Below are 57,000 nucleotides of genomic sequence, written 5' to 3' on the forward strand. Positions count from 1 at the left end.
CGGCGCCTGAGGGAGCATGTTTCGCGAAACATGCTCCCTCAGGCGCCGTAACTGGTGGGTCACCGGAGGTGGAGTGGGGATGGGGGCGGCGTGGGCGGATGGGGGCGGGCGGGGCTACGGGGCGGGCGGGCGGTGGCAGGGCGATCAGTCGTCGTCATCGTCGTCGTCATCGTCATCGCCGTCGTCGTCATCGTCGTCGTCGCACTCCCAGCCGTCGTCGTCCCACTCGCAGGCGCTGCTGGGGGCGGCGGGGCGTGAGGGGGCGCGGGGGGTCGACGACGAGGAGGACGAGGACCCGGAGGAGCTGGACCCGCCCGAGCTGCTGGAACCGCCGGAACCTCCGGAGTCCCCCGAGCTGGACCCGCCGGACCCTCCCGAGCCGCCCGAGGACCCGGAGCTCGTCGGCGCGGGAGCGGGGGCGGGAGCCGGTGCGGGGGCCGGCGACGGCGAGGGCTCGTACTGCATGCCCTGGGAGCCGAGCGGGATGACGCGGGAGGAGGACCCGGCTGCCGCGGTGGGCAGGGCGACCGACGTCCCGTCCCCGTCGGCCGCGCCCGCCGCGTCGGCGTCACCCGCCGCAGCGCCGGACCCGTCGGCCGCCGCCGCAGAGCCCGAGCTCGAACCCTCCGCCGCGCCGCCCGCTCCCCCGGCGTCGGAGTTGGACGGGAACTCGAGCGAGTCCTCGCCCACCACGATCCCGGGTCGCTCCGCCGGGGCCGGCTCGACCGCGGGCAGCACGGCGAGCCCCACGGCGGCGAGGGCGACGGCGACGAGGATCGCGAGAGTGCGCAGCGACTTCATGGTCGCGAGCATGGACGAGCGGGATGAAGCGCCCGTGAGCGAATCATGAGAGGCCTCTCATGTGCGCCGCGTCGCAGGTCAGGCGCCGGGATCGACCATCTTGTAGCCCGCTCCGCGGACGGTCGCGATCCGGGCCGCGCCGAGCTTGCCGCGGAGGTAGCCGACGTACACGTCGACCACGTTCGAGGCGCCGTCGTAGTCGTAACCCCACACCTTCGAGAGCAGCAGGTCGCGGGTGAGCACCTGGCCCGGGTTCTCCAGGAACACGCGAGCCATCGTGAACTCGCGCGAGGAGAGCTCGACGGAGCGCGGCTCGCCGTCCGCGGCGTGGCTCGCGACGCGGGTGCGGAGGTCGAGGGTGAGATCCCCGAGGCCGAGCACGTCGGCGCTCGCCGTCGCCGCCCCCGCGGCCGCCTCCCGGGCCCGCAGCTTGACCCGGGCGAGCAGCTCCTCGAAGCGGAAGGGCTTGGCGATGTAGTCGTTGGCGCCGCCCTCGAGGCCCTGCACCGTGTCGTCCACGCCGGTGCGGGCGGTGACCATGAGGATCGGGATCTGCACGTCCATGCCGCGCAGGGCCTTCAGCACCTGGAATCCGTCCATGCGCGGCAGCCCCACGTCGAGGATCAGCAGGTCGAAGTCGCCGCTCGAGGCGAGATCGAGGGCGCTGATGCCGTCCTCCACCACCGTCGAGGCGTAGCCGTTGGCCTTCAGCCCCCGCTCGATGAAGCGGGCGATGCGCGCCTCGTCCTCGGCGATCAGGATCCTCATCGACTGCTCCCTCCGGGCCTCTCGGTCGGGCCCTCGCTCACGGCGCTCTCGTCCCCAGTATCGCCGTCCGCCGGGGTGCGCCAGGGCAGGACCAGGGTGAACGTGGAGCCCTCACCGAGCGTCGACTCGACGCGCACCTCGCCGTCGTGCCCCTCGGCGATGGCGCGCACGATCGGCAGCCCGAGGCCGGAGCCCGAGCCGGGAGCGCCCTCGACCCGAGTGAAGCGCTCGAAGATGCGCTCCTGGTCCGCAGCGGCGATGCCGATCCCCTGGTCGCGCACGGCGACGTGGAGCTCGGGTCCGGCGGGGCCCGCCACCCGGTCCGCGATCACGGCGATGCGGGTCCCGGGCTCGCTGTAGCGCACCGCGTTCGCGGCGAGCTGCACCAGCGCCTGGGTGAGGCGCTGCTGGTCCAGTAGCACCGTCCCCTCGGGGGTGCGCTCGAGCACCCACTCGCGCTCCCCGATGTGGGGCAGGCGGGAGAAGGCCGAGCGGACGGCGTCCCCGAGATCCGTCCTCCGCGGCCGCACGAAGTCGGGGCGGGAGGAGGCGGCCAGCTCGGACAGGTCCCCGACCACGCGGCCCATGCGATCCAGCTCGTCGATCGCGATCTCGTGGGCCTCGCGGACGTCCGCCGGATCACCCGGATCGGTGGTCTCGAGGGTGCCGCGCACGATGGTCAGCGGGGTGCGCAGCTCGTGGCCGACGTCGCTCATGAAGCGGCGCTGCTCGACGAAACCGGCCTGGATGCGGGCGAGCATCCGGTTGAAGTTGCGGGCGAGCGCAGCGATGTCGTCCCGTCCCTCGGGCACGGGGACGCGCCGCTCGAGGTCGTCGACCGTGATCTGCTCGGTCGCCTCGCGGAGCGACTCGAGAGGACGCAGCATCCGCCCGGTCACCAGGTAGGCGAGGACCGCCGCGACCAGGAGCGCGAGCAGCGACATGACCGTGAAGGTCGCCACGGAGCGCCACAGCTCCGCCTGCGGCGGGCCGACGTCGGCGGCGACCACGAAGATCCCCTCGGCGTCGTCACCCGCGACCCGGACCGAGGCGATCAGCATCCGCAGATCGCGTCCCTCGTGCTGGACGGTCGTGGTGACGGTGCGTCCCGGCACGTGGAGCCGCTCGATCTCCGCGAGCATCTCCGCGGAGCCCGGGACCCCCTCCCCCACCAGCTCGAAGTCCTGCTGGAAGGGCTTGTAGGCGGGTACGCCGTCGATCAGGGCGAGCACCGTCTCGTTGTCCGAGGGGACCGCCGAGGTAGTCGCCGCCCGGAGGACCTCGTCGACGCTCTCGTGCTCGTACTCACCGTCCTCGTCGGTGTCCTTCGCGATCAGCTCGAGCTCGCTCAGCTCCTGCTCGAGCTCGCTCTGCAGCCGCTCCTCGAGCACCCGGAACTGGGCCGCGTAGGTGAGCACCCCGGTCACCGCGAGCCCCATCGCCATGAACAGCACGACGGTGGAGAGCACCCGGGTGCGCACCGACCAACCGCGCGCCGACAGGGGGCGCGGGAGGCGGCGCGGGGTCGTCTCGGGCATACGGGGATCGTAGGGGACGGCCGACGGGGCGGGTCAGCGCCTCCGTCGGGCGCGGAGGATCCCGAGGATCCCGCCGCGCTCCCGGAGCGAGGCCCGGCGGCCGCGGTGCGATCCGGCCGACGGTCGGGTCGGGCCGTCGGCGGGCGCGGCGGGGATCGACCCGGTGACGGTGCGGCGCTCCGGGGCGGTTCCGGCGGCTCGCTCGGCGGCGTCCCGCTCGGCCTGCTGCTGCGCGAGGCGCTGGGCCTCGGCGGCCTCGCGCTCGCGGCGCAGACCCTCCTGGCGCTCCACCTCGCGCAGCCGTCGGCGCTCCCCCGGGCCCTCCGCGATCCGGTACAGCACCGGGACGATGACCAGGGTGAGCAGGGTCGAGGAGATCAGGCCGCCGATCACCACGACCGCGAGCGGCTGCGCGATGAAGCCGCCGTTGCCGGTGATGCCGAGGGCCATCGGCACGAGCGCGAAGATCGTCGCCGCCGCGGTCATGAGGATCGGGCGCAGTCGCTTGGCGGCGCCCAGGTGCAGCGCCTCGTCGAGGCCCATGCCGGCGCGGCGGTACTGGTTGACCAGGTCGATGAGCACGATCGCGTTGGTGACCACGATGCCCACCAGCATCAGCAGGCCGATCATCGAGGGCAGGCCCAGCGGGACCCGGGTGATGACCAGCAGGCCCAGAGCGCCGGTCGCCGCGAAGGGAATGGAGACCAGCAGGATCAGCGGCTGGATCAGCGACTTGAAGATCCACACCAGCAGCACGTACACCAGCAGGATCGCGGCGAGCATGGCGATGCCGAGCTGGCCGAAGGTCTCGTCGATGTCCGCGGCGGTGCCGCCCACGGTCGCCTCGACGCCCTCCGGGAGCTCCGCCGCCTCGATCGCGTCCTGCGCGGCGACGGTCGCCTCGCTGACGTCCTCGCCGGAGGGGGCGAGGGAGACGGTGACGGTCTCGAGGGTGTCGCGGGTGTCGATCGCGGGCCGCGAGGCGACCTCCTCGACGCTCGCCACGTCGGTCAGCGGGATCGAGCCCATCAGCTCGATGTCGCGCAGCTGCTGGAGGGTGTCGACGCTCTCGCCGCGCTCGACGTAGATGTCGAGCTCGGAGTCCTCGAGGGTGATGCTGCCGATCGCGCCGGGGAACATCTGCTGGGCGACCAGTCCGACGACGGCCTCCTCGGTCAGCCCGCGCTGCGCGGCGGCCTCGCGGTCCACGGTCACGACGGCGGTGGGCTGGTCCGCCTGGAGGTCGCTCGTGACCTCGGCGACGCCCGCGGGCAGCGGGTCGAGCTCGGCGAGCAGGGCGTCGTTGGCGGCCTGGCGGTCCGCGGCGGTGGGGCCGGTGATGAGGATGTCGACCGAGCTCGAGCCGGTGGGCGAGGCGATGTCGGCCGCCTCGACGGTGCCCGGCTCGGGCAGCGCCTCCAGGGCGGTCACCATCGCGTCCAGGAGCGCCTCCTGGTCGGCCTCGGCGTCGGTGGTGATGGAGAAGCTGATCTCGTTGCTGCCCGAGCCGCCGAGGCTGAAGCCGCCCCCGCCGATCGTGGTCTGCACGGTCTCGACGCCGTCGATCCCGAGCAGGGCGTCCTCGGAGGCGGTGGCCTTCTCGGAGGACTGCTCGAGGCTGGTCCCGGCGGGGAGGGTCTGGGTGAGGGAGGCGATGTTCTGCCCCGTGTCACCCAGGAAGTTGATGTTGACCAGCTGGAACAGGGGCACCGTGGCGATCAGCACGACGATCGCGGCGCCGACGGTGAGCAGGCGCCGGGTCAGCGTGTCGACCGTGCCGCGCAGCACCGCCGCATAGCCGCGGTGCAGCCAGCCGGCCTCCTCCTTCTCCTCGGAGGCCGCGCGGATCCGGGCCACGGCGGCCTCGTCCTCGGGGTCGAGGTCCTCGTGGCCCTTCGGGGCCTTGAGGAACCAGTACGCGAGCACCGGCACGATCGTCAGGGCGACCAGCAGCGAGGAGAGCATCGCGATGCCGACGGTGAGGGCGAAGGGCCGGAACAGTTCCCCGGCCATGCCGCCCACGATCGCGATCGGCAGGAAGACCACCACCGTCGCGAGGGTCGAGGCGGTGATCGCGCCCGCGACCTCTCCCACGGCGTCGAGGATCGCCCGCAGCTTGGCCTTGCCGTAGGTCATGTGGCGCTGGATGTTCTCGATGACCACGATCGAGTCGTCGACCACGCGGCCGATGGAGATGGTGAGCGCCGCGAGGGTCAGCATGTTCAGCGTGTAGCCGGTGACCAGCATGCCGATGAACGCGATGAGCAGCGAGGTGGGGATCGAGATCGCGGTGATGATCGTGGGCCGCACGCGCCGCAGGAACAGCAGGATCACGCCGACCGCGAAGAGCAGGCCCAGCAGGCCCTCCTCGGCGAGGGCGAGGATCGACTCCTGGATGAACGGCGCCTGGTCGAAGACGACGTCGGCCTGCGCGTCCCCGCCCACGCCGGGCAGGGTGTCGGCGAGCACGTCCTCGACGCCCGAGGAGATGTCCACGACGTTGCCGTCGGCGGTCGCGGTCACCATGACCACGAGCGACTCGCGGCCGTTCGTGCGGGAGATCGAGGTGGGGTCCTGGACGGTCTGCTCGACGGTGGCGACCTCCCCGAGGGCGACGGGCTGGGCGGGGGCGGGCTGCTCGGTGCCCTCCTCCCCGCCGAAGCCCTCCTCGCCGTCGGCGGGGGCCTCCTCGGCCGGGGTCTCCTGGGAGGGCATGAGCATGATGCCCTCGAGGCTCTCGATGCTGTCGACGCGCTGGCCGAGGACCACGTCGAGGGTGCGGTCGCCGTCGACCACCTCGCCGCCCGGGAGGGACAGCCCGGAGGCGTCGAGGGCGGTGGCGATGTCGTCCTCGACGAGGCCGTTCTCGGCGAGCGCCGCCTCGTCGGGCGTGATGCGCACGATCTGCTCGGGGGCGCCGATCACGGCGACGGAGGAGACGCCGTCCACGCGTTCGAGCTCCTGCGTGACGGAGGCGTCGAGGCGGCCGGCGAGCTCGGAGGGGTCGAGGTCCGAGGAGATCGACAGCACCACGGCGGGCAGATCGCTCGTGCCCCCGGCGATGACCTGCGGCTCGGCGTCCTCCGGCAGCTGGCCGTCGAGACGGGACAGCGCGGCGTCGACCTGGTTGGCGGCGCGGGCGGTGTCGGTGCCGTAGGTCAGCTCGACCGTGACCATCGACATGCCGGCCTGCGAGGTCGAGGAGGTGCTCTCGACGTTCTCGAGCCCGCCCAGGGACTGCTCGATCGGGCGGGTGAGCCGGTCGCGGACCTGCTCCGAGGAGGCGCCGGGGGCGGTGGTGACCACCTGGATCTGCGGCAGGGAGACGGAGGGGATGAGCTCCTGGCGCATCGTGGTCACGGCGAAGACGCCGATGATGGACACGGCGAGACAGACCAGGGCGATGAACGACCTGTTGCTGAGGCTCAGACGGGCGAGGCGGTTCATCGTGCTCCTCGGGGGCGCGGCGGCTGACGGCACGGTGCGACCCCGCGCCCGGAGGCGACGTCGGACCCTCCGGTGGCACTCTGGCACACCTCCCTGGAGGCGAGTATTCGACGGAGGTCGGTGCTGCCGCGTCCGTCCGTCGGCGGTCGACGCCGGGGCGGAGCGACGGGGCGGAGCGACGGGGCGGAGCGGAAACCAACGGCGAGAAGCGGAGAGAATGAGACCCGTGCCCGCGTCGCCCCGACCCCCAGATCCCGCCTCGCCCGAGGAGCCGTCCTCGCCCCGTGCCGCGCGCCGCGCCGTCGACCGGGACATCCTGCGCCTCGCGGTGCCGAGCCTCGGGGCGCTCATCGCGGAGCCGCTGTTCGTGCTGGTCGATTCGGCGTTCATCGCCCGGGTCTCGACGACCTCCCTCGCCGGACTGGGGGTCGCCTCGACGGTGCTGACCACGGTGGTGGGGCTGTCGGTGTTCCTCGCCTACTCGACCACGGCCGCGGTCTCGCGGGCGCTCGGCGCGGGCCGGCGGCGCGAGGCGATCTCCCGCGGCGTCGACGCCTCGTGGCTCGCGCTACTGATCGGCGCGGCGTGCCTGCCGCTCCTCGTGCCGGCCGGGCCGTGGCTGCTGGGGCTGTTCGGGGCGAGTCCGGCGGTGACCGCCGAGGCGACCGTCTACCTGCGGATCTCGGCGTTCGGACTGCCGGCGATGCTCGCGGTGCAGGCGACGACGGGGCTGGTGCGCGGGATGCAGGACGCCCGCCTGCCGCTCGTGGTCGCCGTCGGCGGCGCGCTGCTGAACGTGCCGCTCAACGCCGCGCTGATCTTCGGTCTGGGCCTCGGCATCGCGGGCAGCGCCCTGGGCACGGTGATCTGCCAGTGGCTGATGGCGCTGGTGCTGCTCGGGGCCGTCCGGCGCTATGCCCGCGGTGCGCACGTCTCGCTCCGACCGGATCTGCGGGCGGTCGCCGTGACCGGCCGGGAGGCGGTCCCGATGCTGGTGCGCACCCTCAGCCTGCGCGTGGTCTCCATCGTGACGGTGCTCGTCGCGGCCCGGCTGGGGGACGTGCAGCTCGCCGCCCACCAGCTCGCGACCACCGTGTTCCTGCTGCTCAGCCTCGCCCTCGACGCCCTAGCGATCGCGGGCCAGGCGCTCACCGGCCGTTACCTGGGTGCCGCGGACACCACGACGGTGCATGCGGTGACACGGCGGCTGACCCGCTGGGGCGTGGGCGGCGGCGCGGTCGTGGGGGTGCTGCTGCTCGCGGCGAGCTACGGGGTGCCGGAGGTGTTCAGCCCCGATCCGCTGGTGCAGGAGAACCTGCGCGCGGCCCTGTGGGTGCTGGTCCTCGCGCAGCCCGTCGCGGGCTACGTGTTCGTGCTCGACGGGGTGCTGATGGGCGCGGGCGACGCCTCGTACCTGGCGCGGGCGGGGATCGTCGCGGCGGCGGCGGTGATGCCCGGGGCGATCGCCGTGGGTGTGCTGACGCCGGCGGGGCCGCTGGGCACGGCGGCGCTGTGGATCGCGACGAACCTGCTGTACATGATCGCCCGCGCGGCGACGCTGGGCTGGCGGGTGAGGGGCGAGGCCTGGATGCGGACGGGGGCGTGAGGCGCGGCTCGCGCTGACCGCGCCGACGGCTCAGGGAGCGACGGGCTCCTCCACGCGGGTCGCCTCGGTGCGCAGAGTGCCGTCGTCCTCGAGAGACACGGTGCCCACCACGCCGTAGCGGACCTCGAGGGTGCGCGCCTCCCCGCCGTCGGCCGGAGCGAAGGTGACGGTCGTGGTGGGCCCGCCGCCGTCCGCGAAGCCGGCGGTGTCGACCGCCCCCGTGCCGCCCTGGAGGTGCCGCACCTCGATCTCCGGGTCCTCGTGGAACTCCCAGAGCACGGTCCCCGTCCCGAAACCGGGCCCAAGGTCTCGGAGCACGGTGCCGCAGCCGGTGAAGCGGTCCCGCTCCGCGGCGCAGAGCTCCTGGGCCACGAGGGCGTCGGCGCGCACGGCCTCCACGGCCTCCGGGGTGAAGGCGAGCTCCGGTGAGACGCGGGCGACGGTCCGGTCATGGTCGCCGACGACGGCGAGCACCCGGGCCTCCTGCGGTGCGGCAACGAGATGCTCGCTGGTGGGCAGCGCCTCGACGGTGTAGTCCCCGGGGATCGCCAGCAGCTGACGGGGCAACCCGCTGCCGAGGGTGCGGAGTTCCTCGGCGGGGATCTCCGCGCCGTTCACCCGCACCGCCCCCACCTCCTCCGGCAGGTCGAGGACCAGGACCCCGGGCTGCACCGACGGCAGCCGCCAGCGGGGCCCGTCCGGCTCCGGCTGCGCGATCGGCTCGGCGCGGACCGTGCCTTCGCGATCCCCCATCGTTCTCCCCCCGGACCTCAGCGCCGCCAGAGCTCGCGCGGGTCGTCCCCGGGCCGGAACCCGGCGGCCTCCGCGAGGAGCATCGCCTCGGGGAAGTTCGCCGCGAGAGCGGGGGCCGTATGGGAGTCGCTGCCGAAGCTCACGGCGCGCCCGCCCTCCTCCGCCCACCACTGCGTGATCCAGGGACGCAGCCGCCGGGTGTTGATCTCGAGCGCTCGTCCGCTCGCCGCGATCGCCCGCATCGCCGTGCGGAACTCCTCCTCGAAGCGCCGCGGGTCGAAGGGTCCCTCCGCCTCCTCGGGCCAGTACCTCGCCGCGTAGTCGAGGTGGGTGACGACCTCGAAGGGTTCGTCGCCCTCGACCAGGGCGGGGACCTCGGCGAGATAGCGGCGGATCACCTCGTCGGCCGGGAGCCGACGGAACAGCGTGTTCGGCTCGCAGCGCACGTCCCCGTGCGCCACCGTGTGCAGGGAGCCGATGATCCGGTCGAAGAGTCCCAGGTCCAGGAGCGCCCGGGCGGCGGTGGTGCGCAGATGCGGCTGACCGAACTCGAGGCCGGTGCCGATGCGCAGCTGCGGGAAGCGGGCCCGGCAGCGCTCGATGCTCTCGAGATAGCCGTCGACGTCGAAGGGCGGCACGGCGACCACATCGTCGGCACCGACGAGGTGCTTCTCGTGCTCGGCGAAGTCCTCGGGGTCCGTCAGCCAGGCGTCCTCGAGATCGAGGTGCTCGGTGAAGAAGACCGCGGGCAGACCCAGGTGCACGGCCCGCTCGCAGGTCGCCTCCATAGTGCCGTGGGCGGCCGAGCCGGGGCCGCCGGTGTCCCAGGAGAACTCGCTGTGCACGTGGCTGTCGGCGGTCAGACGCATGGGCACAGCTTTCCACAGCGCTCAGGAGGCGGAGAGGAAGCGCTCCCCGTCGCGGAGCACGACGAGGTCCGCACCGTGCGCGTCCTCGAGGAGCGAGGCGAGCAGCCGCTCGGAGGCCCGTCGGCTGAGCGCCGTGGCGATCCACAGCTGGCTCCCGTCGGCCAGGCGCACCGGGCGGGAGCGGGCGCCGACGGGGAGGTCGTCGGCCGCACTGATCGCCCCGTCCCGAAGCACTCCGTCGGCCCCCGAGCGCTCGGCGAGGATCCGGGCGACCTCGCGCACCGCCCGCTGCGCGGGGATCCGCAGGGCGCGCACCGACGCGGGGCAGTCCGCGCCGAAGAGCTGGTACCGCACGCTGCGACGGCCGAGGGTGACCTTGCCGCGCAGCCGGTCGTAGCGCCAGCGCAGCTGGTTGCCGCGGCGCGTGGAGCGGCCGATGTCCTCGGTGTCGGCGATGTACTCCTCGCCGTAGAGCGCGAGGAGCTCGTCGTCGAGCCGCCGGACGCGCGTGACCGGGGTCTTCACGTCCATGAGGCGGCGCACCTGGGCGCTGTCGACCGCGGAGAGCTCCCGCTCGAGCAGGCCCCGGCGGGTGATCCCCGCGGCCTGCAGCAGGTCCACGGCGAAGTCGACCCCGGCGGCGCTGCCCGCGGTGTCCTCGGGGAAGCGCTCGGCCAGCAGGGTGCGCAGGGAGGGGGCGTCGACCAGGTCTTCGGGAAGGTGCTCGGAGCCGTCGGCGGGATCCGCGGCCTGCTCCTGCCCGTCCCCGGTCTCCGTCTCGTCCTCCGCGTCCTCGGCGCGCAGCTCGAGGGAGGAGGGCGGGGCGGCGAGGACCTCCTCGATGCGCACGAAGGCGGCGTCGAGCGCGGCACGGGCGTCGGCCGCGAGGCCGAACAGGCGGTCGACCTCCTCGCGGTCCGCCGCGGAGATCGCCTCGTAGGCGGCGCTCTTGTAGCGGCGGGCGTGCTCGAACTCCGCCCAGGCGTGCGCGGCGATGGTGCGGATCTGGATCTCCAGGCCGCCGAAGTCCGCGAAGTAGCGGGTCAGGGCGCCGCCGGGGAGCAACCAGTCGTGCTCCTGGCCGGGCCTCTCGCCGGTGATCACCAGGTGCGCGCTCTCGTAGCCCCGGTGGGAGTCGGGCTTGTGCAGGGCGGGCTCGGGCTCCTCGCTCACCGAGAAGCGCTCGCGGACCAGCTCCGCGGCCCGGTCGAGGTCGGTGCGGGAGTACATGATCAGCCGCACGGCGACGGTGTCGGTGACCTGACGGGGAGGGTCGGTGTAGCCCTTGCGCAGCACCTTCTCCTGGAAGGTGGCGATGGACTTGGGGCGCGCGATGACCGAGTGCTCGGTGATGGAGGCCTCCGCGAGCAGCCGCTCGAGGTAGTCCTTGATCTCCTCCGCGGCGCGGGGCAGCCAGTCCCAGGCCGTGTAGTCGATCTCCGGCCGCGCGCTGTCCGTGCGGCGTTCGCTGCCTGCCATGCCCAGCTCCCCTCCTCGTCCCCTCCTCATCCCCCGGCGCGACCGGGCCGCGCCGCCCCCACTGTAGGGGGCGGCACGGACGGACGGGGATCAGCGGACGGCTCAGGCGCTCACGACGGGCTCCTCCGCCCGCACCGCGTGGGCGGCGGCGACGAGATGGCGCAGCGAGGCCTCGGTCTCCGCGTAGCCGCGGGTCTTCAGGCCGCAGTCGGGGTTGACCCAGAGCCGCTCGGCCCGGACGACGCCCCGCGCCCGGCGCAGCTGCTCGGCGATCTCCTCGACGCTCGGGACGCGCGGGGAGTGGATGTCCCACACACCCGGGCCGATGCCGCGGGGGAAGGCGTCGGGGTCCACCGCCTCGAGGATCTCGCCGCGCGAGCGGGCGGACTCGATCGAGGTGACGTCCGCGTCGAGGGCGTCGATCGCCCCGACCACCACGTTGAACTCGCTGTAGCAGAGGTGGGTGTGGATCTGGGTCTCCTCGCGCACCCCGGAGGTGGCGAGACGGAAGGAGCGCACGGACCAGTCGAGATAGGCCTCGTGATCCGCCGCGCGCAGCGGGAGCAGCTCGCGCAGCGCGGGCTCGTCGACCTGGACGATCCCGATCCCGGCCGCCTCGAGGTCGGCGACCTCGTCGCGCAGCGCGAGGCCCACCTGGGCGGCGGTCTCCCCCAGCGGCTGGTCGTCGCGCACGAAGGACCAGGCCAGGATTGTCACGGGGCCGGTAAGCATGCCCTTGACGGGGCGGGGGGTGAGGGACTGGGCGTAGGTCGCCCAGCCCACCGTGATCGGGGCGGGTCGGTGCACGTCGCCGAAGAGGATCGAGGGGCGCGTGCAGCGGGAGCCGTAGGACTGCACCCAGCCGTGCTCGGTCGTCGCGAAGCCCGCGAGGTTCTCCGCGAAGTACTGCACCATGTCGTTGCGCTCGGGCTCCCCGTGGACCAGGACGTCGAGCCCCAGCTCCTCCTGGAGGGCGATCACGCGGGCGATCTCCTCGCGCATGGCCCGCTCGTAGCCGGCCGCGTCGAGCTCCCCACGACGGTGCGCCGCGCGGGCCGCCCGCACCTCGCCCACCTGCGGGAAGGAGCCGATGGTGGTCGTGGGCAGGGCGGGCAGGCCCAGGGCGGCCTGCTGCGCCTCGGCGCGCCGGGCGTAGTCGGCGCGGACGGCGTCGGCGGCGGTGACGGCCGCGGCCCGCTCCCGCACCGCCTCGCTGCGCACCCCGGCGAAGGTGCGCGGCACGGAGCGGGGTCCGTCGGCCGATCCGGGGGAGACCGAGCCGTCGGCGAGGGCGATCAGCTCGGTGATCTTCTCGTCGGCGAAGGCGAGGGTCGCGGCGAGCTCGGCGGGCAGGCTCGTCTCGCGCTCGAGGGTGTGGGGCACGTGCTGGAGCGACACCGAGGTGGACACGACCACGGCCACGGGGTCGCCGCCGGCCTCGGCGACTCGGGAGCGCAGCAGCTCGAGCCGGGCCGCGGCGGTGGGCAGCTCGGTCCGCCACACGGAGCGGCCCTCGACGAGGCCCGCGACGAGCTGCACCCCGGAGACCCCGGCGAGCTGGGCGGCGGTGGGGATCTCGCCCCGGGTGAGGTCGAGGTGGACGGCCTCGGCGCCCGTGGCGAGCAGGGACGGCAGCAGATCGCCGATCCCGCCGTACGGGGTGGTCACGAGCAGGCGGGGACGGTCCGAACCGGCGGCAAGACGGCCGATCGAGCGCTCCAGCAGCGCGGCGAGGGCCGCGGCGTCGACGCGCTGGTCGGCGGCGAGGGCCGGCTCGTCGAGCTGCACCCAGGGGGCGCCGGCGGCCGCGAGGCGGGAGAGCAGCTCGGCGTACACGGCGACCGCGTCGTCGAGGCGGTCCAGCGGGTCGAAGCCCGCGGGGGCGCCGTCCTGCGCCTTGGCGAGCAGCAGCAGGGTGAGGGGGCCGACGAGCACGGGCCGCGTTCCCGCGCCGTCCTCGAGGGACTCGGTGAACAGGTCGATCACGCGGGTCGTGGCGAGGTGCAGGTCGGTGTCGGGGCCGATCTCGGGCACGAGGTAGTGGTAGTTGGTGTCGAACCACTTGGTCATCTCGAGCGGGGGCTGCTCGGCGGTGCCGCGGGCGAGGGCGAAGAGGCCGTCGTCGTCGACCGTCCCGTCGGCGCCGAGCACCGCGGCGAAGCGGTCCGGGATCGCGCCGATCGCGAGCGCGGCGTCGAGCACCTGGTCGTACAGGGAAAAGGACTCGGGGGCGGCGGCGGGGGCGGTCAGGCCGAGATCGGCGAGCCGACGACGGGTCGCACCGCGCAGGGCGCGGGTGCGACGGTCCAGCTCGGCGCGGTCGATGCGACCGGCCCAGTAGGCCTCCTCGGCCTTCTTCAGCTCGCGGTCCGGGCCGATGCGCGGATAGCCGACCGGCAGCGCAGGCGGCAGGGCGGCGGGGGTGGGGGTGCTCTGGTGGCTCATCGGGGGTCTCCAGGGGTCGGGGTGGACCAGCGGTCCAGGTCGAGGGTCTCGAGGACGTCGAGGGCGTCGGCATGGGAGTTGAAGGTGAACAGGTGCAGTCCGGGGGCCCCGTCGTCCAGGACCCGGGCGGCGAGCTCGGCGGTGTGGCGCACGCCGATCCGTCGTCGAGCGGCGTCATCGGGGGCGGCGGCGAGCGCCTCGAGCAGGCTGCGGGGCGGCTCGACCCCGCTGAGCGCTGCGAGGCGGGCGAGCCGCTTCGGGTCGGTGGCCGGGACGAAGCCGGGGATGATCGGCAGGGTGAGGCCCGCGGCGCGCGCCCGGCGCACCAGGGAGCAGTAGGCCGACGGGTCGAAGAACACCTGCGTGATCGCGAAGTCGGCGCCCGAGCGCTCCTTGGCCAGCAGCACCTCGAGGTCGTGCTGGGCGGTCGGCGACTCGGGGTGGCGGTGCGGATAGGCGGCGACCCCCACGCTCACGCGCCCCGCGGCGAGCGTCGCGGTGCGCTCGCGCTCCACGGCGCGGATCAGCTCGACCAGCGGGCGGGCGAAGGGGATCTCGTCGGCCTCCGGGTCGTGACCTTCCGGCTGGTCGCCGCGCAGGGCGAGGATCCCGCGCACGCCGCGGTCCAGCAGCGCGCCGACGATCGCGGTGAGCTGCTCCCGGGTGGAGCCGATCGCGGTGAGGTGCACGAGCGGGCGCAGCGAGGTCTCGCCGAGCACGTGGTCGGCGAGCTCGAGGACGCGGTCGAGGTTGCCGTGACCCGTGCGGGAGGTCACCGAGACGTAGTCCGGCGCGGTCGCCTCGAGCTGCGTGATGGTGTCGCGCAGGCGCTCGAAGGACAGGTCGGAGCGGGCGGGGAACAGCTCGTAGCTGAGCGCCGGACGGGTGCGCGCGGCGGCGCGGCCGAGGGCGGCGAGCGGGGCTGTGGAGACGGACATGGCCGAGAACCTAGGAGCGGGCCCGCCGCCCGGGGAAGGTTTGTGAGGGTCTATGAGGAAGGGAGTCGAAGGTGGCGGGATGCGTCGGCGGATGACGGCTCTGGTCGTCCCGGGCGTCCCGGAACAGCACGACGCGCCGACCCCCGAGGGGGCCGACGCGTCGTCGAAGCGAGGGCGGGCGGCTCTGCGCGGCCGCCGCCGGATCAGCCGTTGAGGAAGGTCTGCAGTGCCTTCACGGTCGCATAGCTGGTGCGGAAGTCCCAGACCCCGTTGTCGCCCTGGCCGATCGCGGCGCGGAGCTTGCGGGTGGTCTCGGCGCCGATCTTGCCGTCCGGCTCGGCGCCGATCTTCGTCTGCAGCGCCTTGATGTCCGCGGTGGAGAGCGAGCCGTCCTGACCGACGCCGATCCAGGCCTCGAGGGCGCGGGTGGACTTCGGACCGAACTTCCCGTCGACCACCAGGTCGCCGGTGCTCGAAGAGCTCGAGGAGGAAGCCTTCGACGAGGAGCTCGACGAGGAGGAGCTGCTCTTGGCGGGGGCGGCGGCGCCGGTGTTGAGGTAGCTCTGCAGCGCCCGCACCGTCGAGGAATCGGTGCGGAAGTTCCGGGCGCCGTTGTCGCCCTGGCCGATCGCGGCGCGGAGCTTGCGCGTGGTCTCGGGCCCGATCTTCCCGTCGGCCTCCGCACCGATCCGCGACTGCAGCACCTTGATGTCGGAGCGGGACAGCGAGCCGTCCTGGCTCACCCCGATCCACTTCTGCAGGGCGCGGGTGGTGGCCGGCCCGAACTTCCCGTCGACCGCGAGGCCTCGCGAGGAGTCGGAGCGGGAGGAGGTGCTCTCCGCAGGCCGTGCGGAGGTGCCGGACGGCTGGGCGTTCGCGTCGGCGCCGCCGTTGGACCGGGTGAGGCCGGCCCGCTTGCCGCAGGTGGGCCAGGCGCCGGGCCCCTGCTGCTCGAGGGTGCGCTGGGCGACGGCGATCTGCTCGGACTTCGTGGCCTTGTCCGCCGTCGAGGCGTACTCGGTGCCGCCGAAGGCGCGCCAGGTGGACTTCGAGAACTGGAGTCCGCCGTAGTAACCGTTGCCGGTGTTGATGGACCAGTTGCCGCCGGACTCGCACTGGGCGACCTTGTCCCACACGGAGCCGTCGGCCTGGGCGACGCCCGCGCCGGTCATCCCGAGGCCCGCGGCGATCACCGCACCGCCCGTGGCGGCGGCGACCTTCGGGGCGACGCGGACGCCGCGGAAGTACTGCGCGGGGCCGTCGGCGCGATGGGTGTGGAGGCGGGGGGTCATGGGGACTCCTGGGGAAGAAGAGGAAGGGATGGCCGGCCCGATCGGCCACGACCTGGGGGTCGCGGCCGCGCCCGAGCTCCGCGCACGGGTCGACTATGCATTCCCGAAACCGACGGGGAACACCTGGGAAACCGAAGTCCAATCCTGGCTTTGCCGATTTTTTACCGCCCGTGCGAATCTCTCGCGGCTTTTCGAGAATGACATCGGTGTGATTCTCGGGCACTCCTCACGCCCCGTCGGCGGGCCGCGCGTGCCCCGTCGGCGGCCCCCACGCGCCCTGAGAGCCCTCCGCCCTCGGCGAACGGTGATGCGTCCCTCCCGATAAGCACTGTCGGTCCGACAGGAAGCGGACCTAGTCTTCTCGGGTGCAGAACACCCCGGCCCCCGCGCACGCCCCCGCCTCCCCCGCACTCACCCGACGCGATCGAAACGTCATCGTGCTGCTGCTGTTCAGCGCGTTCGTGGTGATCCTCAACGAGACCGTGCTCTCGGTGGCCCTGCCCCCGATCATGGACGACCTCGGCCTGGTCGAGACCACCGCCCAGTGGCTGACCACCGGGTTCATGCTGACCATGGCGGTGGTCATCCCGATCACCGGCTATCTCATGGGCCGCTTCTCGACCCGTCAGGTCTTCGCGATCGCGATGACCGCCTTCACCGTCGGCACCCTGATCTGCGCGGTCTCGCCCGCCTTCCTGCCCCTGCTGCTGGGCCGGATCGTGCAGGCCTCCGGCACGGCGATCATGATGCCGCTGCTGATGACCACCGTGCTGAACCTGGTCCCGCCCTCGCGGCACGGCCTGGTGATGGGCAACATCTCGATCGTCATCTCGGTCGCCCCGGCGCTCGGCCCGACGATCTCCGGCCTGGTCCTCTCGATCGCGCCGTGGCGCTTCCTCTTCGTGCTGGTGCTGCCGATCGCACTGCTCGCGATGGGTCTGGGACTGCGCTGGATCCAGAACGTCCAGGAGGGCGAGCCCAAGCCCGCCGATCCGCTCTCCGTCGTGCTCTCCGGCGTCGGCTTCGGCGCCCTCGTCTACGGCCTCACCGGCATCTCCGGAGGCGGCCACGGCGGCGACGCCCCGTCGGGCCCGCCGATGGCCGCTCTCATCGCCCTGATCGTGGGCGTCGCGGCGCTCATGCTCTTCGTCTGGCGCCAGCTGATCCTGCAGAAGGTCGAGCGGGCGCTGCTGGACCTGCGCACCTTCGCCTCGCGCAACTTCTCCGTGGCCGTCGCGCTGATGGTGGTGATGATGGGCGCCATGTTCGGCACCGTCGTGCTGCTGCCGATCTTCCTGCAGCGCGTGCTCGAGCTGTCCACCCTCACCGTGGGCCTGATGATGCTGCCCGGCGGCCTGGCGATGGGTCTGCTGGCCCCGCTGGTCGGGCGGCTGTTCGACCGGGTCGGGCCGCGGCCGCTGCTCGTGCCGGGCCTGGCCGCCGTCGTGCTCGGCATCGCGATCATGTCCCGCGTGCCCGAGCAGGCGTGGCTGATCGTCGTCGGCCACGTGATCATGTCCCTCGGCCTCGCGTTCGTGTTCACGCCGCTCATGACCACCGCGATGGGCTCGCTCCCGCGCCGCCTCTACCCGTACGGCTCGGCGATCGTCGGCACCGTGCAGCAGGTGGCGGGTGCCGCGGGCGCCGCGCTCATGGTCTCGATCATGTCGCGCATCGCGGCGGGCGTCGCGGCCGACGGCGGCTCCGCCGCCGCGGGCACCTCCGCCGGCACCTCGGTCGCCTTCACGATCTCCGCCGCGCTCGGCGTCCTCACGGTGGTGATCGCGCTGTTCATCCGCCGCAATCCGCTGGACGCCGGGGACGCCCCCGTCGGCGGCGAGCCCGCGGAGCCGGCGGCCGACGAGCAGGTGCGCGCCGCCTGAGCTCCCGCTCCCCCCGTCGGCCCCTGGCGCGCCCTGCCCCTCAGAGCGCTCCGGGGGCCGACGTCTCCCGGGCCCGGTCCGCGAAGGCGACGCCCATCGCGACCAGGGTCAGCGCCATGATGATCACCATCGCGATGGTGAAGGCCTCGAGCCACGAGTGCCCGCCCTCGGTGAGGGAGAAGATGATGCCGGGGATCATTGCGGTGCCGACCGCGGCGCCGGTGCGCTGACCGAGCTGCAGGATCCCGCCCGCGACCCCGCCGAAGCGCGGATCGACCGAGTTCAGGGTGAGGGTCTGGTTGGGTGAGATGGTCAGTCCCTGGCTGAGGCCCATGAGGGTCAGCGGCACCGCGAGCCACCAGAAGGCCACCCATCCGGCGTCGACGAAGCCCGCGAGGATCGTGGTGCACAGCAGGCCCACGAAGGCGATGCCGAAGCCGACGATCACCATCTTGCGGCCGAGCCGCAGCACGTGCCGCCCGCCGAGCTGGGAGGAGAAGGCCGCGGCGATCGAGGACGGCAGGCCCATCAGCGACGCCTCGAGGGCGGTGTGCCCGAGGTGCATCTGCAGGAAGAGCGGGACGATGATCCAGATGCTGGTGGCGCCGAGGAAGTACACCGAGATGATCACGATCCCGTTGCGGAACGCCTGCTGGGAGAAGATCGCGGTGTCCACCATCGGCGGCCGCCCGGCGCGCTTGTAGCGCTGCTCCCAGGCCCACCACAGGCCCAGGACGATCAGTCCCGCCGGCAGGGACAGCCACACCAGCACGCTCGCGCCCCGCTCGAGGAAGGGCAGCATGATGCCGAGGATCGCGAGGGTCAGCAGCCCGGCGCCGACGGGGTCCAGATCGGGGCGGGTGCGGGTGCGCACGCGGTCGTCGGGGATCAGCTTGAAGGCGCCGATGATCGCGGCGATGCCGATCGGGACGTTCATCAGGAACATCCACCGCCAGCCCAGTTCGGGGCCGAGCAGCTGGATGAGCAGCCCGCCGATCACGGGGCCGACTGCGGTCGCGACGGCGACGGTGGTCGCCAGCGCCGCGAAGGCGCGGGCGCGGGCCTGTCCGCGGAAGTGCTGCTGGATCAGGCCCACCGACTGCGGGTTCAGCAGCCCGGAGCCGACGCCCTGCAGGATGCGGGAGATGTTCAGGACCTCGACGTTGGGGGCGAGTCCCGAGAGCAGCGAGCCGAGGGTGAAGATTCCGATGCCGATGATGAGCATGCGGCGCCGACCGGTGGCGTCGCCGATCCGACCGGCGGGGACCAGCAGCACGCCGAAGGCGAGGGCGTAGCCGGACAGCACCCACTGCAGCCCGCTCGAGTCCGCTCCGAGCCCCTCGCCGATGGCGGTGAGGGCGACGTTGATGACGCTCACGGCGATGAGGGCCATGAACAGCGGGGCGAGGAGGACGGCGAGGAGCGGCTTGCGGCGCACCGTGGGGGCGGGGGCGCTGGGGTCGGGGATCACTCCGACACCTTATGCAGTCACTGCAGGATTCGGGGGGTCGGGGTGATGGGCGGGACAGCGGATGCCGCGCGCGCGGCGGCCGATGAACGTCGACGGCGGAGGCGGAGGAACGTCGACGGCGGCGGAGCCGGGTGGCTCCGCCGCCGTCGGCGGGGTGCGGGCGTCAGCCCTGCGGGGCGTCAGCCCTGCGGGGGCATCGGCGGCTGCCCGCCGCCGGGACCATAGGGGCCGGTCTGCGGGGCGACGGTGGCCTTCGAGCCACGGGCGTCGTCCGCATAGGGACCGGCCGGGATCATGTAGCCGGTGCGGGGCGAGAGCTGCGGGGCGGCGGTCTGCATCTCGCGGGCGGCGGGCCGATCCGAGTAGTCCACCCCGGGGAAGCGGCCGAACTGGCCGGCAGCCCCGGCGGGACGCGCGCGGTCCGCGGCGTCAAGCATCGCCAGCGCATCGCCCGGCGACGGATAGCGGCTGGACCACACGTGCCCGGGAGGCAGCGGCGACGTGTACAGCGCGCCCTTGGGGCGGATCATGAGCGAGCCCGGCTTCGAGCGGTCGCGCAGGGCATGGGCGCGCCAGGTGGTGATCGGGTGCGAGGAGAACCAGTTCACCCAGTGCACGAAGAAGCTCGGGTCGGTCGCGGCACGGTCCGCGACTTCGTTGACGTTGACCTCGGCGTTCAGGTACTTGCCGCCGGCGAGCACGCCGATCACGCCGGGCGCCCCGCCGGGAGCGAACGCGTACCCGAAGTTGTCCGCGGTGTACTCCTGCGAGCGGGAGAAGGCCGGACCGAGGAACGGGATCATGCCGATCACCACGGTGAACAGCTGACGGAAGTAGGAGACGTGACCCGCGGCGAGGTGGCCCACCTCGTGGCCGACCACGAAGCGCAGCGCCTCGGGGTCGCGGGTCGCCCCGCCGATCTCGAACATGTCCGAGTGCAGCACCACGTAGCGGCGGAAGCCGTGGCCGGACGCGAAGGCATTGATCACGCCGTTGCCGAGCAGCACGTAGGCGTCCGGGACCTTGCGCATCCCGAACTTCTCGGCGGCCTCCACGACCATGCGGTAGCCCTCGGGGAACTGCGTGGGGCTCATGCGCACGGCCACGGCTCGCAGCTGGGCGTAATAGATCGCGCGGCCCCAGAAGATGAGGAACGGGGCGAGGGGGAGGATCAGCGCCAGCTGGATGAGGAATGGGGCGATGCTGATCCAGCGCCACAGCTCGTCCACCGAGGCCTGCCCCTCGGCAATGCGCAGGTACACCGTGGAGAACATCAGGATGGTCCACAGCAGGTACGACAGCAGCGTGAGGGAGACGCCCACCCACAGCAGGGGGAGCTCCGCGGGGTGGCGGATGGCCTTCTGACCCATCAAGCCATGGGTGGTCGCGCCGTTGATCAGCGACGGGCCCTCGGGGCGCGAGGGGCCCGAGGGCGGCGGGGTCGGCGAACCGCCGAAGGGACCACCGCCGGGGCTGCCCGGGCCGCCGCCGAAGGGGCCGCCTCCCCCGGGACCGTTGCCGGAGCCTCCGCCGAAGGATCCACCGGCGGAGGAACCCCCGGCATCGCCGGGCGCCGAGGGGGAGCCGAAGGAGTTGCCGCCGGGGCCCGGGGCCGAGGGCTGACCGACGGGGCCGCTCGAGGTGGGTGCCGGGGCCGCGGGCTGGCCGTACTGGCTGCTGTACGGGCCGCCGTACCCGCCGCCGGCGGGCCGGCCCGCGGGGTCGCCGGAGCCCTGGGGCGGGGGTCCGGGCGGGCCTGCAGGGGGCTGGGACATGGCGATGTGCTCCTTCGATCCGGCAGGCGATGACGACTGCTGGAGCGAGGCTATCGTCGTCCGCCCCGCCACCGCGCGCCCGGGAGCCGAATGTGGACGGAGGTCTGGGGGTCTCGCGACGACGGTCGCCCCGTCATCGCCCGCTGTCCTCCGTTCGGCGGACCGGGGTCGGCCGCGCGATGCAGGATGCCCGCTGCCCGCTGCCCGCTGCCCGCTGCCCGCTGCCCGCTGCGAGAATCCGGCGCCCGCGCGAAACCCCCGCACTTCTGGGGGAATAGAGCCCTCATAACCCCAAGTCTGCGGAGGTTTCGGGGCGTAGAGGAGATTCCGGGGGCGGCGGGGGCTCCGGGCGAGGGGGGGGGGGGGGGGGGGGGGCCCCACCCCCCCCCCCCCCCCACCGAAAAGGAAGAGGGGGTTTCGGGTGTGGGGGGGTCTCTGGGAGGTGCGTCTGTCGCTCCCCCCGCCCGCCCCTACACCATCACCCGCCGGAGCAGGGCGCGCGCCGCGCGGCCGTAGGGAGGCTGGACGAGTCGGAGGGTGTCGGGCCGGAGCGGCTTGCGGGCCACGGGCTTGAGGTGGCTGAACGCCTCGAAGCCGGCGCGGCCGTGGTACGCCCCCATACCGGACTCCCCCACGCCGCCGAATGGCAGGTCGGGGCTCGAGATGTGGGCGAGGACGACGTTCACCGCGAGGGAGCCGGAGCTGGTGCCCTCGACGAACATCTCCTCCACCTCGGTGGAGCCGGTGAAGACGTACGCGGTCAGGGGCTTGTCCCCGGCCGCGATGCGGGCGACGGCCTCGGCCGGGCCGTCGACGGCGAGCAGCGGCAGCACGGGACCGAAGATCTCCTCCTGCATGACGGGGTCGGACCAGTCGGCGCCCGCGAGGATCGTCGGCGGCAGGAACCGGCTCCCCCGGTCGGCGCCCGCCGTCCCGCCGAGCACGACCTTCTCCGCGTCGATCAGGCCGAGCAGCCGGTCAAGGTGCCGCTCGTTCACGATCCGGCCGTAGTCGCGGCTGCGGGACGGGTCCTTCCCGTACAGGGCGCGAACGGCACGGGCCAGATGCGGGACGAGCGCCGTCAGGGTCTCGGGGCTGGCCATGACGTAGTCGGGGGCGATGCAGGTCTGGCCGGCGTTGGTGAACTTCCCCCACGCGATCCGGCGGGCGACGACCCGCAGGTCCACGTCGTCGTCGACGAACACGGGCGACTTCCCGCCGAGCTCGAGCAGGGTCGGCGTGAGATGCTCCGCGGCGGCGCGGGCGACGACCCGGCCCACGCGCCCGTTGCCGGTGTACATGATCAGGTCCCAGCGCTGCTCGAGCAGGAGCGTGGTCTCCGGGACCCCACCCTCGACGACCCGCACCCAGGCGGGATCGAGATGCTCGCGCACCAGACGGGCGAGTGCGGCGGAGGTGTGCGGGGCGAGCTCGCTGGGCTTCATCAGCACCGTGTTCCCGGCGCCGATCGCCGCAACCAGCGGGCCGAGGGTGAGGTTCACCGGGTAGTTCCACGGCGCGATGATCAGCACCGTGCCGAGCGGCTCCGGGTGGAGGCGGCCGCCCGCGGGGGCCAGGAGGGCGCCCATCGGGAACGGGCCGGGTCGGGCCCAGGAGCGGAGATGGCGCAGCGCGTGGTCGATCTCGCTGAGGGTCGGGCCGATCTCCGTGATCAGCACCTCGGTGGCGCTCTTGCCGAGGTCCTGGGCGAGGGCGCGGGCGATCCGGCCCTCCTCTGCGCGGATCCCGCGCCGGAGCGCCTCGAGCTGTGCGAGCCGCGCCCCGAGGGATCGCGCGTGACCGAGCGCGGCGGACTCCCGCAGCGCGGCGACGTCGGCGAGGATCCGCTCGGCGACGACAGCGGGAACGGCGTCGGGCGGGGCGTCGTGATCGGCCGCAGGGCTCTGGTCGGTGTCGGGTGCGCTCATGGATTCCACGATAGGCGGACATCCTGCGCCGCCGCAGAGCCTCGCCCGCCGCGATAATGGACGACGATCACGGCGCCCGGCACCGGCGCGCGGAGGCGAGGAGTGGACCCGATGAGCATCCTGATGGCGGCCCCGATCCTGCAGAGCATGGCGCTGCTGGTCTCGGGCATCGCGAAGCTCGGCGACCGGCGCGGCACCCAGGATGCGATGGTCTCGCTGCGGCTCCCGCTGCGCCGCGTCCACCCGCTGATCGCGTCCGTGCTCCCCGGTCTCGAGATCGTGCTGGCGCTGATGCTGTGGGTGCCGCTCGTACCGCTGCAGGTGGTGCTCGGGGTGGTCTCGCTGCTGCTCATGCTCGCGTACCTGGTGATCATCGCGCGGGCTCTGACCTTCGAGGAGAAGGTGTCCTGCTCCTGCTTCGGATCGCTCAGCGCACCCACGGTCTCGAAGGCGACGCTCGCTCGGAACGTGCTGCTGAGCGCGCTCGCGGCGCTGACCCTGGTCGCGGCCGCGACCGGCACGATGTCGGAGACGCTCGTGCGCACCCCCCTGCTCTTGCTCGTCCAGGTGCTCGTGCTCGCGGGGACGATCCTGCTGACCGTCCTCGTGGTCGCGGGGACGCAGAGCGAGGACGACGAAGAAGAGGCGGCGGCCGTCGCGCGGTCGCGGTCCACGGGTCCCACCGCTCCCGCGGCTCCCGCCGATCCGTCCGGCGCCTCGGCCGTCGGACCCGATCCTGCCGGTCCCGTCCCCGCGGGGGATGCCGACGACGAGCTGCTCGACTACGAGCGCACGCCGATCCCAGCCGCGGTCCTGCAGCGGGCCGACGGCTCGCTCGTGACCCTGCGGAGGCTCACCGCGGATCGTGCGGCACTGCTGGTCTTCGTCTCCGAGGGCTGCGGGCCGTGCGAGCGGGCGCTGGACCGGATGCCCGGCTGGATCTCCGAGCTGGGCCCGTTCCTGCAGGTCATCGCCGTGGTGAAGCGGCCGATCGGGCAGCTCTTCCCCGGCACCCTGGAGCGGGTCGGCGAGCAGGTGCTGCACGACCCGGACTTCATCGCCCGCACCGCCCTCGACGCGAACGGCACCCCCAGCGCGGTCCTGCTCGGCGCCGACGGCCTGCTCGCCGGCGGCCCGGTGCGCGGCGGCGACGAGGTCATCCAGTTCGTCGAGGAGATCCTCGAGCAGATCCGGGAGGCTCAGGCGGACGGGGAGCTGGCATCCCCGTCGATCTGACGTGGGTGCGGAGACAGACGTCACCGCTGCGAGACTTCACGAGTTCTCGCAGCGGTGGATGGTGATCACGGACTGGAGCCAGCCGAAGATCGTCGCGAGCAGATTGCTGACCGCGTCCAGCGCACTGCGGACCGGGAGTGGCGACGTGAACAGTGCGTTGATCGCAGCGATGAGGAGCCTCAGGGTCTTCCCGACCGCAGGGATGCTCAGGAGAGCACGCAACGTGTCACGAGTTCCGCGACGCTCCAGTCCCGCTGCTCGTCGGCCGTCATCAGCTCGATCGCGAGGGCGCCCGCGCCGCCGAGGCGGAGGATCGGGCCGTCCGGCAGCGCGCCGAGCCATAGGTCGTGCCCGTCCCACTCGCTGACCATCGGGGGCCGTCGGAAGCGGGTCACGGGACGCTCGCCTGGACGAAGCGGCCCGCACCGCCTGCGTGGAGGTGGCCGGCGTCGGCCGGGACGAACAGCGCCCGCCCGGCGGTGAGCACGTGGCGGCCCGCGTCGGACTGGAGAAGCACCTCGCCCTCGAGGCCGAGGAGGGTGCGGGGGCCGCTGCCGGGAACGCGATGGCTCGCGCGATATGCGCTGGGCGGGTCCTCGAGCGTGGTCAGGGACAGCTCGAAGTCGTCGACCGGCGCGTAGTAGGCGACCGAGGTCGCGTTCTGCCGCTCCGGGGCGACGCGCAGGGGCGGCGCGGCAGCGACGCTGACGCACTGCAGCATCTCGTCGGCGTCGACGCGCTTCGGGGTCAGGCCCGCGCGCAGCACGTTGTCGCTCGCGGCCATGATCTCGAGCCCCACCCCGTGGAGATAGGCGTGGAGGGTGCCGGCGGGGACGAAGATCGCTTCCCCGGGGCGGAGCGTAACCGGGTTCAGCAGCAAGGCGGCGACCACGCCGGGATCGCCCGGATGGTGCTCGGCGAGCAGCGCGACGGTGCGGTCGATGCGCGGGGACGGCGAGCGGCCGGCCTCGGCGCGCGCCGCGCATGCCGCGACGACCTCCTGCACCGTGTCCGGAGCGGGCCGCATCGACGCGGAGATCAGCATGCGGAAGGCGGCGCGCATCCCGTGCGCCGTGGGCTGGCGGGTGAGCAGTCCGTGCAGGCGGTCGGTCAGGTCCGTGCCGATGCCTTCGAGGATCGTCACGGCGCGCCGCGGGGTGCGGAAGCCGCACAGCGCCGTGAAGCGGGTCAGGGCGATCAGCATCTCCGGCTTGTGGTTGTCGTCGCGGTAGTTGCGCAGCGGCGAGTCGAGCGGGAGCCCGGCGGCGGTCTCCGCGGCGTACGACTCCGCTGCATGCTCCCGATCCGGGTGGACCTGCAGCGACAGCGGCCTCTCCGGGGCGATGACCTTCAGCAGGTACGGCAGGCGGGCGCCGAAGGCGCGATGCACGCCGTCTCCGAGCAGCCGGCGCGGGTCCGCCCCGATGAGGGCGTCCAGCCCGGTGCCGGACTGCGATCCGCCGACGAGCGGGGACGGCGCGAGCGGATGCGCGCCGTACCAGGCCTCCGCCCAGGGAGTGCCGTCCCCGTCACGGCCGAGGAACTCCGGGATCGCCGTGGTGGAGCCCCAGGCGTAATGCTGGATGCGGCTATCGAGCTCCCACATGCCCGGCGGTCCTCCCCTGTGCTGTCGTGCGGTCCTGCCTCGTCCCTGCCCGTCCGGGGCGCGCCCGCCCCCTCGTGCCCCACTCAGCGCGGCATGTTGCGCAGGTTCGCGGAGGCCATGTCGAGCATCTTGCCCACGCCGCCGGCGAGCACGATCTTCGTCGACGCCGTCGCGAAGCCGCGGATTTGCTGCGGGCTGATCTTGGGCGGCATCGACAGCGCCGCCGGGTCCGTGACCACGTCGATGAGCACGGGGCCCGGGGTCGCGAGCGCCTTCTCCATCTCCTTGCGCAGCTTCTTCGGGTCGGTGATCCGCACCGACGTGATGCCGGCGCCCGCCGCGATCGCCGCGAAGTCGACGACCTCGTGGTCGGTGCCGTAGTCCGGCAGGCCCTCGACGAGCATCTCGAGCTTGACCATGCCGAGGCTCGAGTTGTTGAACACGACGATCTTCGTGTCCAGCTGGTGCAGCTTCACGGTGAGCAGCTCGCCCATCAGCATGCCGAGGCCGCCGTCGCCGCTCATCGAGATCACCTGTCGGCCGGGGAACGCCTTCGAGGCGCCGATCGCCTGCGGCAGCGCGTTCGCCATCGTGCCGTGGTGCCAGGAGCCGAACAGGCGGCGCTTCCCGTTGGGAGTGATGTACCGGGCGCCCCACACGTTGCACATGCCGGTGTCCACGGTGAACACGGCGTCCTCCGCGGCGAGGTCGTCGAGGGTCGCGGCCACGAACTCGGGGTGGATCGGCGTCATCCGCTCAACGTTCTTCGTGTACGCGGCGACGACGCCCTGCAGCGCCTTGTGGTGCGCCTTGAGCATCTTCTGCAGGAACTTCGCGTCCTTCCTTCCCTGCAGCAGCGGCAGGACGGCCTGCAGGGTGAGCGCGACGTCGCCGTGCAGCGCGAGGTCGAGCGGCACGCGGCGGCCCAGACGGGAGGCGTCCGCGTCGATCTGGACGATCCTCGCCCTCTCGTTCTGCGGGAGGAACTCGCTGTAGGGGAAGTCCGTGCCGAGCAGGATCACGAGATCCGCCTCGTGCATCGCGTCGTAGCAGGCGCCGTAGCCCAGCAGCCCGCTCATGCCGACGTCGTACGGGTTCTCGTACTGGATCCACTGCTTGCCACCGAACGCGTGCCCCACCGGCGCCTTCGTCGCCTCGGCGAGCGCGAGCACCTCCTCGCGGGCGCCCTCCACGCCGGCCCCGGCGAAGAGCATCACGGAGCGGGCCTCGTCGATCATCTCGGCGAGCCGGCCGACGGGACCCGCGGCGGGCTGCACGGCGCCCAGCTCGACGGCGAGGTCCTTCGTGAGCGGGGCATCGGCCTCCTGGTCGGCGACGTCGCCGGGGATCACGAGCACGGAGACGCCGCGCTTCGCGATCGCCGTCTGGATCGCGATGTGCAGCAGCGTCGCGCCGTGCGGGCCGGAGTTCACCATCTCGCAGAAGTGCGAGCACTCCTGGAACAGGATCTCCGGATGGGTCTCCTGGAAGAAGCCGGTGCCGATCTTCTCCGAGGGGATGTGGGAGGCGAGGGCGAGCACGGGGGCGCCGTCGCGGTGCGCGTCGAAGAGCCCCTGGATCAGGTGCGTGTTACCCGGGCCGCATGAGCCGGCGCACACGGCGAGCTTCCCGGTCAGGCGGGCCTCGGCGCCGGCGGCGAAGGCGGCGGCCTCCTCGTTGCGCACGTGCACCCACTCGATGCCCTCGGTGGTGCGGATCGCATCGACGACGGGGTTCAGCGAGTCGCCGACCACCCCGTAGATACGCTCGACGCCGAGGTCGCGCAGCTGGGTGACGAGGAGGCGGGCAAGACTGGTGCGGGCCATGGTTTCTCCTGGGATCGACGACGGAGCGGCCCGCGTCCTGCAGGCCGCGATGGGATCGAGCCTAGCCCTCCTCGCCCGGCTCCTCCGGGGTCGGGGTCTCGTTCCTCACGAATCGAACGGTCTGCACGCGGCGCTCGTCGACCTCGGTGACCTCGAGGCGGCCGCCGTCGATCTCGACCGCGTCGCCGACCTCGGGGATCCGCCCGAGGCTCGCCATGACGTAGCCGCCCACGGTCTCGTAGCCGCCGGTGTCGGGCAGGTCGATGCCCGTCGCGTCGCGGAACTCCTGCAGGATCAGCCCGCCCTCGAGGCGGCCGTCGGCGTCGAGGATCCGCTCGGGGCCGCCCGAGCCGGGCCAGCCCTCGGCGTCGAACTCGTCGTAGATCTCTCCCACGAGCTCCTCGAGCAGGTCCTCGAGGGTGACGATGCCGTCGGTGCCGCCGTACTCGTCGACGACCACCGCGATCTGCAGGGCCCCGGCGCGCATCCGGTTGATCGCGGAGAGCACCTGGACGGTGCCGGGGATGTGCTCGATGGGCCGGGCGAGGTCGGCGAGCCGGGTGGTGGCGGGGTCGTCGGCGAGCATCAGGTCGCGCACGTGCGCGAAGCCGAGCACATCGTCGACGTCCTCCCCGGTGACGGGATAGCGGGAGAAACCGGTGTCGCGGATCTGGTCCCGCACGGCGGCGACGGTGTCGCTCCCGTCGAGGAAGCGCACCTGGTGGCGGGGCCGCATGACCTCGACGACGGTCCGCTCGGACGCGTCGAAGACGTCGGCGAGCACCCGCGACTCGGCCTGGTCGAGGGCGTCGGAGTCGCGGACCATCGCCTTGATCTCCTCGGCGGAGACCGCCTCGCGGTTCGCATTCGGGTCGCCGCCGAGCAGGCGCACCACCAGGTTCGTCGACGCGGACAGCAGCCAGATCACCGGGCGCATCGCCTGCCCGAAGAGCTGCAGCGGCGGACCGACGATGCGTGTCATCGCCATCGCGTTCTGCATCGCGAGCCGCTTGGGCGCGAGCTCGCCGAGGACGAGGGATAGGTAGGCGATGACCAGGGTCATCGCGATCAGCGCGACAGTGCCCGCGGTCCCCTCGGACAGTCCGAGGTTCGTCAGCATGGGCACGAGGGAGGGGGCGATCGTGGAAGCGCCGTAGGCCGAGGAGAAGAACCCGGCGACGGTCACACCGATCTGCACGGCGGAGAGGAACTGGTTGGGGTCGCGCACCATCGCGGCGGTGCGCGCGCCGCGCTCCCCCGACTCCTCGAGCTGGTCGATCTGCGACTCCCGCAGGTTCACGATCGCCATCTCGGTGCCGGCGAAGACACCGCCGACGAGGACGAACAGCAGAACCAGCAGGATGTTCACGAGCACGGAGGGGTCCATGGGGCCACGCTAGTGCCCCGGGATGCTCCCCGCCCACCGCAGCGGCGCGCGAGCGCTCACAGGAGCGGCAGCAGCTCCTCCCACACGGCGCGGAGGATCTCGGAGCTGCCCCGGCCCTCGAGGTGCGAGGTGACCGTGAGGACCGCCTCCCGATCGGGCATGACCAGCAGGAACTGGCCGTACGCGCCGTCGGCGCGCCAGTGCCCCACGGGGGTGCTGGCCCAGACGGCGTAGCCGTAGCGGGTGTTCTCCGGCTCGGCATCCCCGGTCGCGACCCAGGTCCCCTCGGCGTGGAGCGCGTCGATCCACTCCCCGGGGACCAGCTGCCGGCCCTCCCACGCGCCGCGCTCCAGCAGCAGCCGGCCGATGCGGGCGAGCTGGAAGGGCTTGAGGTGGAGGCCCGTCGCACCCCAGGTGTGGCCGCCGCGGGCCGTGTGCCATTGCGGGTTCACGAGGCCGAGCGGCTCGAACATCCGCGGCATCAGCCAGTCGCGCAGGGTCTCCCCCGACTCGTGCTCGATGATTCGCGAGAGCAGGAAGATCGAGCCGTTGGAGTACTCCCACCGCTCCCCCGCGGGGCGGGCGAGCGGGGTGGAGAGGACCAGCGCGGTGAGGTCCGGGTGGTCCCGCTCCGGGTCCTCGAAGCCGAGCACCGGGGAGCCGGAGGTCATCGTGAGCAGGTGCCGGATGCGCACCTCCTCCCAGCCGGCGGCGGCCCCGCCCGCAGGGACGGGAAGGTGCTCGAGCACCGGATCCTCCACGTCCAGCAGCCCCTCGGCCTGCGCGATGCCGATCGCGAGGGCGGTGACGGTCTTCGAGACCGAGTAGACGTTCTCCACCGTCGGATCGGCGAAGAGATGGGCGGCGTCCTCGTGCCCGCGACGGTGCAGGTGCAGTGAGCGCACCCCGAGCTGCCGCTCGAGGATCCGCTGGCGCAGCGGCAGCAGGAGGAGGTGGTCCGGGAGGGCGGCGGCATCATCGGGGCGCATGGGGACGACCCTATGCGCGTCGGCCGACGCGCGGCACCCCTCCGGCACTGATCCGCTCCGGTCCGCTCGGGCCTCTCGAATCCGCCTCCGGAGGGAGACCGGTACCGACCAAAGTCCGGTGCGGAACTGCACGTCCGCTGGGAAGAATGCCCGGAGCGCCTCCTGCCGCGCCACCGTCGGCGCGATCGCGACCCGCTCGCCCGGCCCCCTTCCCCCGTCGGCCGACCCGCCGCCGTCCCGACCGAGAGGCACCATGAACGTCCTGCGCCGCTACGTCTTCCCCGTGATCTGGATGCTGATCCTGGGCATCATCGCCCTCGCCCTCGCGAAGATGGCCTTCTTCCCCAGCGGTCAGGAGCAGGCGGAGGACCCGCTCACCCCGAGCGCCGAGTTCGACCAGTTCGCGCTGGTCCCCGTCACGCGGGGCGACATCTCCTCGGAGCTGGTGCTCGACGCGCTGGTCCAGCCCGACCCCGGCACCGCCCTCACGGCGACCGCCGCCGGGGAGATCACCAAGATCTGGGCCGACGAGGGCGACGCCGTCTCCGAGGGCGACCGGGTGCTGCAGGTGCGGGTGCCGGTCGAGCCGGACCCGATCGAGATGCCCGTCGTGCCGTCCTCGACCGAGGACGGCGGGGAGTCCGTCGAGGAGCAGGCGGCGCCCTTCGCCTCCGGCTCGGGCGAGCAGGAGTACCGCTACGTGAACCTGCGCGCGACGGCCGACGGCGTGCTGCGCGACATGGACCTCGAGGAGTGGGACGGCCTGGAGCTGAAGCAGGAGGTCGCCACGATCTCCCCCGGCACCTACTCGATCGTCGCCGACCTTACCCCCGAGCAGCAGCTGTCCCTGCTCGACGTGGACATCGCCGCCACCGCGACCCTGTCCAGCAGCGTCGACCCGATCACCTGCGAGACCCCCGCGATCGACGAGGACTCCGAGGTCGAGGAGCCCGGCCAGCCGCAGATCGACCCGATGACCGGCGAGGAGATCCCCGCCGAGGTCTCCGCGGCCCGCCTGGAGTGCGCGGTCCCCGAGGGCACCCGCATCGTCGCCGGACTCGAGGGAGAGATCCGCGTGGACCTCGGCTCCCGCGCCGGCGTGCTGACCGTCCCCACCACCGCCGTCCAGGGCGAGGCGGAGGCCGGCACCGTGTACGTCCTCGACGAGGCGACCGGCGAGCCGACGCCGGTCACCGTCGGCCTCGGCCTGCGCGGAGACGGGATCGTGGAAGTGACCGAGGGCCTCGAGGAGGGCCAGGAGATCCTCCAGTTCGTGCCCGGCGTCGACGCCCCCGAGGACGAAATGGTGGAGATGTGGTGACCGCTCCCCTGCTCGAGCTGCGCGATCTTCGCCGCTCGGTCCGCCTGCCCGGCGGCGAGGACCTCCACATCCTGCGCGGCATCGACCTGGTCGTCGAGGAGGGCGACCATATCGCGGTCGTCGGCCGCTCCGGCTCCGGCAAGTCGACCCTGCTGAACCTGCTGGGCCTGATCGACCGCCAGACCGGCGGCGAGCTGCTCTTCGACGGCCAGGACGTGGCCCGCATGGGCGAGCGCCGCCGGGCCCGCCGCCGCGGGGAGTCGATCGGCTTCGTTTTCCAGCAGTTCAACCTGCTGGACCGGCGCACCGCGCTGGAGAACGTGATGATGCCCCTCATGTACGGCTCCGCCGGCCAGTTCTGGCGGCGCGAGAAGCTGGCCCTGGAGATGCTGGACCGGGTCGGCCTCGCCGACCGCGCCGACCAGGTCCCCTCCCGCCTCTCCGGCGGCGAGCAGCAGCGGGTCGCCGTGGCGCGCGCCCTCGTGCGTCGGCCGCGACTGATCCTCGCCGACGAGCCGACGGGAGCCCTCGACGTGACCACCGGCGAGGCCGTCATGGCGCTGCTCGACGAGATCGCCCGCGAGTCCCGCGCAGCGCTCGTCACCATCACCCACGATCTGCAGGTCGCGGCCCTCTCCCGCCGCGCCTATCTGCTCGACGAGGGCCGGCTGCACGCGGTCGAAGCCCCCGGCACGCGCGAGGCCCTCGGCGGCACCGCCGGGATCCGCGCCGGCCGCGCGGATGTCGGCACGGCCGACGCGCTGGCCGCCGTCGGCGCGGTCGCCCCCGTCGGCCCCGGCGCGCCCGTCGGCCCCGGCGCCTCCGCCGGATCGCGGCGCGGGGCCGTCGCCACCGCCTCCCCCACCACCCCGGACCTCCAGGAGGACGACGCATGACCGGGTTCATCGCCTCGATCGTCGAGGCCCTCGGCGAGCTGCGCGTGAACAAGGGCCGCATCCTGCTGTCCCTGATCGGGGTGGCCTTCTCCGTGTTCGCGCTGACCGCGGTGCTCGGCGCCGGCGGCATGCTCTCGAGCGCCCTCGAGCAGTCCTTCGAGCGCACCGGCGGCCGGGACAAGATCCTCACCGTGTACCCCAGCGGGGGCGGGCAGGTCACCGGCTCCGAGCAGGACGAGCTGGTCCTCGAGCAGGTGGACCGCCTCGGCATCGACCAGCGCTCCCGGAAGGCGTACGCCTCCACCCGCGTGCAGACGCCGCAGGGGGTGCGGAACGCGGAGGTGACCGGTGTGGACCCCGCCTACGCCGGCATGTACCGGATGCAGCCGGAGGAGGGCCGCTGGATCGCGGACTCCGACCGCTCCCGCCTCGCCCCGGCTCTCGTGGTGAACCAGCCGATGTACGAAGCGCTCGGCCGTCCCGCCCTCGGCTCGGAGCCGGTCACGCTCTACGGCGAGAGCGGTACGCAGGGCTCGGAGCAGGCGGTGATCATCGGCGTGCTCCCGGCCGACGAAATGACCGACTACGGCCTGATGGCCTACATGGCGGTCGACGCGATGGACACCCTGCCCGGTATGACCGAGGAGTCCGTGCGCACCTCCGAGTACGTGCTGTGGGTGCCGCCCGAGCAGTCCGACGAGATCATGGATCGCCTCGTCACCGCCCTGCGGGACACTCCCGCGGGCAGCTTCGACGTGTTCCCCTCCTCGTTCTCCGTCGACGACATCGGCTTCGGGGTGCTGCGCAATGCGATCGTCGTGGTCGCTCTGCTGGTGCTGCTGCTCGGCGGCATGGGCCTGGTGAACATCTCCCTGGTCACGGTCCGCTATAGGGTGCGGGAGATCGGGATCCGCCGCTCCTACGGCGCGACCGGCGGGCGGATCTTCTTCGGGGTGCTCATGGAGTCGGTGGTCGCGACGGTGGTCGCCGGCGCGGTCGGCGTGGCCGGGGCGGTGGCACTCGTCAAGGCGCCGTTCGTGACCTCCGCCTTCGAGGACCTGGGCCTCGTGGACGTGCCGCCCTTCCCGATCTCGGCCGTGCTCGCGGGCCTCATCGCCGCGACCGCCGTGGGCGTGCTCGCCGGTGCCCTCCCCGCACTCATCGCGACCCGCATCAAGGTGATCGACGCGATCCGGACGTGACGGGGCGGGGTCAGACGGCGACTGGCGCGGGCGCCTCGACGCCCGCCGGGCGGGTAGTCGGGATGAACGGCGAGCTGCCCTCGAGTCGGCCGAGACGCACCAGCAGCACCGCCGTGACCAGCACGAGCGCGATCGCCGCGGCGACCCCGCCGGCGAGCGCGGCCGACGAATCGGCGGGGGCGAGCGCCGCCCCGGAGGTGCCGGGCGCCGAGACGCCCGCGACCAGGGCCGCGGCTCCGGCTCCCGCGCCGGTGCCCGCGGCGAGGGCGGAGACCAGCAGCGACGCGACGGTCAGCACGGTGGTGAGGGCGATCGGCAGCTCGAGACCGCCGCTGCGCCACGCGAGCACCGCCGCGCAGAGGGCGAGGGTCAGGGCCGGGATCAGCACGGGGGCGCTCAGCTCGCGGCCGATCAGCGTCACAGCCGCGGCGGCGAGGATCCCCGCGAGCGGGCTGCGGATCCAGGTGCCCGCGGCCTGCAGGACGATCCCGCGCAGCGCGAGCTCGAGCCCCGCGGCCTGCAGCGGCGCGAGGACCAGCACGACCACGGCGAGGACGAGCAGGGTCGCGACAGAGGCGCCGGACCCGTCGGCGGCGGCGGACCCCATGACGGACCCGTCGGCCGGGCCGACCAGCGCGCCCGCGACGGCGGCCGCGGCCACCACGAGCACCGCCCCGCCGGCCACCCACGGGCCGAGCGCGCGCAGCATCCCGCGGCGCCAGCGGGCCTCGACGGACCAGACCGTGCCGAGCGGCCGCCAGCCGCCCACGCGCACGCCGACCATGCCGGCGGGCAGCCACAGCGCACCCATGGCGAGGGCCAGGCCGACGTCGAGCGGGCTGGCCGGATCACCGCTGGTCACCCCCAGGGCGACGTTGACGCCGGGCAGCACCGCGAGCAGCAGCACCGTCCCGACCAGCAGGGCCGAGGCTCCGATGACGTACACCAGCAGCGTCGCGAGCACGGTCAGCAGCGGCCGCGGCACCGTCGACCAGGAGGGTCGCAGACGCGTCATCAGGGGGTACGGGGTGGCGTCCTCGACCGGACGCGGAGCGGGGTTCTCTCGCATGGCGGATCCACTCTAGGCGGTCGGGCTGGGGCGGCCCGCCCTCGCAGATCGACGTGCCGGCCGCGGGCCGAACCCGTCGGCCGCACGCCCTGCCCGGCCGCGCCGACGATCGCCCGGCCCGGCCGCGCCGCCGTGCGGACGTCGGCCGGGCGGTCGATCCGTCGGCCGTGCGCGCTCCCTACTCTTGCCGCATGACCTCCCCGGCCCTCCCCCACCCCGAGGCGCCGCCCGTGCGCAGCGTGCGGCAGTGGCTGATCGCCCTCGCCCAGACCGTCGTCTGCGTGGTGCTGGGCGTGCTGATCTGGCTGGTCGCGCTCGGTCTGCTGCTCGACGAGTTCCGGTACCGCCCGCCCGTCGAGCTGGTGACCCTCTCGAGCGTCGACGCCGTGCTGGGGGCGACCGTGTCGCTCGCGATCGGGCCGCTCCGCTTCCTGCGTCCGGGACGGCTCGACGTGGCCGTGCACCTGGTCATCGCGGCCGTCGCCGGTCTGAGCGTGTGGGCGGTGCCCGCCGGGGTGATCGCCCTGTACCGGGTGGGGCTGCGCCGCCGCCTGCCCCTCGACGTCGCGGGGATCGGGCTGACCGTCGCCGTGACCTGCCTCGCCCTGTTCGTCGACGTGCAGATCCGGCGCGCGCCCGTGGACCTGTCCGTCGGCGCAACCGCCGTGGTGATGCTGGTCGGCGCGACGGTGCCGGTGCTGATCGGCCACATCATCGCCACCCGTCGGGAACTGGTCGCGACGCTGCGGGAGAAGGCCGAGGTCGCCGAGCGCGAGCGGCAGGCGGCCGAGCGCGCGCGAGTCATCGCCCAGCGCGAGCGGCGGACCGCCGAGCGCGAGGCCGCCGCCCTGCTGCGCGAACGGGAGGCGGACACCGCACGGGTCCGGGCCGAGGAGCGCGCGGCCCTCGCCCGCGACGTCCACGACTCGATCTCCCACCATCTGGCGATGATCGCGATGCACGCCGGCGCCCTCACCTACCGCGAGGACATGCCGCCCGCGGAGATACGGCGGGTCGCGGGGATCGTCCGCGACGGCGCCCAGGAGGCGAACCGCGAGCTCCGCGGCGTGCTGCGCTCCCTCCGCACCAGCGCCGGCGACGCCCCGCTCGCGACCGTCCCCACCCTCACCGAGCTGGTCGAGGACCGCCGGGCGGGCGGGCAGGACGTGCGCCTGGACTGGGAGGACCTCACCCCCGAGGAACTCGCCACGAGGGATCGAGCGACCGTCGTCGCGCTCGCCCGGATACTCGCCGAGGCCACCGCGAACGCCGCCAAGCACTCCCCCGGCACGCCACTGCGGGTGCGGCTGTCCCGGGAGGATGACCGCCTCGTGCTGCGCGCCCGCAACCCCCTCGTCGCGGACGACCCGCGCGAGGTCACCTCCACCGGGCACGGCCTCGTGGGTGTGCAGGAGCGGGCGAGGCTCCTCGGCGGCGACGCCCGGCGCGTGCGCACCGCGGACTCCTTCGAGCTGGAAGCATGGGTGCCATGGTGAGCGACATGAGCGGGAGCACGCCGCAGGACGCCCGGGTGCGGGTGCTGATCGTCGACGACGAGGCGCTCATGCGCGCCGGTCTGCGGCTGATGATCGACGGCGCCCACGGCATCGAGGTGATTGGCGAGGCGGCCGACGGTGAGACGGGCCTCTCGCAGATCCGCGCGCTCGACCCCGATGTGGTGCTCCTGGACATCCGCATGCCGCGCATGACCGGGCTCGAGGCCCTCGCCGAGCTGACCGCGCAGGCCCTGCCGGCCCGGGTCGTCATGCTCACCGCCTTCGACACCGACGAGTTCCTGCTCGCCGCGCTGCGCGGCGGCGCGATGAGCTTCCTGCTCAAGGACTCCCCGCCGCAGGAGGTGGTGCAGGCGGTGCTGGATGCCGCGCAGGCCAGGCCGCGGTTCTCGCCCGAGGTGCTGACGCGCCTGGTGCGGCTCGCGGCCGACGGGACGCCGACGACGAGCGCGGGTCCGGTCCCTGCGAACGGGGCGGGTGCCGCGGCCGACGGCGCGTCCGCCGGGACGACGGGGGCCGCTCCCGAAGGCGTGACCGAGCGCGAGTGGGAGGTGGGGCGGCTCGTCGCCCAGGGCCTCTCCAACCAGGAGGTCGGGGATCGGCTGTTCATGAGCGTCGCGACGGTGAAGACCCACCTGGGGCGGCTCTACCACAAGCTGCAGGTCACGAACCGGGTGCAGCTCGCGATCAGGGTGCTCGAGCTGGGCGGCTGAGTCCTGCGGGTCAGCGCAGCAGCAACAGACCCACCAGGGTCAGCAGCATCGCCGCGCCGAAGGGGATCGCGATCCAGCGGGGGATCCGCTTGCTCCGCGCCGAGACCACCGTGGCGTGCAGCCCGATGACCGCCACGAACGCCAGGATGCCGGCGAGCACGAACAACAGGATCGGCGCGATGCTCATCGTGGTCCTCCCGAGGTGCGGCTCCCGCCCATGACCTGCCACCCTTCCTCTGCACTGCTCTGACCAGGGGATCCTATCGGGCACGCCTCCTCTCCGTCCGCACCGTCCCGAGCAGCTCCGGGCCGGTGCGAAAACCTCGTGCCGGCGGCGCGCCACGGGGCTAGGGTCGCGGCCATGTCCCCCGCTCAGCAGCCCGATGCCGACGGTCCGGCAGGCCCGACACGCCCGACCGGCGCTCCCGACCTCGCCGCCCTCGACGCCGTCGGCCCCACCACCTCCCACCACGAGGCGGAGCGGCTGCTGCGCGAGGCCGGCTGGGCGCCGTGCGGTTCCGGCGACTGGGCGATCGCCCTCGCCTCCCCGGACGGTGCCCTCGCCGCCCGGATCAGCCCCTTCGACCCCGTCGGCCCGTACACCGCACGGCTCTACGCCGAGGCGGCCCCGACCGGCGCGGTGCCCCGGCTCGAGCGGCATCTCCGCCTCTCCGGCGGAGCGGACCTGCAGGTCATGGAGCTGCTGCAGCCGGTCGGCGCGGAGGAGGCGTCCGCCTTCCTGGAGCGGGTGCACCGCGGTGACGGCGACCTCGCCGCGCTGGCCGCGATCGTGCGCACGGTGCACGCGGCGGCTCGCGCCGAGCTGGCCTGGTGCGGTCCGCTCGACACCAACCCGAGCAACGTGATGCGCGGGTCCGACGGGCGTCTCGTGCTGATCGACCCGTTCTACGCCGACGGGCCCGCCCTCTACGGCATGGCGCACGAGGACCCGGACCGCTTCGTCACGACCCTCCCGCCGGAGCAGCGCCGCCACCTCACCGAGATCCCCCTCGCGGAGTCCGGGCCCTGGCCGGAGGCGGAGCGGGAGGCGCTGCGGACCCGGCTCGCCGCGGCGGACCGGGCGCGTCCGGCGGAGGCCCTGCTCGCGGAGGCGGCGTCGGCCGACGTGGACGGCTGGGGCTTCGACTGGCTCGTCGACCGCGCGACCGAGGAGCGACCGCCGTGGGCCTTCCACCGCCTGCTCGCGGCCGCGGTCGCCGAGGCCCACGTGGCCGTCGACCTCGACACCGGCGGCGGCGAGGTGCTCGGCGGATGCCCGCGCCTGGCCCGCGAGCAGCACGTCACCGAGTCCTGGCCGCCGAACGCGGAGCTGGCGCGCAGTCGGCTCGGACCGCGCGGCGCCCACGTGCACGAGACCGCGTTCGGCGCCCCGATCCCCCTGCCCGACGGGGCGGCGGACCTCGTCACCTCGCGCCATCCCATCGACCCGGCCTGGGGCGAGATCGCCCGCGTCCTCGCGCCCGGCGGGGAGTACCTGGCCCAGCACGTCGGGCCCGGCTCGGCCTTCGCGCTGATCGAGGAGTTCTCCGGGCCGACGACCCCCGAGCAGCGCCGCGGCCGCCACCCCGAGGACGAGGCCGCCGCCGCGGAGGCGGCGGGCCTGGAGGTCCTCGAGCTGCGCGAGGCACGGCTGCGGATGGAGTACTCCGACATCGAGGCGATCGCCTGGATCCTGCGCAAGTGCCCCTGGTGGGTGCCGGGGTTCACGGTCGAGGGCCACCGCGGGACGCTCCTCGCGCTGGATCGGCGGATCCGGGCCGAGGGGCCGTTCGTCGCCCACTCCACGCGTCACCTGATCCGCGCCCGGAAGCGCTGATCAGGAGGCCAGACCGCCGCCCTCGGGTCAGGCCTTCCGGCCCGTGCCGAGGGTGGACTCGCCGGGGGCGAGGGCGCCGACGACGCGGTGCGGGACGTACGGGGCCTCGAGGGCGGCCATCTCCTCGGCGGTGAGCTCGAGGTCGAGGGCGCCGAGCGCCGCGTCGAGGTGCCCGGTGCGGGTTGCGCCGATGATCGGGGAGACCACGGGCGACTTCTGCAGCAGCCAGGCCAGCGCCACGTGCACCCGCTCCACGCCGCGGGCCTCCGCGATGCGGGCGACCTCCTCGACGATCGCCCGGTCGGTCTGCTCGGTCGAGTCGTACTTCGACTTCGCCGTCTGATCGGTGCGGGCGCGCTCGGTGTCCGCGTCCCAGTCGCGGGTCAGGCGGCCGGCGGCGAGCGGGCTGTACGGGGTCGAGGCGACGCCGAGCGCGCGCAGCATCGGCATCATCTCCCGCTCCTCCTCGCGGTAGAGGAGGTTGTAGTGGTTCTGCATCGAGACGAACCTCGTCCAGCCATGCGTCTCGGCGACGTGCTGGGCCTGCAGGAACTGCCACGCGAACATGGCGGAGGCGCCGAGGTGGCGGACCTTGCCCGCACGGACCAGGTCGTCGAGGGCCTGCATCGTCTCCTCGATCGGGACCGAGTAGTCCCAGCGGTGGATGATGTAGAGGTCGATGTAGTCGGTGCCGAGCCGGCGCAGGCTCGCCTCCGCCTCGGCGAGGATCGACTTGCGGGAGAGGCCGCCGCCGTTGGGGCCCTCGTGCATCGTCCCGTGGACCTTGGTGGCGAGCACGATCTCGTCACGGTTCGCGTAGTCGACGAGCGCCCTGCCGACGATCTCCTCGCTGCGGCCGATCGAGTAGACGTTGGCCGTGTCGAAGAAGTTGATGCCCGCATCGAGCGCGTGCTTCATGACCGGGCGGGCGTCGTCCTCCTCGAGGACCCACTTGTGCACCCAGCGCTCGGGGTTGCCGAAGCCCATGGTGCCCAGGCACAGGCGGGAGACGTCGAGCCCCGTGTTCCCCAGCTTCACGTAGTCCATCTGCTGCTCCTCCGGTGGTGCGTGCGCGGACGTCCGTCGTCCGCTCGGCACCATCTTGCGCGGGACCGGCCGACGGAGGGAGGCACTGTCGGGGCACGGCTCGGGCGGCAAGGCGCCGCCGCAGGTCGGCGCGGCGGAGTCAGCGGCACTTGCGGAAGGTCTCGCCTCCCGGCATGCCGTAGCGCTTCCCGGTGTATCCGCCGTCGTCGTCGTACGGGATCTCGGGACCGTAGGGGGTGCATCCGCCCGACGAGGACTTCTTCTCCTCGTCCTTCGCGGGCTTCTCCTTCTTCTTCGCCTTGGTCGAGTCCTTCTTCGTGGAGCTCTCCGTCGACTCCTTCGTCGTCTCCCCGTTCTTCGACGACGCCTTCCCGGTGCCGCTGGAGCTCGTGGTGCTCGAGGAGCCCGACGAGGAGCTGCCCGCCTCCCGCTCGTCCGCGCGTCGCGACTCCTCCTCGCGCTCCGCCTCGAGCCGCTCCGCCTCCAGACGCTCCGCCTCCTGGCGCTCCTCCTCGAGGCGGATCTGCTCGTCGTCGTAGGCGGTCTTGAGCGTCGTCAGATCGGTGTGGGCCGACGTCGCGTCTCGCTGGGCGTCGTCCGCCTCCTCGCGGAGCCCGCGCAGGTAGTCCTCCTGCGACGGCCGGGAGAGCACGTCGTTCCCGAGCATCACAGCACCTCCCGCCGCCAGACCGGCCACGAGATCGTCGGCGTCCCCGACCACGATCGCCGCCTCGGCGACCGCGAGGGCAGGATCGCCCACGACCTCGGCGGGCAGCTGCGCCACGGCGGTCTGCACGCTCTCGAGCTGCGCCGCGACCGTGCAGGAGATCGAGGCCGCGTAGAGGCCGCGACCCTCATCCTGCGCCTCGGCAGAGGCCTCCTCGACGTCGGCGAGGAAGCGGTCGTTGGGCTCGAAGAGCACGGGCACCCCGAGCCTGGCCGCGGCGATCTCGGCGTTGACCAGGGACTCCGATTCGGACACTCCCGCGAGGGTGCGGCCGTAGCGGTCCGTGCGCTCCTCGTCGTACTCGAGGTGGATCTCGGTCCCCTCGGGAAGCCGCTCCTCGAGGAAGGCGGTGGCCACGGGGCCGAGGCATTGCACGGGCAGGTCGGGGTGCTTCGTCTCCGGGGTGTCGATGTTGAGGAGGCGGATCGTGGTCTCCTCCCCGTCGACGAGCGCGATCAGCGTGTCCCCGTCGACCACCAGGACCACCTCGCCGCGCGAGTCGTTGCCCCCGAACACCGCGCCGTAGGCCGCGGCGCCGAGGTACAGGGTGCCGAGAACGGCCAGCAGCCGCGTCACCCACCTGCGCGCTCTCCGCGTCGTCGTCGCTGCGCCGCCCTGCCCTGCCGAGGTCCTCTGCCCCGCCTCTCCCCGAATCCTGCGTCGTCAGCAGCAGGATCGCTCAGGGAGCGGACATCCGGCCTACGAATGCCGGATGGCGCGGCGCGCATCACGTCTGCAGACCTCCGGTGGCGCCGAACAGATTTCGGATCGCCCGTCGCGACGTCTGCATCGCGCAGGAGCCCAGGTCCTGCGACCATGGAGGTCGTCTCGCCGAAGGAGTCCTGATGTGCGTCGCACCTGATCACGCCGCCGAGCTCGGGCGCGTCCGGATGATGTTCTCCCTGCTGTCCACGCCGAAGCTGCGTCGAGGGCTCGGGCGGCGCCTGGCTGGACGTGTCGACGAGGGGGTCCATGCCCCGGAGGATCCCTCGGTGAGCGGTCCCCTCTCCCGACTCGACTGGCTGGGGCCGGAGGGCGATGTCGACCTGGACGCGCTGCGCCGCATCACGAACTCGCTCGCGCTCATGCGCTCGGACCGTGCGATTCTCGAGGTCCCCCGCGTGGACGGCATCCCCGTCAGGACTGAGGAGTCCCGCGAGGTCAGCGGTCGCATCGCCCGCCTGGTGTTCGAGCGGATCGGCCCTGAGCGGCAGCTGTCGGAGCCCGAGCTGAACGCGGCGATCGCCATGTTCGCCGCGGACGTCGCGCTGGTTCGCCGCGACGCGGTCGACGCCGGGGTGCTCGAGAGATCAGCCGACGGTGCCGTGTACCGCCTGGTCGGCTGAGTCTCACCCTGCACGCGCCGGGTCTTCGCGCGACGGGGACCCCCGTCCCGCCGGAGTCAGCGGCCGCCGAACAGCCTGGCCAGGCGCACGATCGTCTGGCCGAGGATCATCACCCCTGCGATCAGGAAGATCCAGCTGACCCGCTCGCCCTGCACCAGGTTCATCACGACGAACCCGCCGATGACCAGGAGCGGGATGAAGGATGTGAGGAGGGAGCGTCCCAGCTTCGTGGGGTCCGGCCCGTGCCCCCTCGTCGACGACTGCCCGAAGGCCGGGGCGAACCCTGCGGCGTCCAGGGGTCGACCGCGCTCGTCGGTGACGCCGCCCGGGGCGCCGGGATCATCGCGCTGGGAGCCGAACTGGGGGCCGTCGTAGCGGGGCACCTCCGCCATGTCCGACGACGCCGCGACGTCCGAGGACCCCGCGGCGCCCCGCGCCGTGGGCCCGAAGTCGCTCGAGAAGCCGTCGGCCGCCCCGGAGAAGGCGTCCGGTCGATCGTCGGCGCTCCCCGCATCGCGGCCGTCGGCACCCTCCCCGAGACCACCGCCGCGCCCTGCCGACCGATCCCGGCCGCCCAGCCACGACGGATCGCCGCCGGGCTCGTTGCTGTGCTGTCCCCCCATGATGCTCATCGCCCCACCGTACCGAGTGCCCGCCCGCGCCGCGCTCGATCCCCGCGCACGATTCGGGCGCGCTACGGTCGAGGGATGCTCCATCTCGACGACGCCCAGGTCCGCGCGCTCCTCCCCGCCCCGGCCAAGCAGGTCGCGTTGATGCGCGAGACGCTGCTCGCCCTCGCTGACGGCTCCGCCTCGGTGACCCCGAAGTCGCAGGTTGTCCACGAGGAGGGCGGCTTCGCGAATGCCATGCCCGCGGCGTGGCCTGAGCGCGGACTGCTGGGGATCAAGTGGGTGACGGTCACGCCGTCGAACCGCGAGCGGGGCCGGGAGATGATCGGCGGGCTGATGGTGCTCTCCGCGGCCGACGGGTCGACGCGCGCCACGATGGATGCGGCCGAGCTCACCGCCCAGCGCACCGCCGCCGTGACCGGGGCGAGCCTCGCGCTCGACGACCGTCCCGTCGTCTTCCTCGGCACGGGCGTGCAGGCCCGCTCCCATGCTTGTGTGCTCGAGGCCCTGGGCCGCGGCCCGCTGACCGTGTGGGGCCGACGCCCCGAGGCGCTCGAGGAGCTGACCGCCTGGTGCGCCGAGCACACCCCCGGCCTCTCGCTGCGCACGACGACCGACCGCGCCGCAGCACTCGACGGCGCGGGAGTGGTGGTCAGCGGTCTGCCGATCGGTCTCACCGGTCAGGCCCTCCGCCCCGGCGAGGTCGCCGCCGACGCCACGCTGCTGCCGATCGACTACGCCTCCGTGGCGGGCGCCGAGATCTCCCGCACCGGGACCGTGGTGGCCGACGACCCCGAGCAGTTCGAGGCGCTCCGCCCCCTCAAGCACGGTGCGGACTACCCCGCCGCGACCGGCGCGACCGGGGACCTGCTGCGCGAGGGCCGGCCGGAGGGTCTGGTCGTGGTGCAGAACCTCGGCTCGGGGCTGGGGGACCTGGTCCTCGCCGACGCCGTCGCCCGCGCCGCCGGGGCCTGAGAAGGGGCGGGGCCCGCACGGCGCCGCCCCGCGCTCCGCGGCAGCCGGCCCCCTCCGGCGACCGACCCCGCCCAGAACTGCTGCAGACCTGGGGGTATGACCGCCCCATTCCCCCAGGTCTGCAGCGGTTCTCCGGCTGCAGGGCGGGGCGGGCGCGGACGCGGAGACGGCAGCCACCGCCCCTCAGGCCGCGCGGACCTGCGCGGCGCGGAGGAGGTCCAGCTCCTCGCGCGTGCTCCACCCGCTGAACAGGGCCGCTCCCGGCTCGAGGTCGCGCCCCGCGGCGAGGGGGCCGAGGGGGACGGGGTCGTAGCCGAGGCGGTGCAGCAGGGAGCCGACGAGCTCCGCGGCGCCGTGATCGTCCGCGGCGAGGGCGATCGCCCGACGCACCGGGTCACCCGATGCCCGGCCCTGCTCCTCGACGTCGTGATAGCCGATGTGGTTGAGCGTCTTCACGACGGTCGCGCCCGGCAGGCGCGCGGCGATCAGCTCGCTCGTGGACAGCTCGCCCGCGTGGTCGCCGAGGGCGGTGCGGGCCGCGGCGACCGCGGCGGCGTCGGCCTCGCCCCAGGGGTTCGTGACATCGACCAGCACGGTCCCGGCGAGCGCTGCCGGATCGAGGGTGAGGGCGACGTGCAGCGGCACCGTGAGCATCACCATGTCGCTGGTCGCGGCCAGATCGCGGAGGCCGACGGGGCGGGCGCCGGGCAGCTGCGCGGCGAGGGCGGGGGCTCCGGCCCGACCGTGCACGGCGACCTCGAGCCCGGCGCGCATCGCGGTGCGCGCGAGGGCGCGGCCGATCTTGCCGGGGCCGAGCACGCCCAGGCGGAGGGGACGCAGGGGTCGGGCTGGGGCGCGGTGGGCGTCCTCGACATGGAGGGCGAGTCGATCAGCCACGGGAACCGACCCCGGAAGGGCCACAGCGGGCGAGACCGACGCCGACGTGGCCGCCGTCGGCGCGATGGCACGTCGCCGAGCCGCCGCGAGCATCTCCCCGGCGAGCGCGTCGTTGCGGCGGTGGCACGGGGCGTTGGTGCGGGGCCGGGCGAAGGCGCCGATGGGCAGCTCGGAGGTCCAGGGGCCGACGGCCCACAGCCCCTCCCGCGGCGTGCCGTCCGGGGCGAGGACGCGATGGTCCGCGTCGACGTCGAGGGTCCCGGGCGAGGTGGTCGACTCCCGACCCACGGCTCCCCCGCCGGCGGCCACCAGGTCGCGCAGCAGCGGGTTGGTGGATTCGACGAGGGTCGGCGCGGGCAGGAAGGCGTCGAGCAGGGTGTCGGCCGTGACCTGCGTCCCGCCGGCGCCGCGCGCCGTGAAGCGACCGAGGCTCTCGTCGGCCGTGACCCGGAGTCCGGGACCGAGGAAGCGGACCACCCCCGCCCGTTCGAGGGCGAGCAGCTGGTGGAGGCGGTGCGGCGGCGGACCGGAGTCGACGAAGCTGAACAGCGAGTGCCACCAGCGGGGGTAGTCGCCGGCTGCCCCGCCGCGGAGGCGCTCGGCGGGCAGCAGGTCCACGAGGGTGCCGTGCATCCGCAGCAGCAGCTGGAAGAGTGTCCGCGCCGAGGTCACGTCACCGCGAGTGCGGGCGCGCAGGTCCTGCTCGATGTGGCGGACCACGGCGTCGCGGGTGACCTGCTCCGGGGCGTCGCCGACGAGCCAGGCCAGCGGCTCGTCGAGCCAGGCCAGCGGCGCCTCCCCGGCCGACGGGGCGGGAGCCCCCGGCACCTGCTCGGCGATCTCCGCGGCGATCAGCGGGAGGACGTCCGTGCGGAAGTCGAGGAGTCCGTCGGCCGCTTCGCGTGCTCGCAGCGCCTCGGCGGTGAGGTGCACGAACGGCGCGAGCCCGGTGGGTGCCCCTTCGTCGCGGACCTTGGAGTGGTAGGGCACGCCGCGGCGTGAGCCGACCCAGAGCCGCGGCTCCTTCCCGGAGGGGAGGTAGTGGAGGCGATCGGGGTCGGCGCCGGTCGCGGCGGGCTCGAAGCGGCCACCGCGACCCTCGGTGAGCAGGGCCAGCAGGTCCACGAAGGCGAGGCCCATGCCGCGCACGATCACGTCCTGACCGGCGCCGAGCTGAGCGAGCGGGGCATCGGACGCCTGGGAGGGTCCCAGATAGACGGCACCGTGACGACGGGCGAAAGCGGCGAGCTCGTGCCGGTCCGCGGACGGGCGGGCGTCGGTGTGCCCGGCGGCGAGGAGGACCAGGTCCGCCTCGAGCCGGTCGCGGTCCTCGAGCTCGACGAGCCAGCCGCGGTCGGTGCGCGGCGCGAGGCCGGTCGCGGTGGTGCGGTGCACGGCGACCTCGACCGTCTGCGGGAGCGCGGCGAGGACCTGCCCGGCGAACCACTCGAGGTAGAGCGCCTGCACCCGGCGGGAGGCGAAGTCAGTGGGCCGGAGGGCGCGGATCTCGGCGAGGCGCGCCGTGCCCGCGGTCGGCGGGGCGATGTCGCCCCGGCGGATCCCCTCGGCCCACTCGGCGAGCGAGGGTCCGGCGACGACGGGTCCGTCCATCTCGACGGTCTCGTCGGTGAAGATCGACACATCGGCGGCGCGTGAGTTCATGAGCAGCAGCGGGCTCTCCGCGGCGCGCCAGATCCGGCCGGAGCCGGGGAGGTGCGGGTCGAGGATGTCCACCCGCAGGGGGCCGGTGGCCTGGGGATCCTCATGCGCGAGCCGCGCGGCGAGGCGCTCGAGCACGCCGAGGGCGCGCGGTCCGCCGCCGACGATCACGAGGCGCGGGGCGTGCGCGGTGCGCTGCGGTGTCATCGAGGGTCCCTTCCGAGGAGCTGTGTGGCGCACCATGACGAGTCATAGCGTTCACCTTGCATCGCCATTAGATTCGCTTATAACGTCTGGCCCTGCAACCCCGGACCGCCCTGCGGTTCACCTCCCGTCACGGAAGGCACGTCATGACCTCCTCCGTCGTCTCGCCCGAGACCGCACGCCGCACGCCCGCGGCCGCCGAGCCGCGAACGGCCGTCGCCACCGGGCACGCCCCGGCCGCGGAAGCGCGCGAGACGCCGTGCCGTCCCGGGGGTGCTCCGGGCGCCGCCCCGCTCGAGGACCTCTCGGCGCTGCGGATCGTGCCCGCCCGCCACCCGGGGCGCGCCGTCCTCGCGGTCCTCGTGGGTCTCGTCGTGGCCGCGGTGCTGTGGTCCTTCGTCACCAACCCCCGCTGGGAGTGGGGCGTGGTCGCGCAGTGGTTCCTCGCGGAGTCGATCCTGCGCGGCCTGCTGGAGACGCTGAAGCTCACCGTCCTCGCCGGCGCGATCGGCTTCGGCCTAGGGCTCGTCCTCGCCCTCATGCGCCTCTCCCCCTCTCCCCTGATCTCCGGGGTGAGCTGGACCTTCTCCTGGATCTTCCGCTCCACGCCGCTGCTCGTGCAGCTGCTGCTCTGGTACAACCTCGGCTATCTCTACGAGCAGGTGCGCCTCGGCATCCCGCTCACGGACGTGACCTTCTTCGAGGCGCGCACGAGCGATCTGATGACGCCGCTGCTCGCCGCCGTACTGGGCCTCGGGCTGCACCAGGCCGCCTACGCCGCCGAGATGATCCGCGGCGGCATCCTCTCCGTCGACCAGGGACAGCTCGAGGCGGCGAGCGCGCTGGGCATCCCCGCCCGCGACCGCAACCTGCGGATCGTGCTCCCGCAGGCCATGCGCGCGATCCTCCCGCCCGCCGTGAACGAGGTGATCGGCCTGGTCAAGGGCACCTCGATCGTGTACGTCCTCGCGCACGCCGAGCTGTTCTTCACGATCCAGCTGATCTACGGCCGCACCCAGCAGGTGCTGCCCATGCTGCTGGTCGCGACGCTCTGGTACGTCGTGATCACCTCGCTGCTCTCGATCGGCCAGTACTACCTCGAGCGCCACTACTCCAAGGGCGCACTGCGCACCCTGCCGCCCACGCCGCTGCAGGCGCTCCGCGCCCGGATCGCCCGTCGTCGCCCCACCCCCGCAGGAGCCCCCGCATGAGCCTCGCCTCCCTGCTCCGCCGCCCGCCCGCCCCGTCGGCCGGTCCGGACCACCCGGCCGAGCCTGCCCCGTCGGCCGAGCCCGCCCCGTCGGCCGGAGCCGCCCCGTCCGGCGGCCGCGTCGCGATCCGCGACGTGCACAAGTCCTTCGGCGATCTCGAGGTGCTGCGCGGCATCGACCTCGACCTCGCGCCCGGCTCGGTGACCGCGATCCTCGGCCCGTCCGGCTCGGGGAAGTCGACCCTGCTGCGCGCGATCAACCATCTCGAGCCCGTCACCCGCGGCCTGATCAGCGTGGACGGCGAGGTGATCGGCTACCGCCGCGACGGTCAGGTGCTGCACGAGCTGCGCGAGGCGGAGGTGCTGCGCCAGCGCACCGGCATCGGCATGGTCTTCCAGGGCTTCCACCTCTTCGCCCACATGACCGCGCTCGCCAACATCGCCGAGGCGCCCCGCCGCGCCCTCGGCGTGCCGCGGCGCGAGGCGGAGGCCCGCGCCCGCGAGCTGCTCGCCCTCGTCGGGCTCGCCGAGAAGGCGGACGCCTACCCGCGCCAGCTCTCCGGCGGCCAGCAGCAGCGCGTCGCCATCGCCCGCGCCCTCGCCCTGCGCCCGAAGGTGCTGCTCTTCGACGAGCCGACCAGCGCCCTCGACCCCGAGCTGGTCGAGGAGGTGCTCGCGGTGATCCGCGATCTCGCCCGCGCCGGCACCACGCTCGTCATCGTCACCCACGAGATCTCCTTCGCCCGGCAGGTCGCGGACACGGTCGTGTTCATGGACCGGGGCCGGATCGTCGAGCAGGGCCCGCCCGCCGAGGTCATCGACCGCCCCGCCCACGAGCGCACCCGCACCTTCCTCTCCCGGGTCGGCGCCGCCGCCCCGCTCCCCCACCACGACGAGGACCCCTCATGAGCCCCACCGCCCGCATCTCCCGCCGCGCCGTCACGGCGACCGGCCTGCTCCTGCCGCTCGGCCTGCTCGCCGCCTGCTCCGACCCGACCCCTGCCGCAACCGGGGCGACCTCCGGCTCCGGGGTGTCCGACGGGGGCGGCGCCTCCGACGGCGGCGGCTCCGAGTCCGACGCGATCGACACCTCCGGCACGCAGGAGCTGATCCGCGCGACCGCCGACGAGGAGATCGCCGCGCTGCTGCCGGCCGAGATCGCCGAGTCCGGTGTGCTGCGAGTCGGCATCAACGGCACCTCCTCGGCGCCGCTGAGCTTCCTCGCCGACGACAACCGCACCTACATCGGCTCCGAGATCGACGTGGCCCGGATCGTCGCCGACAAGCTCGGCCTCGAGTTCGAGCTCAAGCTCACCACCTGGGAGAACTGGCCGCTGAAGCTCGAGGCCGGGGAGTTCGACGTGGTCCACGCGAACGTCGGCATCAACGCGGAGCGGCTGCAGAAGTTCGACTTCGCCTCGTACCGCGCCGCGTACATGTCCTTCCTCGTGAAGAAGGGCGCGGACTTCTGGCTCGAGGACGCCGACTCCCTCTCGGGGCGGATCATCGCCGTCGGCGCCGCGACGAACCAGGAGCGGATCCTCACCGACTGGAACGCCGAGCTGGAGGCCGCCGGCAAGGAGCCCGCGGAGCTGAAGAACTACTCCACCGACGCGGACACCCTGCTCGCCCTCGGCTCCGGCCGCATCGACGGCTACATCTCCCCCTACGCCTCGCTGAGCTTCATCGCCGCCCGCCGCGACGACTTCGAGCTGCAGGGCCGGATCAACGCCGGCTGGCCCGACGAGACCCTCGTAGCCGGCACCTTCCCGCGCGGCAGCGGCCTCGCCGAGCCCTACGCCGCAGCGCTGAACGCGCTCATCGCCGACGGCACCTACGGCCAGGTCCTCGACCGCTGGCAGCTGACCGCCGAGGCCCTCACCGAGTCCCGCGCCCACACCCAGGAGAACCCGTGAGCACCACCGACACCGTCCTGCCCACCCTCGCCGTCGACCTGGTCACCGCGCCGAGCCTGCTGCCGGACCTCGCCCGTCTCGTCCGCGGCCTCGAGCAGACGGGGATCGGCGCCCTCACCCTGAGCGACGGCGGCCTCCACCCGATCCACGTCGCCGCGCATCTCGCGCCGCTCACCCGCGCCGTCGGCCTGCTGCCGCGCACCGACGCGATCTACGTCGAGCCCTTCCACCTCGCGACCCAGCTGATGAGCCTCGACCACCTCAGCGACGGGCGCGCCGGCTGGCTGCTGCAGGCCGAGACGGACCCGTCGGCCGCCGCCGCAGTGGGCCGCGCCGTGCTGGGTCTCGAGGCCACCCACCGCGAGGCGGCCGACGTGCTCCGCGCCGCCCGCGCGCTCTGGGACTCCTGGGCGCCGGACGCCGTGGTGCGCGATGCCGCCCGCGGCGTGTACGTCGACGCCTCGCGTCTGCAGTACGCCGACGTCGAGGCCGAGACCTTCTCGGTGCGGGGCCCGGCGATCACGCCCCGTTCCCCGCAGGGGCTGCTCCCCGTGCTCGTCGCCGACACCGACCGCGCCGCGGTCGGCGAGCCGGTGACGTCCGCCGCGGCCGACGGCCGGGTCCTCGACCTCGACGTCTCCGGCGGGGCGCGCGCGAAGCCGCTCGCCGGGAGCATCGCCGAGGCGCTCGACGCCGGGCCGACGGACGGGCCGGGCCGCGTGCGGCTGGTGCGGCTCGTCGGCCTGGACCTCGAGGCCGACCCCGTCGGCACCCTGGGCCAGCTCGCGGCCGAGCTGCGGTCCCGCGACCTGGTCGAACCCGCCCCGAACCCGCGCCGCAGCCTCCGGGCCCGGCTCGGCCTGCCCGTAATGCCCTTCCGCCTCGACCCCGTGCGGCGCGCCGACCGCGCCCGCCTCGCCCGCTCCACCTCCACCCTCGAGGAGTCCGCATGACCACCGCCACTGCCCCCGGGCGCTCGGGCGCACCGCTGTCCGAGGAGGCCGCCGCCCTCGCGACGGGCCCGGCCGAGCACCCGCTCCACCCCGCGCACACCCCCACCGGACAGCTCAGCTTCGGCGTGTTCTTCCAGGGCGTGAACTCCTCGACGATCTGGCGCCTGCCGGAGAGCGGCGACCAGGTCGCGCGGGAGTCCTTCGAGGCGCTCGCCCGCACCGCCGAACGGGGGCTGTTCTCGGCCTTCTTCCTCGGGGAGGGGCTGCGGCTGCGCGAGCACCGCGGCGTGCCCTTCGAGCTCGACGTCGCCGGGCGCCCCGACGCCCAGACGCTGCTCGCGGCGCTGGCCGGCGTCACCGAGCGGATCGGCCTGGTCGCCACGCAGAACACCACATACAACGACCCCGTCGATCTCGCCCGCCGGCTGCAGACCCTCGACCTGCTCTCCGGGGGCCGCGCGGGCTGGAACGTGGTCACCACCGACAACGCCTGGACCGGGGAGAACTTCCGCCGCGGCGGCTATCTCGACCACGCCGACCGCTACACCCACGCCGAGGCGTTCGTGCAGGTCGCCGAGCAGTACTGGCGCGGCGAGCAGGTCGCGCACGACGGCGCCCACTACGCGGTGCGGGCGAGCGGCGACCTGCCCCGCTCCCCGCAGGGCCGCCCCGTGCTCTTCCAGGCGGGAGCCTCCCCTGCCGGGCAGGACTTCGCCGCCCGCACGGCCGACGTCATCTTCTCGCCGCACGGCGCGCTCTCCGCGGCCGTCGAGTTCCGTCGCAGCATCGTCGAGCGCACCGTCGCCGCGGGCCGCGACCCGGGCTCGGTGAAGATCCTGCCGGGCGCCGAGATCATCCTCGCGCCCACCGAGGCGGAGGCCGAGGAGAAGGTGCGCTGGGTGCGGGACCTGCAGATCGGGCCCGAGCAGGCCATCGCCCTGCTCGAGCAGTACTGGGGCCGGGACCTCTCGGACTTCGACCCCGACGGTCCGCTGCCCGATGTGCCGCCGGAGGTCGAGGAGTCCGGGGTGACCCGCGGCGCCGGCTTCCAGTTCGCGAAGGCCGAGGAGCTCACCCGCGCCTGGCGCGAGGAGGCCGCCGAGAAGGGGCAGTCGATCCTCGAGTTCGCCCGTGGGCGCGCCGGCGCCCGTCGCGGCGAGTTCACCGGCAGCTACGACGCGGTCGCGGACCGGCTCGCGGAGTTCGCCCGGCTCGGCGCGATCGACGGCCTGAACATCACCCCGTGGCTGATCCCCTCCGGGATCGACGACATCGTCGACCACCTCGTCCCGCGCCTGCAGGAGCGCGGGGTGTACCCGACGGAGTACGCCGGCACGACGCTGCGGGAGAACCTGGGCCTCCCGCCGGTGTGAGGGGTGGGGTGGGGCTGTCCTCTCCCCCCACTCCCCCGCGGCACCACGCTGAGTGCCGGCCCGCCTCCAGGAGTCGCACCCGAGGGCGATAATCACAGTGAAACGGGAGCAGCCTGCACCCCTCGACCTTCCGGAGTGCGCACGTGAACCACGAGATCGACGTGATGAGCGATGAGAACGGCATCGCCGTCATCGGTGCCCCTGCAGATGTCGACGCCTTCCTGACGTCCCAGGGCCTCCAGGCCGTCGACCTCCGTCTCGAGCGGTTGGCCAGCTCGTCGATGAAGGGCGCTGCCGCTGCGCTCCACGGCGGCCAGGCCCTCGCCGAACAGTCGGGTCGATACCTCAAGCTCACCCAGGAGTCTGCTGCGGCGCTGAAGAAGCTGCCGATGGTCAAGAACACGACCACCGGGAATCTTCACGCGACGCTCCGCGCCCCGAGCGGGCAGTTCGCCAAGAACCTGCAGTTCGTCCCCGCGGCCGCCGCTCTCAACCCGCCGGTGCTTCTCGCCGCCAGCGCCGCGATGATGACCCAGATGTCGCCGCAGCAGTCGATCGACGAGCTCGGCGAGTATCTCGAGGTGATCGATCAGAAGATCGACGACATCCTCCGCGCGCAGAAGGATGCCGTCCTCGCGGACATGATCGGCGTCGATCTCGTCCTCCAGGAGGCGATGGCCGTGCGCGAGGACGTCGGCCGCGTCTCGGAGGTGACCTGGTCGAAGGTGCAGGGCACCGCCCTGACGATCGCGCGGACCGAGGCCTACGCCCTGCGCCAGATCGACGCGCTCGCCGAGAAGGTCGAGAAGGCGAAGGTCAGCGAGGTCGCCGCGACGGCGAAGTCGGTTGAGCCCTCCGTGCGAGAGTGGCTCGCCGTGATCGCGCACTGCGTCCATCTGCAGGATGCTCTGGCCGTTCTCGAGCTCGATCGGGTTCTCGACAGCACCCCCGAGGAACTCCTGAACCATCGAGTCGGCCTGCGCTCCGCCCGCACCAAGCGCCTCGCCACGATCCACACCGCGTCGGAGAAGCTGCTCGAGCGGATGAACGAGACCATTCGTCGCGCGAACTCGAAGGTCCTCCTCTCGCCGATCGCGGCGCGATCCGCGGTCACGTCGAGCAACATGGTCGTCACCGAGGTGCTGAGCTTCCAGACGGTGCTCGAGATCGAGGACGGTCACGACTCGGCGGAGGCCAAGCGCTGGCGTGCCGCGGTCGGCGAGATGCGGGACAAGGTCGTCGACACCGGCCGCAGCGGGGTCAGCACCGCCAAGCAGCTCGGCGAGGACACCGCGGGCCGTGCTCGCGCCGGGGCCGGCCGATTCTCGACCGGAGTGCGGGCGTTCCGCGACGCCGTCCGCAAGGAGGACGGCGAGAGCACCACCGGGGCGGACCCCGAGCAGACGTCGCGCTGAGGTGCCGCTCCCGGGCCGCCTTCCCTCCCTGCCCCTCAGGAACCGCTGCACTCTGGGGTGAATCCACGCCGTATTCCGCCGTAAGTGCAGCGTTCTCGGACGTGTCCGGGCGCGACGGCGGGCGGGACGGGGCCACCCGGCGGGGCAGGTCGCGACGAGACACAGGCCGAAGCCGGGGCGGGGCCGCCGGCGCGCGGGCACGGAGCTCGCGGGGCCCGCGGTGGCGCCGCGCCCCGAACCCCGCCCCGACGTGCCCCACCCCATAAGCAGAACTTGCCACCCGCGACTACCATGAACGGCATGGATCCCCGCAGGCTTCTCATCTTCCGGACCGTGGTGCGCAACGGCTCGATCGGCGCGGGCGCGCGCGAGCTGGGCTGGACCCAGCCGGCCGTGTCGCAGCACCTCGCCGCCCTCGAGAAGGAGGTCGGCACGCAGCTGCTGCTGCGCTCGTCCGCGGGGATCACGCCGACCGAGGCGGGGCGTCGGCTGGCCTCGCACGCGGAGGCGATCGCCGCGCAGCTCGATGCGGCCGAGCAGGAGCTCGCGGACATCACGGCCCTGCGCCGCGGCTCGGTGCGCTTCGGGACCTTCCCGTCGGCCGCGGCGGTGCTGCTCCCGCCGGTCCTCGCGACCCTCTCGAGCACCGCGCCCGATCTCGACGTCACCTTCCGCGAGCTCGAGCCGCCGGAGGCGGTGGATGCGGTCCGCGAGGGCGAGCTCGACGTGGCCCTCGTGTTCCGCTATCCGTGCAGCGATCTCACCGACGAGGGCACCCTCGAGTGGAGCCCGCTGCTCGAGGACCGGGTGATGCTCGTGCTCCCGCAGGACCATCCCCGCGCGGACGACCCCGAGCTGACCCTCGCCGACTTGGCCGCCGAGCCGTGGATCGCGGGCTGCGAGCGGTGTCGGGCGAACCTCATCTCGAGCGCGCGCCGCGCCGGCTTCGTGCCGACGGTGCGCCATTCGACCGACGACTCAATCGTGGTGCAGCGCCTCATCCAGCACGGTGGCGGGGTCGCGCTCATGCCTGAGACCTCCCTCGAGGCGGCACCGAACGACCAGGTGCGGGTGCGGCCCCTCGCCGGGCTCGACAACCGCATGATCGGCCTCATCAACCGCCGCGGCGCCCAGTCGATCCCCGCGGTCGCCGCCCTGCGCGACGCCCTCGTGGAGCAGACCCGCGAACGTCTCGACACCGCCGCCCTGATCTGACGCACGGCATACGGCGCAGCGGTCCCCGCACCACCCCAGCCGTCGGCCGTACCCTGGACGGGTGCCCGGCACCGAACCGACCTCCCCTGCGTCCCGCACCCCCGTGACGGCGTGGCTGCGGCCCGCGCTGATGATCGTCGGCGGCGCGGTGCTGTCGGCGCTGCTGGTGGCCGTGGATCAGCTGCTCGCCGCGATCGCGGTGGGTCTGTTCTCCCTGTTCATGGCGTACTGGACGAGCCCGCTGCGCTCCGGCCCGCACACGAGCCTCGCCCTCGCCCGCGAGGCCGGTGCCGGCCGGGCGGCCCTCGTGCTGTGGGCGCCGGGCGATCCGGGGTCGGCGCGGCTGCAGACCGGTCTGCGCGGGCCCCGCGCGGACCTGGTCTGGGTGAACGTGCGCCGCGACGCCGACGCCATGGCGCTGCTCCAGGAGCACGGCGGGGAGAAAGCGCTGCCACTGGTGCTGATCGGCGATCACGCCCGGCGCGTCGAGTCCCCGGCCGAGCTGTTCGCGCTGCAGGACGAGATCGCGCGAGAGGAGCCGCCGACAGCGACGGGGCCCGACGGCGAGCGCGGCCCCATGCCCGGCGCGGGCGGCCCTCAGGCTCCCGGCAGCTGACCGATCACGACGTTCCACTCGCGCGCGACGCGATCCACGATGACGCGCTCGCGCTTGAACGGGTCGCCGTCGAGCGCCGCGAGCGCATCCTCGGCGGAGTCCGCGACGACGATCAGCAGCGCCTCCGAGCCGTCGTCCAGCGGCCCCGACAGCAGCAGCGTCCCGTCGCGGTGCAGCTCGGCGAGGTGCTCGCGGTGCTCCGGACGGAACGTCGCCAGGCGCTGAGCGTCGTCGAGGTACGTGTACTGGACGGCGAAGACGGCCATGTGAACTCCCGGGGTCGTGGGGGCGGGCCGACGGGGCGGCGCCGCGAGGTCCGGTCCATCGTCTCGCACGGCCGACGGGGCCGACACCGCCGTCCGCGGGGCACCGCCGTCCGACGCGTGCTGGTCCCGACGCGTGCTGGTCCCGCCGCGCGTCGGCTCAGCCGCGGATCGGCAGCCAGTCCAGGACGTCCTGGATGCCCTCGTCCCAGAACTCCCAGGTGTGGTCGCCGGGGCGGAGGCGGGAGGTGAGGCCGACGGAGTGCTCCTCGGCAGCGGCGATGAAGCGCTCGTTCTGGCTGATCAGGCCGTCCTCGGTGCCGCAGTCGAGGAAGAGGGCGGGCAGCGTGGTGGGGTCGGCGCGCTCGACGAGGCCCACCAGGTCATCGGCGGTGCCGGACACGTCGCGACCGCCCCAGACCCGCTCGCCGAGGGTCCCGGTCCAGCTCAGATCGAGGCTCGTCACGTCGAGCGCCCCGGACAGGCTCGCCGCGGCGGCGAAGCGATCGGGGTGGTTCAGGGCGAGCTTGAAGGCGCCGAAGCCGCCCATCGACAGGCCCGCGACGAAGGTGTCCTCCCGGGCGGTGGAGACGTGGAAGGTGCGCGCCACCAGCTGCGGCAGCTCCTCGGCGATGAAGGTCCAGTACTTCTCGCCCACCGCCTCGTCGGAGTAGAACGAGCGGCGCACCTCGGGCATCACCACGGCGATCCCCTTCTCGGTCGCGTAGCGCTCGATCGAGGTGCGGCGCTCCCAGATGGTGCAGTCGTCGCTGAGGCCGTGCAGGAGGTAGAGGACGGGCACGCCGCGCGCTCCGTCGGCGCCGTTGGTCGCGTCGGCCCCCTCCATGCCGATGCCGGAGGCGGCCTGCGGCATCAGCACGTTCATGGAGGTGCCCATGCCGAGGGACTCGGCGAAGAAGTCGGTGCGCAGGCGGATCATGTCTCTCCTCGGTGAGCGGTGCGGCGGGACGCGGCCCCGGAAGGCAGGGGGCGTCGGCTCCGCCATCCCATCACGGTCCCGCCGCTGCCGCACCCGGCGTCCGCGCGATCGATGACCGGGCGTCCGCTGTCCGGACAGCCGATGTCCCGACCATCCGCCCTGCGCCGCCGGCCGTCACCCACGACCCCTGGCACCGCACCCTCGACACCGCCGACCCGCGCCTACGATGACGCCATGACCACGACAGCGCCGTTCTCCGCCCCCGCCTGGATCCGCGACGCGATCTGCTGGCAGGTCTACCCGCTGGGCTTCTGCGGCGCGCCCCGGCACCGCGAGGACCTGGGCGGCGAAGGCTACGGCGGAGCCGACGGGGAGAACATCGTGCACCGGCTCGGGCGGCTGGCCGGATGGCTCGACCACCTGGTGTCCCTCGGTGCGAACGTGCTGCTCCTGAACCCGATCTTCGACGCCGTCTCCCACGGCTACGACACCCTCGACCATCGGCGCCTCGACCCGCGCCTGGGCGATGAGCGCGACCTCGACGCCCTGCTCGCCGCCTGCCGGGAGCGCGGGATCCGAGTGGTGCTCGACGGGGTGTTCAACCACGTCTCGGAGCTGCACCCGGTCGCGCGCCGCGCGATCGCCGTCGGTCCCCACGCCCCGGAGGGCGCGCACATCCGCTGGTCCGGCGAGCATCCCTACGGCTTCGAGGGCAACGGGGACCTGATCGAGCTGGACCTCGCCGACTCGGTGGTGCAGGACTCGATCGTCGACGTCATGACCGGATGGCTGCGCCGCGGGATCGACGGCTGGCGGCTCGACGCGATGTACGCGGCGGGCCCGGAGGCCTGGGCCCCGATCCTCGAGCGGGTGCGGGCCGAGCACCCGGACGCCTGGATTCTCGGCGAGGTGATCCACGGCGACTACCCCGGCTTCGCGACCGCGTCGGGGGCGGACTCGATCACCCAGTACGAGCTGTGGAAGGCGATCTGGTCCTCGCTGCGGGACCACAACCTGTTCGAGCTC

46 protein-coding genes (1 of these 46 only partly in view) are annotated in these 57,000 nt (G+C 73.5%); 20 read left to right on the top strand and 26 right to left on the bottom strand.

What is annotated here, in order from left to right:
* Window positions 1–144 precede the first annotated feature (144 nt).
* From V1260_RS04770 to V1260_RS04785, 4 genes are all read right to left on the bottom strand, one after another.
* Window positions 145–801 carry a hypothetical protein gene (locus V1260_RS04770; protein ID WP_329745655.1) on the bottom strand — a complete coding sequence of 219 codons (657 nt, stop codon included), beginning with the start codon at window positions 799–801 and terminating at the stop codon, window positions 145–147.
* Between the two features lie 78 nt (window positions 802–879).
* Window positions 880–1,569, bottom strand: coding sequence for a response regulator transcription factor (locus V1260_RS04775; RefSeq protein WP_329745656.1), 690 nt, complete (start codon window positions 1,567–1,569; stop codon window positions 880–882).
* Window positions 1,566–3,107, bottom strand: coding sequence for a sensor histidine kinase (locus V1260_RS04780; RefSeq protein WP_329745657.1), 1,542 nt, complete (start codon window positions 3,105–3,107; stop codon window positions 1,566–1,568). Before V1260_RS04780 ends, V1260_RS04775 begins: the two co-directional genes overlap by 4 nt.
* Window positions 3,108–3,140: 33 nt before the next feature.
* Window positions 3,141–6,554, bottom strand: a complete 3,414-nt coding sequence (locus V1260_RS04785) for an efflux RND transporter permease subunit (protein WP_329745658.1) — start codon at window positions 6,552–6,554, stop codon at window positions 3,141–3,143.
* Window positions 6,555–6,771: 217 nt separating this feature from the next.
* Between V1260_RS04785 and V1260_RS04790 the strand changes: the two genes are divergently transcribed.
* Window positions 6,772–8,160 (top strand): MATE family efflux transporter, encoded by a 1,389-nt coding sequence (locus tag V1260_RS04790; RefSeq protein WP_442878116.1) that lies wholly within the window; start codon window positions 6,772–6,774, stop codon window positions 8,158–8,160.
* A gap of 30 nt (window positions 8,161–8,190) precedes the next feature.
* Here V1260_RS04790 and V1260_RS04795 read toward each other — a convergent pair whose 3' ends face one another.
* The 6 genes from V1260_RS04795 to V1260_RS04820 form a co-directional block, all read right to left on the bottom strand.
* Window positions 8,191–8,913: a hypothetical protein gene (locus V1260_RS04795; protein WP_329745660.1), complete on the bottom strand. Its 723-nt coding sequence runs from the start codon at window positions 8,911–8,913 to the stop codon at window positions 8,191–8,193.
* 17 nt (window positions 8,914–8,930) lie between these two features.
* Window positions 8,931–9,782, bottom strand: a complete 852-nt coding sequence (locus V1260_RS04800) for a PHP domain-containing protein (RefSeq protein ID WP_329745661.1) — start codon at window positions 9,780–9,782, stop codon at window positions 8,931–8,933.
* A gap of 21 nt (window positions 9,783–9,803) precedes the next feature.
* Window positions 9,804–11,261 carry a GTP pyrophosphokinase gene (locus V1260_RS04805; RefSeq protein WP_329745662.1) on the bottom strand — a complete coding sequence of 486 codons (1,458 nt, stop codon included), beginning with the start codon at window positions 11,259–11,261 and terminating at the stop codon, window positions 9,804–9,806.
* A 102-nt stretch (window positions 11,262–11,363) separates the two neighbouring features.
* Window positions 11,364–13,706: a 5-methyltetrahydropteroyltriglutamate--homocysteine S-methyltransferase gene (gene metE / locus V1260_RS04810; RefSeq protein WP_329745663.1), complete on the bottom strand. Its 2,343-nt coding sequence runs from the start codon at window positions 13,704–13,706 to the stop codon at window positions 11,364–11,366.
* Window positions 13,703–14,644 (bottom strand): methylenetetrahydrofolate reductase, encoded by a 942-nt coding sequence (locus V1260_RS04815; protein WP_329745664.1) that lies wholly within the window; start codon window positions 14,642–14,644, stop codon window positions 13,703–13,705. Before V1260_RS04815 ends, metE begins: the two co-directional genes overlap by 4 nt.
* Window positions 14,645–14,847: 203 nt before the next feature.
* A complete protein-coding gene (locus V1260_RS04820; protein WP_329745665.1) occupies window positions 14,848–15,936 on the bottom strand; it encodes a transglycosylase family protein in 1,089 nt (362 codons plus the stop codon).
* Window positions 15,937–16,301: 365 nt separating this feature from the next.
* Here V1260_RS04820 and V1260_RS04825 point away from each other — a divergent pair, with 365 nt between their 5' ends.
* Entirely contained in the window at window positions 16,302–17,819 is a 1,518-nt protein-coding gene (locus V1260_RS04825; protein WP_329745666.1) for an MDR family MFS transporter, read from the top strand.
* A gap of 40 nt (window positions 17,820–17,859) precedes the next feature.
* On the opposite strand, the gene V1260_RS04830 is transcribed toward V1260_RS04825, so the two are convergent.
* From V1260_RS04830 to V1260_RS04840, 3 genes are all read right to left on the bottom strand, one after another.
* Window positions 17,860–19,290 (bottom strand): MFS transporter, encoded by a 1,431-nt coding sequence (locus V1260_RS04830; protein WP_329745667.1) that lies wholly within the window; start codon window positions 19,288–19,290, stop codon window positions 17,860–17,862.
* A 179-nt stretch (window positions 19,291–19,469) separates the two neighbouring features.
* Window positions 19,470–21,065, bottom strand: a complete 1,596-nt coding sequence (locus tag V1260_RS04835) for a M48 family metallopeptidase (RefSeq protein ID WP_329745668.1) — start codon at window positions 21,063–21,065, stop codon at window positions 19,470–19,472.
* Window positions 21,066–21,535: 470 nt separating this feature from the next.
* Window positions 21,536–22,993, bottom strand: coding sequence for an aldehyde dehydrogenase family protein (locus V1260_RS04840; protein WP_329745669.1), 1,458 nt, complete (start codon window positions 22,991–22,993; stop codon window positions 21,536–21,538).
* Between the two features lie 111 nt (window positions 22,994–23,104).
* On the opposite strand from V1260_RS04840, the gene V1260_RS04845 reads away from it, so the two are divergent.
* Window positions 23,105–24,229, top strand: coding sequence for a TlpA family protein disulfide reductase (locus V1260_RS04845; protein ID WP_329745670.1), 1,125 nt, complete (start codon window positions 23,105–23,107; stop codon window positions 24,227–24,229).
* Window positions 24,230–24,435: 206 nt separating this feature from the next.
* Here the strand turns inward: V1260_RS04845 and V1260_RS04850 are convergent, their stop codons facing one another.
* The 5 genes from V1260_RS04850 to V1260_RS04870 all read right to left on the bottom strand — a co-directional run bounded on the left by V1260_RS04850 (window position 24,436) and on the right by V1260_RS04870 (window position 30,037).
* Window positions 24,436–24,624 carry a hypothetical protein gene (locus tag V1260_RS04850; protein WP_329745671.1) on the bottom strand — a complete coding sequence of 63 codons (189 nt, stop codon included), beginning with the start codon at window positions 24,622–24,624 and terminating at the stop codon, window positions 24,436–24,438.
* Entirely contained in the window at window positions 24,621–25,835 is a 1,215-nt protein-coding gene (manA, locus tag V1260_RS04855; protein WP_329745672.1) for a mannose-6-phosphate isomerase, class I, read from the bottom strand. The genes V1260_RS04850 and manA overlap by 4 nt, the downstream gene beginning before the upstream one ends.
* An 83-nt stretch (window positions 25,836–25,918) precedes the next feature.
* Window positions 25,919–27,661, bottom strand: coding sequence for a pyruvate dehydrogenase (locus V1260_RS04860; protein WP_329745673.1), 1,743 nt, complete (start codon window positions 27,659–27,661; stop codon window positions 25,919–25,921).
* A gap of 61 nt (window positions 27,662–27,722) precedes the next feature.
* Complete coding sequence (locus tag V1260_RS04865) at window positions 27,723–29,048, bottom strand: hemolysin family protein (RefSeq protein ID WP_329745674.1); 1,326 nt, start codon at window positions 29,046–29,048, stop codon at window positions 27,723–27,725.
* Between the two features lie 56 nt (window positions 29,049–29,104).
* On the bottom strand, window positions 29,105–30,037 hold the full coding sequence (locus tag V1260_RS04870) for a serine hydrolase domain-containing protein (protein WP_329745675.1): 933 nt from the start codon (window positions 30,035–30,037) through the stop codon (window positions 29,105–29,107).
* 253 nt (window positions 30,038–30,290) lie between these two features.
* Here V1260_RS04870 and V1260_RS04875 point away from each other — a divergent pair, with 253 nt between their 5' ends.
* From V1260_RS04875 to V1260_RS04885, 3 genes are read left to right on the top strand one after another with little or no spacing between them, the layout of a single operon-like run.
* Window positions 30,291–31,358 (top strand): efflux RND transporter periplasmic adaptor subunit, encoded by a 1,068-nt coding sequence (locus V1260_RS04875; RefSeq protein WP_329745676.1) that lies wholly within the window; start codon window positions 30,291–30,293, stop codon window positions 31,356–31,358.
* A complete protein-coding gene (locus V1260_RS04880) occupies window positions 31,355–32,254 on the top strand; it encodes an ABC transporter ATP-binding protein (protein ID WP_329745677.1) in 900 nt (299 codons plus the stop codon). The genes V1260_RS04875 and V1260_RS04880 overlap by 4 nt, the downstream gene beginning before the upstream one ends.
* The gene (locus V1260_RS04885) at window positions 32,251–33,456 is read left to right on the top strand and encodes an ABC transporter permease (RefSeq protein WP_329745678.1); all 1,206 of its coding nucleotides are present in this window, start codon (window positions 32,251–32,253) and stop codon (window positions 33,454–33,456) included. Before V1260_RS04880 ends, V1260_RS04885 begins: the two co-directional genes overlap by 4 nt.
* A 10-nt stretch (window positions 33,457–33,466) precedes the next feature.
* Here V1260_RS04885 and V1260_RS04890 read toward each other — a convergent pair whose 3' ends face one another.
* The gene (locus tag V1260_RS04890) at window positions 33,467–34,525 is read right to left on the bottom strand and encodes a CAAX protease (RefSeq protein ID WP_329745679.1); all 1,059 of its coding nucleotides are present in this window, start codon (window positions 34,523–34,525) and stop codon (window positions 33,467–33,469) included.
* A gap of 191 nt (window positions 34,526–34,716) precedes the next feature.
* Between V1260_RS04890 and V1260_RS04895 the strand changes: the two genes are divergently transcribed.
* Together V1260_RS04895 and V1260_RS04900 are read left to right on the top strand one after the other, a co-directional pair.
* A complete protein-coding gene (locus tag V1260_RS04895; RefSeq protein WP_329745680.1) occupies window positions 34,717–36,021 on the top strand; it encodes a sensor histidine kinase in 1,305 nt (434 codons plus the stop codon).
* A 5-nt stretch (window positions 36,022–36,026) separates the two neighbouring features.
* Window positions 36,027–36,752: a response regulator transcription factor gene (locus V1260_RS04900; RefSeq protein ID WP_329745681.1), complete on the top strand. Its 726-nt coding sequence runs from the start codon at window positions 36,027–36,029 to the stop codon at window positions 36,750–36,752.
* Window positions 36,753–36,762: 10 nt separating this feature from the next.
* On the opposite strand, the gene V1260_RS04905 is transcribed toward V1260_RS04900, so the two are convergent.
* Window positions 36,763–36,939 carry a hypothetical protein gene (locus tag V1260_RS04905; RefSeq protein ID WP_329745682.1) on the bottom strand — a complete coding sequence of 59 codons (177 nt, stop codon included), beginning with the start codon at window positions 36,937–36,939 and terminating at the stop codon, window positions 36,763–36,765.
* A 174-nt stretch (window positions 36,940–37,113) separates the two neighbouring features.
* On the opposite strand from V1260_RS04905, the gene V1260_RS04910 reads away from it, so the two are divergent.
* Window positions 37,114–38,589, top strand: coding sequence for a methyltransferase domain-containing protein (locus tag V1260_RS04910; protein ID WP_329745683.1), 1,476 nt, complete (start codon window positions 37,114–37,116; stop codon window positions 38,587–38,589).
* A gap of 27 nt (window positions 38,590–38,616) precedes the next feature.
* Here the strand turns inward: V1260_RS04910 and V1260_RS04915 are convergent, their stop codons facing one another.
* Window positions 38,617–39,636, bottom strand: coding sequence for an aldo/keto reductase (locus V1260_RS04915; protein ID WP_329745684.1), 1,020 nt, complete (start codon window positions 39,634–39,636; stop codon window positions 38,617–38,619).
* A gap of 139 nt (window positions 39,637–39,775) precedes the next feature.
* Entirely contained in the window at window positions 39,776–40,939 is a 1,164-nt protein-coding gene (locus V1260_RS04920; protein WP_329745685.1) for a thermonuclease family protein, read from the bottom strand.
* 269 nt (window positions 40,940–41,208) lie between these two features.
* On the opposite strand from V1260_RS04920, the gene V1260_RS04925 reads away from it, so the two are divergent.
* Window positions 41,209–41,709 (top strand): DUF2087 domain-containing protein, encoded by a 501-nt coding sequence (locus V1260_RS04925; protein ID WP_329745686.1) that lies wholly within the window; start codon window positions 41,209–41,211, stop codon window positions 41,707–41,709.
* A 56-nt stretch (window positions 41,710–41,765) separates the two neighbouring features.
* Here the strand turns inward: V1260_RS04925 and V1260_RS04930 are convergent, their stop codons facing one another.
* The gene (locus tag V1260_RS04930) at window positions 41,766–42,341 is read right to left on the bottom strand and encodes a hypothetical protein (protein ID WP_329745687.1); all 576 of its coding nucleotides are present in this window, start codon (window positions 42,339–42,341) and stop codon (window positions 41,766–41,768) included.
* A 75-nt stretch (window positions 42,342–42,416) separates the two neighbouring features.
* Here V1260_RS04930 and V1260_RS04935 point away from each other — a divergent pair, with 75 nt between their 5' ends.
* A complete protein-coding gene (locus V1260_RS04935) occupies window positions 42,417–43,313 on the top strand; it encodes an ornithine cyclodeaminase (RefSeq protein ID WP_329745688.1) in 897 nt (298 codons plus the stop codon).
* A gap of 183 nt (window positions 43,314–43,496) precedes the next feature.
* On the opposite strand, the gene V1260_RS04940 is transcribed toward V1260_RS04935, so the two are convergent.
* A complete protein-coding gene (locus tag V1260_RS04940) occupies window positions 43,497–46,076 on the bottom strand; it encodes an FAD/NAD(P)-binding protein (RefSeq protein ID WP_329745689.1) in 2,580 nt (859 codons plus the stop codon).
* A 143-nt stretch (window positions 46,077–46,219) separates the two neighbouring features.
* Between V1260_RS04940 and V1260_RS04945 the strand changes: the two genes are divergently transcribed.
* The 8 genes from V1260_RS04945 to V1260_RS04980 all read left to right on the top strand — a co-directional run bounded on the left by V1260_RS04945 (window position 46,220) and on the right by V1260_RS04980 (window position 54,771).
* Window positions 46,220–47,284, top strand: a complete 1,065-nt coding sequence (locus V1260_RS04945; protein WP_329745690.1) for an amino acid ABC transporter permease — start codon at window positions 46,220–46,222, stop codon at window positions 47,282–47,284.
* The gene (locus tag V1260_RS04950; RefSeq protein ID WP_329745691.1) at window positions 47,281–48,192 is read left to right on the top strand and encodes an amino acid ABC transporter ATP-binding protein; all 912 of its coding nucleotides are present in this window, start codon (window positions 47,281–47,283) and stop codon (window positions 48,190–48,192) included. The genes V1260_RS04945 and V1260_RS04950 overlap by 4 nt, the downstream gene beginning before the upstream one ends.
* Window positions 48,189–49,199, top strand: a complete 1,011-nt coding sequence (locus V1260_RS04955; RefSeq protein WP_329745692.1) for a transporter substrate-binding domain-containing protein — start codon at window positions 48,189–48,191, stop codon at window positions 49,197–49,199. The genes V1260_RS04950 and V1260_RS04955 overlap by 4 nt, the downstream gene beginning before the upstream one ends.
* A complete protein-coding gene (locus V1260_RS04960; RefSeq protein WP_329745693.1) occupies window positions 49,196–50,152 on the top strand; it encodes an LLM class flavin-dependent oxidoreductase in 957 nt (318 codons plus the stop codon). Before V1260_RS04955 ends, V1260_RS04960 begins: the two co-directional genes overlap by 4 nt.
* Window positions 50,149–51,525 (top strand): LLM class flavin-dependent oxidoreductase, encoded by a 1,377-nt coding sequence (locus tag V1260_RS04965; protein WP_329745694.1) that lies wholly within the window; start codon window positions 50,149–50,151, stop codon window positions 51,523–51,525. Before V1260_RS04960 ends, V1260_RS04965 begins: the two co-directional genes overlap by 4 nt.
* A 143-nt stretch (window positions 51,526–51,668) precedes the next feature.
* Entirely contained in the window at window positions 51,669–52,940 is a 1,272-nt protein-coding gene (locus V1260_RS04970) for a hypothetical protein (RefSeq protein WP_329745695.1), read from the top strand.
* A 300-nt stretch (window positions 52,941–53,240) separates the two neighbouring features.
* Window positions 53,241–54,155, top strand: a complete 915-nt coding sequence (locus V1260_RS04975) for a LysR family transcriptional regulator (protein ID WP_329745696.1) — start codon at window positions 53,241–53,243, stop codon at window positions 54,153–54,155.
* A 61-nt stretch (window positions 54,156–54,216) separates the two neighbouring features.
* Complete coding sequence (locus V1260_RS04980) at window positions 54,217–54,771, top strand: hypothetical protein (protein WP_329745697.1); 555 nt, start codon at window positions 54,217–54,219, stop codon at window positions 54,769–54,771.
* Here V1260_RS04980 and V1260_RS04985 read toward each other — a convergent pair.
* Window positions 54,753–55,037, bottom strand: a complete 285-nt coding sequence (locus V1260_RS04985) for a YciI family protein (protein ID WP_329745698.1) — start codon at window positions 55,035–55,037, stop codon at window positions 54,753–54,755. The genes V1260_RS04980 and V1260_RS04985 overlap by 19 nt on opposite strands.
* A 157-nt stretch (window positions 55,038–55,194) precedes the next feature.
* Window positions 55,195–55,974, bottom strand: a complete 780-nt coding sequence (locus V1260_RS04990) for an alpha/beta hydrolase (RefSeq protein ID WP_329745699.1) — start codon at window positions 55,972–55,974, stop codon at window positions 55,195–55,197.
* A gap of 234 nt (window positions 55,975–56,208) precedes the next feature.
* On the opposite strand from V1260_RS04990, the gene V1260_RS04995 reads away from it, so the two are divergent.
* Window positions 56,209–57,000 carry the 5' portion of an alpha-amylase family glycosyl hydrolase gene (locus V1260_RS04995; RefSeq protein ID WP_329745700.1) on the top strand. Its footprint extends 732 nt past the window's final position, so 792 of the gene's 1,524 nt are visible here — the first part of the coding sequence; it begins with the start codon at window positions 56,209–56,211; its stop codon lies beyond the right edge, outside the window.

Source organism: Brachybacterium sp. J144 (genome assembly GCF_036321705.1).
In the GTDB taxonomy this organism is placed as follows: Bacteria; Actinomycetota; Actinomycetes; order Actinomycetales; family Dermabacteraceae; genus Brachybacterium.

What these genes read in the sequence shown, in the direction of transcription:
- V1260_RS04770 (WP_329745655.1), bottom strand. Translation starts at nt 801, where the DNA reads ATGAAGTCGCTGCGCACTCTCGCGATCCTCGTCGCCGTCGCCCTCGCC.
- V1260_RS04775 (WP_329745656.1), bottom strand. Translation starts at nt 1,569, where the DNA reads ATGAGGATCCTGATCGCCGAGGACGAGGCGCGCATCGCCCGCTTCATC.
- V1260_RS04780 (WP_329745657.1), bottom strand. Translation starts at nt 3,107, where the DNA reads ATGCCCGAGACGACCCCGCGCCGCCTCCCGCGCCCCCTGTCGGCGCGC.
- V1260_RS04785 (WP_329745658.1), bottom strand. Translation starts at nt 6,554, where the DNA reads ATGAACCGCCTCGCCCGTCTGAGCCTCAGCAACAGGTCGTTCATCGCC.
- V1260_RS04790 (WP_442878116.1), top strand. Translation starts at nt 6,772, where the DNA reads ATGAGACCCGTGCCCGCGTCGCCCCGACCCCCAGATCCCGCCTCGCCC.
- V1260_RS04795 (WP_329745660.1), bottom strand. Translation starts at nt 8,913, where the DNA reads ATGGGGGATCGCGAAGGCACGGTCCGCGCCGAGCCGATCGCGCAGCCG.
- V1260_RS04800 (WP_329745661.1), bottom strand. Translation starts at nt 9,782, where the DNA reads ATGCGTCTGACCGCCGACAGCCACGTGCACAGCGAGTTCTCCTGGGAC.
- V1260_RS04805 (WP_329745662.1), bottom strand. Translation starts at nt 11,261, where the DNA reads ATGGCAGGCAGCGAACGCCGCACGGACAGCGCGCGGCCGGAGATCGAC.
- metE (WP_329745663.1), bottom strand. Translation starts at nt 13,706, where the DNA reads ATGAGCCACCAGAGCACCCCCACCCCCGCCGCCCTGCCGCCTGCGCTG.
- V1260_RS04815 (WP_329745664.1), bottom strand. Translation starts at nt 14,644, where the DNA reads ATGTCCGTCTCCACAGCCCCGCTCGCCGCCCTCGGCCGCGCCGCCGCG.
- V1260_RS04820 (WP_329745665.1), bottom strand. Translation starts at nt 15,936, where the DNA reads ATGACCCCCCGCCTCCACACCCATCGCGCCGACGGCCCCGCGCAGTAC.
- V1260_RS04835 (WP_329745668.1), bottom strand. Translation starts at nt 21,065, where the DNA reads ATGTCCCAGCCCCCTGCAGGCCCGCCCGGACCCCCGCCCCAGGGCTCC.
- V1260_RS04840 (WP_329745669.1), bottom strand. Translation starts at nt 22,993, where the DNA reads ATGAGCGCACCCGACACCGACCAGAGCCCTGCGGCCGATCACGACGCC.
- V1260_RS04845 (WP_329745670.1), top strand. Translation starts at nt 23,105, where the DNA reads ATGAGCATCCTGATGGCGGCCCCGATCCTGCAGAGCATGGCGCTGCTG.
- manA (WP_329745672.1), bottom strand. Translation starts at nt 25,835, where the DNA reads ATGTGGGAGCTCGATAGCCGCATCCAGCATTACGCCTGGGGCTCCACC.
- V1260_RS04860 (WP_329745673.1), bottom strand. Translation starts at nt 27,661, where the DNA reads ATGGCCCGCACCAGTCTTGCCCGCCTCCTCGTCACCCAGCTGCGCGAC.
- V1260_RS04865 (WP_329745674.1), bottom strand. Translation starts at nt 29,048, where the DNA reads ATGGACCCCTCCGTGCTCGTGAACATCCTGCTGGTTCTGCTGTTCGTC.
- V1260_RS04870 (WP_329745675.1), bottom strand. Translation starts at nt 30,037, where the DNA reads ATGCGCCCCGATGATGCCGCCGCCCTCCCGGACCACCTCCTCCTGCTG.
- V1260_RS04875 (WP_329745676.1), top strand. Translation starts at nt 30,291, where the DNA reads ATGAACGTCCTGCGCCGCTACGTCTTCCCCGTGATCTGGATGCTGATC.
- V1260_RS04885 (WP_329745678.1), top strand. Translation starts at nt 32,251, where the DNA reads ATGACCGGGTTCATCGCCTCGATCGTCGAGGCCCTCGGCGAGCTGCGC.
- V1260_RS04890 (WP_329745679.1), bottom strand. Translation starts at nt 34,525, where the DNA reads ATGCGAGAGAACCCCGCTCCGCGTCCGGTCGAGGACGCCACCCCGTAC.
- V1260_RS04895 (WP_329745680.1), top strand. Translation starts at nt 34,717, where the DNA reads ATGACCTCCCCGGCCCTCCCCCACCCCGAGGCGCCGCCCGTGCGCAGC.
- V1260_RS04900 (WP_329745681.1), top strand. Translation starts at nt 36,027, where the DNA reads ATGAGCGGGAGCACGCCGCAGGACGCCCGGGTGCGGGTGCTGATCGTC.
- V1260_RS04905 (WP_329745682.1), bottom strand. Translation starts at nt 36,939, where the DNA reads ATGAGCATCGCGCCGATCCTGTTGTTCGTGCTCGCCGGCATCCTGGCG.
- V1260_RS04910 (WP_329745683.1), top strand. Translation starts at nt 37,114, where the DNA reads ATGTCCCCCGCTCAGCAGCCCGATGCCGACGGTCCGGCAGGCCCGACA.
- V1260_RS04915 (WP_329745684.1), bottom strand. Translation starts at nt 39,636, where the DNA reads ATGGACTACGTGAAGCTGGGGAACACGGGGCTCGACGTCTCCCGCCTG.
- V1260_RS04925 (WP_329745686.1), top strand. Translation starts at nt 41,209, where the DNA reads ATGTGCGTCGCACCTGATCACGCCGCCGAGCTCGGGCGCGTCCGGATG.
- V1260_RS04930 (WP_329745687.1), bottom strand. Translation starts at nt 42,341, where the DNA reads ATGAGCATCATGGGGGGACAGCACAGCAACGAGCCCGGCGGCGATCCG.
- V1260_RS04935 (WP_329745688.1), top strand. Translation starts at nt 42,417, where the DNA reads ATGCTCCATCTCGACGACGCCCAGGTCCGCGCGCTCCTCCCCGCCCCG.
- V1260_RS04940 (WP_329745689.1), bottom strand. Translation starts at nt 46,076, where the DNA reads ATGACACCGCAGCGCACCGCGCACGCCCCGCGCCTCGTGATCGTCGGC.
- V1260_RS04945 (WP_329745690.1), top strand. Translation starts at nt 46,220, where the DNA reads ATGACCTCCTCCGTCGTCTCGCCCGAGACCGCACGCCGCACGCCCGCG.
- V1260_RS04950 (WP_329745691.1), top strand. Translation starts at nt 47,281, where the DNA reads ATGAGCCTCGCCTCCCTGCTCCGCCGCCCGCCCGCCCCGTCGGCCGGT.
- V1260_RS04955 (WP_329745692.1), top strand. Translation starts at nt 48,189, where the DNA reads ATGAGCCCCACCGCCCGCATCTCCCGCCGCGCCGTCACGGCGACCGGC.
- V1260_RS04965 (WP_329745694.1), top strand. Translation starts at nt 50,149, where the DNA reads ATGACCACCGCCACTGCCCCCGGGCGCTCGGGCGCACCGCTGTCCGAG.
- V1260_RS04975 (WP_329745696.1), top strand. Translation starts at nt 53,241, where the DNA reads ATGGATCCCCGCAGGCTTCTCATCTTCCGGACCGTGGTGCGCAACGGC.
- V1260_RS04985 (WP_329745698.1), bottom strand. Translation starts at nt 55,037, where the DNA reads ATGGCCGTCTTCGCCGTCCAGTACACGTACCTCGACGACGCTCAGCGC.
- V1260_RS04990 (WP_329745699.1), bottom strand. Translation starts at nt 55,974, where the DNA reads ATGATCCGCCTGCGCACCGACTTCTTCGCCGAGTCCCTCGGCATGGGC.